Genomic DNA, 56,203 nt, shown 5'->3' on the forward strand with positions numbered 1-56,203 from the left:
GGACATTCTTCCAAGGTTCTGGAAACCGTCAAGCAGTTAAAAAATGACTATCCTGCCGCACAAATCATTGCAGGCAACATCGCAACAGCCGCCGCCGCCAAAGCCCTGATAGAGGCCGGGGCAGATGCCATTAAAGTCGGTATTGGCCCTGGCTCCATTTGCACGACGCGAGTCGTTGCCGGTGTCGGCGTGCCGCAGCTAACAGCTATCATGGATGCCTGTTCAGTCGCGCACAGAGCAGGCATACCTGTGATTGCGGATGGCGGTATCAAATATTCCGGGGATATGGCCAAGGCCCTCGCCGCGGGCGCGGAATGCGCCATGGTCGGCTCGCTTCTGGCCGGGGCAGAAGAGACTCCGGGTGAGGTCTTCCTTTATCAAGGGCGGTCTTACAAATCCTATCGCGGTATGGGATCCGTTTCGGCCATGGCGAGAGGCTCCGCAGACCGATATTTCCAAAAAGAAGTGAATGATTCCATGAAGCTCGTGCCGGAAGGCATTGAGGGGCGTATTGCCTATAAGGGCCCGGTTGGACCAATACTGCATCAGCTAATCGGCGGCATTCGCGCTGCTATGGGCTATACGGGGTCCCGCACAATTCAAGATCTTCATAAGAATGCGGAATTTGTGAAAATCTCCAATGCGGGATTGCGGGAAAGCCATGTTCACGACGTTCATATAGCGCGTGAAGCGCCTAACTATTCAATGCCGAGCTAATGACTATGGGATATGAAATCTTCTGGCCGATGCTGGTTCAAATCAGCTTGTCGGTCGCCATTTTGTTTTGGCTCGCTTGGTCGCGGGTGAGCCGAATTGCCAGGCAAGGCATGTCAGAAATTCGTAAAACGGGTTTCCCAAGTCATGTTGTCAATGCAGGTGATAACTTTAAAAACCAGTTTGAAGTGCCTGTTTTGTTTTACGCGCTTTGCCTCTTCTTCTTTGTCACTGATGGAGTCACTCAGTTCGTTCTGATTGCTGCCTGGGTTTTTGTGGCCGCGCGTATTTTGCACGCTTTGGTACAGCTTACGAAGAATGTTATCTTTCCCTATCGGTTTGGAGCTTTCTTAATGAGCGCTATTGCCATTCTGGTTATGATACTGCTCGCCTTTTCTCACTTGGCGGCAATATGAGGCTCGGCGGTCGCATACAGGCGGCGGCGGAAGTCCTTGAGGATATTCTGGACCGCAAAACGCCCGCCACGATGGCGCTTCGTGACTGGGGCAAAGCCCACCGTTTTGCAGGATCAAAAGATCGTTCAGCGATTGGAAATTATGTCCATGACGCGCTTCGCTGCAAGAGCTCTATTGGGTATCGAATGGGCGACGAAACCCCCAGAGCCCTCGCGCTTGGGGCCGCCGTTTTCATGGGCGGTCATACCGTAAAAGAGCTAATGGAGGATTTTGCGGCTGACAAACACGCGCCTCAAGCTCTGAGTGAAGACGAACAGAATAAACTCAACGGGTCCATCAAATTAGAGTCAGCACCGGATTGGATAAAAGCAGACGTTCCGGAATGGCTCTGGCCCATGTTTGAAACCAATTTTGATGAAATGGCCGTCGCGGAAGGAAAAGCTTTGACGGCGCGGCCGCCGCTGGATTTGAGAGTGAATACGATCAAGGCCAAGCGGGATAAAGTGCTCTCCTCAATGAAAACAAAGGGGCTTAAGAAAACGGAGATTTCTCCTATCGGGCTTCGCGTCGAAGCGCTTGAGGGTAGCGCCCGTCTGCCTAATGTTCAAATCGAAGCGGAATACCAAACTGGAAAAATTGAAATCCAGGATGAAGGCTCACAAATTGTTAGTCTTCTGGTGGATGCAAAACCCGGCGAGAAAGTCTTGGATTATTGCGCCGGAGGCGGAGGCAAATCCCTCGCAATGGCCGCCGATATGGAAAATCAGGGACAAGTCTTTGGCTTCGATATTGATAAGCGCCGGCTTTCCCCGCTTTACCAGCGCGCGCAGCGGGCAGGGGCCTCTGTGATAGAGGTTCGTGAACCGCCCTCCGAAAGCCTTAAAGATTTAGTCGGCAAGATGGATCGGGTTCTGATTGACGCCCCCTGTACGGGCGTGGGAACTTGGCGGCGTAAACCGGACGCTAAATGGCGATTATCCGAAGAGGCTTTAGAACGCCGCAATAATGAGCAGCGTTCAGTCCTGAAAAGTGCAAAAGGTTTTGTGAAACCTGAAGGCGGGCTTTTGTTCTACGTCACGTGCTCCATGCTCGCCGAAGAGAACGAAGCGCAGGTTTACGCCTTTCTGGAAGAAAACGAGAACTTCACTCTCCTGTCGGCTGGGGAAGTTTGGGAAGAGAAATTCGGCGTCGATTCTCCTAAGCCATGGTCGGCGGATGGCTGCACACTCACTTTAACCCCGGCGGCCACAAATACCGACGGCTTTTTCTTTGCCGTAATGGAGAGAACGAAATGACCGATACGCATGAGCTCATCACCGAACAGCATGAGCAGTTGCTGATTATCGATTTCGGGTCTCAGGTGACCAAGCTGATTGCCCGGCGCGTGCGTGAAAGCGGCGTCTATTCCGAAGTCCATCCTTATAACCGCGTGGATGCGGCGCTACTGAAATCCTTTAATCCGAAAGCGATTATCTTATCCGGCGGGCCGAGCAGTGTAACCGGGATGGGGACGCCCCGCGCCGATGAAGCCATTTGGACGCTTGGCGTTCCGGTGCTTGGTATTTGTTACGGTCAGCAAACCATGTGCGCCCAACTCGGTGGTTCAGTTGAAGCCTCAAACGAGCAAGAGTTTGGCCGGGCAGATTTGAATATCATTAAAGACTCCCCCCTATTTGCGGGACTTATCAAAGTCGGCGGGGATGAACGCGTCTGGATGTCTCATGGCGACCGGGTCAGCAAAATCCCCGAAGGATTTGAAATTATTGGTAAATCTCCGAATGCGCCTTTCGCGGCGATTGCGGATGAGAGTCGCCATTTTTATGGTCTGCAATTCCATCCGGAAGTCGTTCATACCCGCAACGGGGCAATGATCCTTAGAAATTTCACCCATAATATTGCCGGGTTCAAGGGTGACTGGACAATGTCAGCCTTTAAAGATGAGATGATTGCCGCCATTCAGAAACAGGTTGGCGACGGGAAAGTTATTTGCGGTCTTTCCGGAGGCGTGGACAGCTCAGTTGCCGCCATTCTCATTCATGAAGCGATTGGGGACCAACTGACTTGCGTTTATGTGGATACCGGCATGATGCGAAAAGGTGAAAGCGAACAGGTAACATCTCTTTTTCGCGATCATTACGACATCAATCTTATTCATGTGGATGCGGGTAACGAGTTCTTAGGGTTGCTAGAAGGGGTCAGCGATCCCGAGAAAAAGCGTAAAATTATCGGCGGAACTTTTATCGATATTTTTGAACGTGAAGCAAAATCTATTGGAGGGGCAAAGTTCTTGGCGCAGGGCACGCTCTATCCTGATGTAATCGAAAGCGTTTCTTTTGATGGGGGGCCGTCTGTAACTATCAAGTCCCACCACAATGTCGGGGGCCTGCCAGAGCGCATGGATCTTGAGCTCGTCGAACCTCTTCGCGAGTTGTTTAAGGACGAAGTCCGGGCTTTGGGCCGCGAATTGGGACTTCATGCAGATTTTGTGGAACGACATCCGTTTCCCGGGCCTGGCCTGGCGATCCGATGCCCCGGAGAGATCACCGCAGAACGCCTCAACATTCTGCGCGAAGCCGACGCGATTTATCTCGACCAAATCAGAAAACACGGTCTTTACAATGATATATGGCAAGCTTTTGCCGTTATCCTACCGGTGAAAACGGTCGGCGTTATGGGCGATGGCCGGACATATGATTATGTGCTCGCCCTGAGGGCCGTCACCTCTACGGACGGTATGACAGCAGATTATTATCCTTATACCCATGACTTTTTGGGCGAAACAGCAACGCGGATCATCAATGAGGTACGCGGCGTGAACCGGGTCGTCTATGACGTCACATCCAAACCCCCAGGAACTATTGAGTGGGAATAGACGCTCATCACTCATTTTAAAAAACATCGATATGAAAGACAGCCCAACATTTAAAGTCAGTGTCGCCCCCATGATGGATTGGACAGAATATTTAACTATTTCAATGGGTTAGAGGATCTCGTGTGCAATTTGTGTGCAGTGCGAAAAAGTTTTAGGCTGCAAATTTCAGTGAATTTGGGGTAGTTTTAGTGCGCTCTAAGGAACTTAAATTATCTCATTTCTAGGCATGTCATTATTGACATTACTAACCCAATGGGTTATGTATGATTATGCAAACTGTTGCTGAAACACCAATGTTTATCAAACAAGCTGCAAAGTTATTTTCAAATGCGGAGAAGAAAGCTGTAATCGATTTCTTGGCCGCAAATCCATATGCTGGAGACCTAATTCCGCATACGGGCGGCGTGAGGAAGGTCAGGGTTCCGGCATCAGGGCGTGGTAAGCGGGGAGGTGCACGCGTAATTTATTATGTCTTCAATGAGGACGCACCGCTCTATGCTTTGTTGGTTTATGCAAAGAAACAGAGCACGAATTTAACACCGGAAGAAGCGAAAGCCGTGTCTGCCTTCGCTGAAGCCATAAAGGCGCACTATAGGAGTAAATCATGAGCACTTTTGGAAAAGATCTCATCCAGTCCATGCAGGAAGCTCTTGGGCATGCCAGAGGGGAAGAGAATGAAACTGTTTTACACGCCGTCGATATTGAAAACATTGACGCAAAAGCTATTCGGGCCAAATTGCGCCTAACCCAAGAACAGATGGCACTGATGCTTGGTACGAGTTTGTCTGGCTACAGAAAATGGGAGCAGGGTCAAAGACAGCCTTCTGGGGCTGCAAGGGCATTACTCAAAGTAATGGATAAAGAGCCACAAGCCGTTCTAAGAGCTCTAGTTGGCTAAAGGTTCGAGTCCGCAAGCAGGAGGCTAACCAAATATAATAAGCAAGCAAAAACAATAGCTTATAAAAGATAAACGTGAAAATGTGTGACGTTTTGTGGACAAAATGTGTGACGTTTTTAATACGCTATACGATGATGTTACTGTATGACTTTTAGAGTTCTCACCTTTTTTCCAGTGGGCGACGAACCATTGCTACATCAGATGCAATACGGAAGAATTTTTTTGTGATTTTCCAATCTAAAGCCCACGGGCAATAATTTCCTTCATTATTTCCGACGTGCCGCCATAGATACGTGCCACACGGGCGTCGACCCATGACCGACTGATACGATATTCGCTCATATAACCATAGCCGCCATGGAGTTGCAGAAATTCATCCAGTAATTCGTTTTGCAACTCCGACCCCATCAACTTTGCCATAGCCCCGCGTTCAGCGCTTAAATTGCCTTCAAGAAGCCGCGTCAAGCAATCATCCACGAAAACGCGAAGCATGGTGGCCTTCGCCTTGCATTCAGCTAGCGTAAAACGAGTGTTCTGATAGTCGAACACAGGCTGACCAAACGCATGCCGTTCCCGTACATATTCAAGAGTTTCATCTAACAGAGCAAAGATACTCGCAGCCGCGCGGATGCCGATAATAAGACGTTCTTTTGCGAGTTGATGGGTCAGATACTTGAAACCGACATGAGGTTCACCCATCATATCTGCATCTGTCACTCGCACATTGTCGAAGAACAATTCGCTAGTATCTTGCCCTTTAAGTCCAATCTTCTCTAGACGTTGGCCTTTGCTGCAGCCTTCAAGTTCATTATCGACGAGAAAAAGAGTGATTTCTTTTCCTCTAGGTGTCGGCTCCAACTTCGTCGCAAGGATTGTAACGTCCGAATTTGCCCCGTTAGAAATGAACGTTTTCTGCCCGCTGATTAGATATCCGTTTCCGTCAGGTTTGGCTTGGGTTTTGATGCCCCGAAGGTCGCTTCCTGTGCCTGGTTCAGTCAGTCCGAGCGCGCAAATTTTCTCGCCCTTAGCCATGAGCGGCAGCCATTTCTTTTTTTGATCTTCGGAACCGTAGGCCAGAATATACGGAGCAGAAATATCGGAGTGGGTGGTGAAGCCAACAGCGGTTGCATTCACTCTAGCCAGTTCTTCGATAAATACCGCAGAATGGCCAAAATCCCCGCCTGGCCCCCCGTATTCCTCTGGAATCGTGATGCAGAGAAAACCTTGCTCACCCGCCTTTTTCCACACGGATTTGGGGACAATCCCGTCTTTCTCCCATTCAGCATGATAAGGAACAATTTCCGCTTCGATAAAGCGGCGCACCTGATCACGGAACATTTCATGATCTTCGCGATAGACATTACGTGCATCTGGGTGGGGATGTTCTGACATTATTTACCTATCCTTGAATTCTGGAGATCGTTTTTCGATGAAAGCGGAGACCGCTTCTGTATGATCTTCTGTCTTATGAGCCAGCGCCTGGTAAGCGGCGGATATTTCTAACAATGAGTCCAGACGCATATGCTGGCCTTCGCGCAGCAAACGTTTTGTCATACGCGTGGAATGGCCGGGGTTTGCCGCGATGCGCGAGGCGATGTCGATAGCGCGTTCCATGAGATTTTCCGAGTCAGTGATTTCCGTAATGAGATCCCATTCAAGCGCTTGCTTGGCATCAATTCGGTCTCCAGTCAGAGCCATAATGGTCGCTTTGGGCAGACCAATGACGCGCGGAAGAAGCCAAGCCCCGCCGTCTCCCGGAACAATACCCAGTTTGACAAAACTCTCGGCAAAAATCGCGCGATCGACAGCGATACGGATGTCACACATACAAGCCAAATCAAGCCCTGCGCCGATAGCGGCGCCATTCATTGCAGCAATTACAGGGACGTCAATGTCATAGAGCGCGAGTGGGATTCGCTGAATTCCGTTCCGGTATCCGGACCTTATATTATAGGCAGAACCGCCAAACATACCGGATTTGTTTTGCATGTCCTTGATATTGCCACCAGCGCAAAATGAACGGCCTTCGCCCGTTAATACGATGCAATGAATTGTCTCATCTTTGCGCACGAGTTCGGCTAACTCGACGAACGCGTCCATTTGCTCGGGCGTTGATAAAGCGTTGTGCGTATCAGGGCTATTCATGCGAACGATAAGTATCGAGCCTTGGCGCTCTTGTAGTAAGAAGTCTGACATAGCGATCTCCATTTTTATTATGCCCATCGGCTTTGCGTAATTGCGGGCCAAAGTGAACCAGCGCCACGCTGACAGGCTTCCCCTCCTAATATGTCAGCCCAGTACGTGGCTGTTCCAAATTCCGCTCGCCATGACCAAAGCCGTTTTGAATAGTAGTGGAGATGGTATTCGTGCGTGAATCCGATGGCTCCATGAACGCTGTGAGCAAAGCTTGCGCCGTCGCTAGCCGCTTCGCTTGTGATTTGTTTGGCTACGGGTATGGCTATTTCGTCAGCAGCGAATGTTGGTTCATGAAACGCCCTGTCAGCGGAGGTGTAGCTGAGTACAGATTTTTCAGCCAGTTGGGCAATCATCTGTTGGATGGCTTGGAATTTGGCAATCGGCCTTCCAAACTGTTCCCTTTCCGACGCATATTGGGAGGTCATGTTGGTTATCGTTTCAAGGGCGCCCGCAATTTGAGCCGAGCGCATTAATGCACCGCCGCGTAAAATTGCACTTTCATTCATTCCAAGTGGAAGGGCAGCGGTTTGACGCGGTGTCGTCATATCGAACGTGAGACTATCGCGGGGTTCTTGTGCAATGTTCTTTCCTGTTACAGTTGACGCGGCATCTTCTGAGGCAACCAGCGTAAAATGCAGGACATTTCCATGTCGCGCTAAACAGAGAATATGGTCAGATTTTATACCCCAAGGGACGCCCCTGAGCCTGCCGGATACCTGACCTCGGGACAATGTGAGAATATCCTGGGAAACCGTCGTTATGCCATTAGGAATCTCAATGCCGCACAGATCTAAAAAGTAATTGGCTAGCATGTTTTCGGCCATTGGAATTGGAGCTGCGTATTTACCTGCTGCGAGTACAGTCGGAAAAACTTCGCTGAAACTTGCGCCGGTTCCACCTGACTCTTCACGTACGAGGGCCAGTGTCAAACCGGACTCAGTGATGATGTTCCAGAGTGTATCCGGCCAAGCATCCTCTCCGCCACGGTTGGAAGCATCCAATCCGAGATTGTCGGAAAGAATCTTTTCAGCCGTTTGTGCAAATAACTGTCTCATTGTCTCACCTATCGCAATCCGAGGCCGCGGGCGATTATACCGCGCAGGATTTCACGAGTGCCGCCGCGCAGCGAAAAAGAAGGGGCTGTTTGGATCAGAAAAGCAAGCACCTCCGCATGGGGATCATCACTGGAAATACGAGGCTCCGTATCTAGAACAATCTGGGCAAGTTCAGGGATTTCTTGTTCGAATGCGTTGCCCATATCTTTAACACAGGAAGCATGCCAAGTGGGGTTCTCACCGGCATCAAGCTGAGCCGTGATCCCGAGCGACATCGCGCGTAAGGCGTGAGTTTTTGCAAGCATTCTGCCAATCTCACGCCTTTGCAATGAATTGGCCTCTGGGCCTACAGCATTAATCAAAGTCTTTACAACTGCGATTGAAGACAGAAATCGTTCAGGTCCACTGCGCTCAAAAGCGAGTTCAGCCATAACTTGCTGCCAACCCTGACCTTTGACGCCAATAATTGCATCCTCTGCAAGCTCAACATTTTCAAATATGACCTCGTTAAAGTGTTCGTCCCCCGCGAGATCTTTAATTGGACGGATATTGACACCCGGAAGGCTGAGATCGATTATGACTTGGGACATACCCGCATGTCGGTTATCCGATGGTGGGGCTGTCCGAACCAAAGCAATCATGTAGTGACAATTATGTGCATTTGTGGTCCAGACTTTTTGTCCGTTGAGTATCCAGCCGGTCTTGGTTTTTTCGGCTTTCGTCCGAATGGACGCCAGATCTGAACCGGAGTTCGGCTCGCTCATCCCAATACAGAAATAACTGTTGCCCTGACATATAGGAGGAAGATATTTTTTCCGTTGTTCTTCGGTACCAAAGTTGAGAATCAGCGGCGCGCTTTGTCTGTCGGCAATCCAATGAGCGGCCACAGGAGCGCCAGCTGCAAGCAACTCCTCAATGATGACGTATCTGGCATATGCCCCCATGTCTTGCCCACCATATTTTTTAGGCATTGTCAGACCAAGCCAGTTTTTCCGGCCTAGGGCTTTTGAGAACTCCGGGTCATGACCGGACCAGGAATAGGCCTGCTTACGTGGTGATCTATCGTTCACTGTTTCGTTCAGGAACTCTCGGACTTCTTGACGAAGGTGTTCTACGTCATTCGGAATGTCGACAAAATCGAGTTGAGGGAGGTTCATGAGTTTTCCTGAAGTAAGGTGATCGGGCTCAAGCTCGACGGTTGAAAATCAATCCAGTCAAAGTCGTCCCGGCAAAGACGGCCAGGGTTTTGATTGAAGTCCAGGATTGTGCCGCTAACCCGCAGTGCCTTCTTCGAACGTTCTTTCTGCTGAGAGTAACAGAAACCCCAATCTTCGGCATGTAACTGTTTATCGAGGTTCTTCGCCCGTCCCATTGAGATCATGGAGCACCTGCGCAGGGCAAGGGCGGCCTCACGCTGTTCGGAATCCAGATTATTGAACGCCCATTTAGCAAATCCCGAACGCAGGTTTATGCCTTGAAACTTCTCGGGAGCTATAATGGTTTCATATTCCGCTTCCCATTCTAGGACGAGCTGATGATCCCGCAAAATCTGGGCGCGATATTTGCCTGAAACTTGATTATTATCACGATCAGACACGAAAATATCATATCTACGTCGCGTTATTCCCATCAGAATATGCGCTCCGCACATACCCGATAAATCCAGAAGGTGCGTACAGTTTAAGCGCGCATCCGCAGCGCGATGTACGGAGGCAGAAAATGCATTTAGTGGCGTACCGACCAGCGACTGTAAACCATCTTCCGCCCCCGGACAGGTCACATAGGGAAAACGAATTGCTGTACCCTGAATTGATTTGATTTCGGAGTCATCAATCGTCATTTCAAGCCGAAAATGGTGAAAGTCATCCTCAAGGCAAGCTCGAGCCAAAGTATGACCATCGGAACCCGTTTGGCCGGCTAAAATTATTGTTCGGTGAAATCCTTGCAACTTTTTCTCTTGTTTACTTAGGCAATCGAGCTTAGATATATTAAACACTATTTAGAGAAATGTATAGAAAATAATTAGGAAAGCAAGAGGATTAGGGATGGCACAATCTGGATGGAGTCTAGGGCAGCAAGATACGGTCATTGATGCGCTCGCGCGGGCTGTTTCGAAATATCCAGAAAAAACGGTTCTAGACTTTTCCGGTGAGACATACACCTATCAGGAACTGGATCGATTGACGACACGATTCGCTCATGCTCTTTCTGATCTGGACGTGAACCCGGGCGACCGGGTTGTTTCAATGCTTGATAACAATATTGATGCCATCGTCACATGGTTGGCGGTCAATAAACTCTGCGCCGTCAGTGTGCCGCTTAATACGGCGCTGCGAGGTGCTTTTTTGCGCCATCAAATCAGCGACGCCAGCGCTAATATTATAATCTGCGAAGCCGACTATTTGGACCGCGTCATTGCGATTGCAGATGAGGTGCCTGATTTAAAAACAGTCCTCGTACGCGGAAACCCGGCCTCGGAACATGCAACCCGCTTGGATGTACGGCAACTTTCAGAGCACCGGGGCCATTCCGATGCGACGATTGACAAGAAGCCGCGACCAGAAGACTTGGCGGCGTTGATTTACACATCCGGAACGACGGGGCCATCCAAGGGGTGCATGCTCAGTTATAATTATATGTGTAATCTGGCTCGCCAACAGTTGAACGCAGCGCCTATTGAACATGATGATGTTTTATGGACACCACTTCCGCTGTTTCATTTAAATGCCCTGTCAACGGGATTCATTTCGACCATATTGGTCGGCGGAACTGTTGCCTTTTCACCACGTTTTTCTGTATCTGGGTTCTGGCCAGCGATTGAGAAATGCGGTGCTACGGCGATTTCAATTCTGGGCGCGATGGGGAACTTGCTAGCCAATGCCGACGACAACGATGCGATGCTGCGCTGTAAGGGACAAATCCATACAGTGCGCGGAAATCCGTTTTCCGAGGAAATGAAGACGACATGGCGGGAACGCTTTGGCGCCAGACAAGTTGGATCGAACGGATACGGTCTGACAGAAGCTGCTGTCGTTACAACAATAGGGGCCGGGGAATATGCAGCGCCCGGTTCCTCTGGAAAAATATCGCCTCAATTCGATGTCCGAATTGTTGACGACAATGATGTAGAAGTACCGACGGGAACTTCCGGTGAAATTATTATTCGCCCATTGCAGCCCAATATTATGTTCCAAGGATACTGGCAAAGACCCGAAGCAACAATGAAGGTCATGCGAAATATGTGGTTTCATTCCGGTGACATTGGCAAATTTGATGAAGACGGTTTCTTCTATTTTGTCGACCGCAAAAAGGACTATCTTCGTCGCCGGGGAGAAAATATTTCGAGCTTCGAATTAGAACAAACGTTTTTGGAGCACCCAGCTATTGAAAATGTTGCTATCCATGCCGTGCCATCAGAAATCATTGAAGATGACGTGAAACTCACAGCGATATTGAAACCCGGTCAATCCCTTGATGAGAAAGCCCTTTGCCTATGGGCGGTAGAGCGAGTGCCTTATTATGCCGTCCCGCGTTATATCGAATTTCGGGATACATTTCCCACCAATCCTCAAGGCCGCGTTTTGAAGTACCAACTCCGCGAGGAAGGGGTCACGAGTAAAACTTGGGACATTGAAAAATCCGGCATTAAATTGACAAAACGATAGCCTGGAATCTTATCAGACTAAACACGCTCAATGATGGTGGCAGTTGCCATGCCTCCGGCACAACATATTGATTGCAATCCAAGCGTTGCGTCTCGGCGTTCAAGCTCATGCAAAAGCGTAGTCATGATACGGGCACCGCTCGCGCCGAGCGGGTGACCCAGTGCAATAGCGCCGCCATTTACGTTTAGACGGTTTGTGGAAATATTATGCTCCTGCATCCAGATCATGGGTACGGGCGCGAACGCCTCATTCACTTCAAATAGGTCGATGTCATCCGTTGACAAACCTGCCTGGTCCAACACCTTTTGTGTAGCCGCGATAGGGCCCGTCAGCATAAGTGTGGGGTCGGATCCGACTGTCGTCATAGCGCGTAACCGCGCTCGTGGCTTTAGAGCATATTGCCTAAGGGCATTTCCTGACATTAAAACTAAGGCAGAGGCACCGTCGGAAATCTGTGATGCATTGCCAGCACTGATCTTACCATTCTCACGAAACGGAGTTTTCAGGGTAGCGAGCTTTTCAATTGTTGTTCCCGGACGTATCGTTTCATCCTGCGACAAGACCTCTGGTCCCTCATGTTCATACCCTTCATCAATCCAACTTCGGATATCGACGGGCACAATTTCACGGTCAAAATATCCGGATTTTCTGGCTTTTGATGCGCGCGCCTGACTTTCTGCTCCAAATGCATCCAAATCTTGCCGGGACAAATTCCATTTGTCAGCAATTCTTTCGGCGGCTTCTCCCTGGGAGACCATTTCGAATCTGTCCAGCACCGGTTTGCCGAAGGCCTCGCCCATAATGGATCGATTGCTGCCCATCGTGACGCGCGTCATATTCTCTGCGCCGCCTGCAATGACGACATCATGAATGCCTGCTGCGATCATTCCTGCAGCGACATGAACGGCCTCTTCGCCGGATCCACATTTACGGTCGATTGTCAGGCCTGGAATGACTTCAGGCCATCCCGCTGATAACAGGGCGGTACGGGCGATGTTTGCTGATTGCTCTCCGACTTGCGTGACATTTCCCATGATCACATCGTCGACCGCTGCCGCTTCCAGGCCTGTTTTGTCTACCAGGGCCTGGAGTACCACTGCTGCTAAATGATCGGCCCGTATCCCTGAAAAGGCACCCCGATACCTTCCGGTAGGAGTGCGAAGGGCGTCAACGATGAAAACGTCATGTAACCTATTATCATTCATATCATAGACGCTTTAAGCCCGGAACCCGGCACTTTTTTACCGTCGTTATATTGATACACTCCATGACCTGTCTTTCGCCCGTAACGGCCCGCCGCAACCATTTTGATGATGAGAGGGCAGGGTCTAAATTTTTCGCCAAGTGTTGAGTGCAAATATTTTAGAACAGACAATCGGGTATCCCAGCCCGTCATGTCGCCGAGTTCCAGCGGTCCCATCGGGTGATTAAATCCCATTCGCATGGCCGTGTCTATATCTTCAGCTGATGCCGTCCCTTCCTGTAGCATCCACATCGCTTCATTGCCCATCATAGCGGACATCCGGCTGGTTGTGAGCCCGGGTGACTCATTGACGACGATGGAGGTTTTATTGATTGCGTCACAATATTCGCGGGTTTTTACTAAAGTTTGCTCTGAAGTCGCAATCCCCAACACAATCTCAACCAGTTTCATTTTGTGAACCGGGTTAAAGAAATGCATGCCAATAACACGGGAGGGGTCGGCAATAGCTGTGCCAATTTCTGTGACCGATAAAGCTGAAGTATTGGATCCTATCACGCCGGTTTGGCTCATATGTTTTTCAGCGTCTTTTAGGACGGAATGCTTGATCGATAGGTTTTCTGAAACTGTCTCAATGAATAAATCTGAACCTATTGCCGACTCAGATATGTCTGTGGAGAGAGAGAGGTTCTTTATCACGGTGTCAGCGACCGATTGATCTAATTTCCCAATACGTACGCCGCCGTCTAGAACGGCCTGAATCGAGGTTTTAGCACTGTCGAGCTGTTGGTCATTTATATCGAAAAGCCGGGTTTCGAACCCCGATACGGCGAACGCATGGGCGATGCCCCTGCCCATGAGGCCAGCACCAGCGACGGTGACAATCGCATTTTTGGATAATGTCATGTGAAAACCGCTTCAGGCTATAAGAAGATTGATAAATTATGCGTGCCAATAACCGCCATATCGAATACGATTTCGCGTTTGGCGAGTTTCAGCTCTCCCCCAACATCCCGAAGAATATCATTACGGACGTAGCTGACCACTTGCATGTGATCTTCCTCGAATCGGTTACGTGTCAGGAGACCGTTACTCTTGACGGAAAATTCTCCCTTCGTCCCCGTTTCCCAAGCCAAGATGTTGGATACGAAATGCCGGGTTCGGGAAGGCGGGTCTTCCGCCCATGCCGATTTCGTTTGGGTCAGCCGGGCAACCCGCCCCATTAAGGAACCATAGTCTTCATCGAAATGGTTCATTGTATGTACTATGCTTTTATCGTTTTCTGCGCGATCCCGTGAGAGGCGAAGCGGGGCACGGTAAATCAGATCTGTTGCCAGGAATGAAGACCACTCTTCCAAACGCAACTCATCAAGCAGCATGGCCTCAACATATAGCGCTTCTGCGATACGATTGTAGATTTCCGATCCGACTGAAATCCGTTTGGTGTCTTCTGCCGCTAGCGGCTTTAATTGTGCGTTGGCCATAATTCAGGCTCTCCAGTTGCATTTATAAGGTATTTCGGAGTGGAAACTATTCAGCTGTCATCATGTCATAATATCGTAGCCACCAGTTCCACTGGGTGTCATCTTTTGTAAATCCGTCATACGCTTCGGCGGGTCCCGGCCAATCTTTCGGACGAGGTAGCGTATTAACAGCCTGATATTTTAGAGTCATGTTTCGGCCTCTAGGTCCTTTAGCGTTTCGCGTCATATGCGGCCATGTGTCGGAGTCGTCCTGTTCGATCATGCCGGATGTACCTAGCAATCCTGTCGTGACCTTCCGGATTTTGTCCTTCAGATCTTGTGGGGCATCTTTTTCGGCAAATATCCAGTTTGTAAATTCGAGCTTGTCAGGCCCGCGTGGAACATAGGTATGCAGTGATGTTAGACCCAATATCGTGCCGTCTGGCTGCGGTGCGTAGATGAATGCGACCAGAATGTTCGGGAACATGCCGCCCACTTGAGGCGGTTGATCCACGAGTAATGCCAATTGATCATCATCCAGATGTTTCATTAGCTGTGGCATCATCTCTTTTGTGACACCAGGCGGTGGTAGAAGCTCGAGCTTTTCCTCGAGAGACATGTCAGCAAATCCCGCTGCCAGCATTTTGAACTTATTGTCCACCGGCTGACACCGCATCGCATGGCCCGTGCGTGATGTGACTTCAACACCCATCATGGACGCCTCAATATCGCCTTCGTTGAAGCCGGCAAATTCTCCCAGCCATTGATGCAATGTTATGGTGTGATAGCCATCTGCCGCTGCCTGTTCTGACGCTGTTTTCCAGTTGGCATTAATGATAAATCTTTGCGGCGGCCCTAGTGCTTCAAGTCCGCGATCAGTACGGCAAAACAGCATGTCATAATACCACTTCATGTCGCCCAGATATTCTTCGAATGTTTGGCCATCCTTATCGAAATTGGCAAATATCAATCCCCCATAAACTTCAACATTGGCAGTTTCTAATCCGAGTTCTGATTTGGGACGCATTTCGCCGTGCATTTTCTCTTTAGCAACTGGTGCGCCGAGAAAGTCGCCGTTATTCTTGAATGCCCAGCCGTGGTAGATACACTTATGTATCCGTTTGTTTCCCGCCTCAGCCGTGCAAACCCGCATACCTCGATGAGGACATACATTCAGTAAAACATTAATTTCGTCATTCTTGCCGCGGGTCACGATGACTTGATCTGTGCCCATTTCTCGGACCATGAAATCGGATTCGTTAGGTATTTCACTTTCGTGCCCCAGTAAAATCCACGTTTTTGAGAAAATTTTCTCCATCTCTAAATCATAGAGATCTTTATCCGCCATAACCCTCAATTGGACTTCTTGCATATCCAGATTAATCAGGTCGTCAATCGATGTCCCGTCGGGAAGAACAGGTGCGGAACTTTTCGTTGGTTTGGGTACTGTTTTCAACATTTTTCTTCCTTTTGTATATTTACGGACCGGTGCTGCTAAAAATAAATATTGAACAATATTTGCATAAGTGTATGAAAAATGCAATGATGCAAAAAATAAAATTTCGTATTATTCAACATAGCAAGGCATTGGTACATGACAGAAGAAAGTGCAAAGTCAGGAACTTATAAGGTAACAGCTAATCGTGAGCAGTGCTGCGGTTACGGTGTGTGCGCAGAGGTTTGTCCTGAAGTATACGGGCTCGATGAAGACGGGCTCGTGGTTTTGTTAAAAACCGAAATCGGCGAGGATCTTTATGAAACAGCCAGCGAGGGCGCTTATGGCTGCCCGCAATTGGTGCTCAAGGTAGAAAAAATATCAGCTTAGCTGAGAGTTAAAAACATGTCCGAGTTCAAAGGAAAAACGGTTCTTGTTACAGGAACAGGCGGCGGGCTTGGCAGAAATATGGCCGAGCAATTCGCAGGTGCTGGAGCGCATGTTCATGGATGCGATATCAATTCAGAAACGAATGCAGCGACGGCCAGTATGCTGCGTGAGAACAAATTGCTCTTCACCGGAGAAACCGTAGATCTGGGTGTTCCGGAAAGTGTCGCAAATTGGGTAGAGCAGTCTGCTTCGATAAGTGGGAATATTGATATTCTTGTGAATAACGCGTCCGCTGCCCGGTTCAAGTCTATGGACGAAATTTCCATCGAAGACTGGCGTTACACCATTCGAAACGAACTCGATAGTTTGTTTTATACGACGAAATTTTCTTGGCCGTTTTTAAAGAAACGAGGCGGCGTAATCATCAATATCGCATCAGTCGCTGCGCATCATGGGTCCAAAGCGGCCGGGAATACAGCCCACACAGCGACGAAAGGGGCCATCCTTGCCATGACGCGGCAACTGGCCTTGGAAGGGGCGGCCTATAAGATTCGCGCGGTCAGTATAAGTCCTGGTGTTGTGATGACGCCCGGTACAGCACCCATGCTGTCGGACCCTAAAGTCCGCAGCATACTTGAACAAAATATTCCGCTTGGCAGACCAGCGCAGCCCGGTGATATCGTCTCGACCATAATGTTCGCTGCATCAGATGGCGCGCGCTACTGGACAGGATCAGATTTGGTTGTCGACGGCGGAATGATAGCGGGATAAAATTGTAGGAGGAAAAAATGGATTTACGCGGAATAGGGTATATTGGCTTTGAGTCTGCCGACCCGAAAGCTTGGTTGGACTACGGTCCAGATGTATTAGGGATGCAAATTGGCAAAAACCCGGATGGGGATACTGATAGCGTTTATATGCGAATGGATGATCGTCGCTATCGCATCGCGCTGCATAAAGGGCAGGTTGATCGCATGGCCTATATGGGATGGGAAGCCATTGGCCGGCAGGCATTCGAAGATGCTGCGCGCACGCTAAAAAAGCATAAAATCGATTTTGACATGGGTGATGCCGAATTGATCGAGAAACGCGGGGTACGAAATGTTTTGCGGTTCAAAGATCCTGTTGGTTATCAGCATGAAATTTTCTATGGGCAAAAATTCGATCCTGGTACGTTTACACCTGGCCGTCCTCACACCGGTTTTTGCACCGAGGCTCGTGGGTTTTGTCATGCTGTACTGATGACGCCAGACTTCGATAAAATTGATGATTTCATGCAAAATGTTATGGGTATGAAATGGTATGGCTGGGGGGCAGGAAAAGGCAAAACTGGATTTTATCGTTCACGTCACAATGATCAAACAAGCCATGATATTGGATATGGTTTTGCACCCGGACGGATCGGACTGCAGCACATCGGAATATTCGTGAAAAATATTCGTGATGTGGGTGAGACCTATGACCTCGTAAAGGCCAAGCAGTTGCAACTAATGATGACATTGGGGCAGCATACACAGGACCCCCATTTGTCATTCTATCACTTTAGCCCTTCCGGATGGGCGGTTGAAACCATCGCAGAACATGAGCCTTGGCCGGGCGACCCATTTGAATTGAATCCTGAAAAACTATCCATCTGGGGACATGAATTGGTTGGGCCTATTTTGGGACCAAGTGTTATGACCGTCGAAGACATGGCGAAATACGATTCATAGGAAAAAATAATGGGATTATTGGAAGATAAAGTTGCCCTGATAACAGGCGGCGGCGGCGGTATTGGCCGCGGTATTGCCCGGAAATTTATCGAGGAGGGTGCCAAAGTTGTCATTGCCGAAATCAATGAATCATTCGGAAAAAGCACGTTAAAAGAATTGACCGAAGAGCTGAGCGGCGAAGCTCACTACGTCAATGTTGACGTGCGCGAAAAAGATCAGGTTGAGGGAGCAATTGCGACGACGATAGAGAAATTTGGCGGCATCGATATTTTGATCAATAATGCATTCTCCCTGACTGAGAATGTTGGCATCGAAGACAAAACCGATGCGATGCTGGACAGCACAATAAAATCCGGTGTCTGGGCGAATTGGTGGGCAATGAAAGCGGCCCTTCCGAGCATGAAAGCCCGCGGCGGTGGCAAGATTGTCAATTTCTATTCGATAGATGCGCAGGTCGCGGCGTGGAACCATGCTGATTATAATATCACCAAATCAGGGATATTGGGCCTAACGAAAAGCGCAGCAATGGAATGGGGCCGATTTAACATCAATGTTAACGCGATAGCGCCTGCAGCCATGGGCAACGTGTTTCACAAACTGGCTTCTGAAAACCCGGGTTTTGCCGAGGCAGCAGCGGCGCGGAAGCCGCTTTGCAGAAACGGTGATCCAGAGAAAGATATCGCACCTGTTGTCGTGTTCCTTTGCAGCGAAATGTCGAGCTATGTGACTGGCGAACTTATCAATGTTGACGGCGGTCTGCATTTGCCCGGATATAATTCAAAGCCAGGTTCTTAGCTTGGTTTTTCGGGTTTCAGCGTTCCGAGAACCGCCAATCCAATTAAAACCACAGCGAAACCATCCTGCCAGTACAGTTTTTCTTTTAAAAAATATGCCCCAGACAATAGGCCTAAGACGGGTATAAGCGAAATACTCACACTTGAGGCGACAGGACTTAGGGTGCGCGCAATATATGCCCAGGCAGTGTGACAAAATCCGAAAATAATGATTCCGTTGAATAGAATAGCCAAAATGACAGGCATTGAAGGGATAACCCAGTTTGTACGTTCTAAGCCGACGGAAAATGGTAAAATTGCGATCGCTGTAACGACGGTCATCCAGAAGGCGATTGTCAGTATGTTCAGGCTCGTCTCCACCCGTTTTAATTTTTGAGTTCCAAGAGCCCAAGTCGCCGTTGCTCCGAGTAGAGTCAGCGCAGCTAAGGGAGCGCCGGACAAGGCGGTGAACTCTGTGGACAACAAAAAAAGAATACCGATGAACGCTAATCCGATAAATGTATAATGGGCGGTTTTGAATTTTTGACGATATAAGCTGGCTCCCCACAATGCGGAAAACACCGGCATAGTATATCCGATGACGGCTGCGCGACCCGAATTTAAATGGGGTAGGGCAACCATCAAAAGAACGTGCCAGACAGCCATGTTCAATATCCCCAGTATTAAAATCATCCCCCATTCATGTCTGGGAACATAGAAAGATATTTTCTTGATTATGTAATATGCTGCTAACGTCAAAATGCCGACAATTATGGAAAGTCCCCGGAAGGTCATGGCCGGATAATTGGTGACAGCCATTTTCATAACTGGCCAGTTTACGCCCCAGAAAAGAGTGATAAAGACAAGTAGCAATACTTGTTTACGGGTAACCCCTGCGTGGGTCTCGATGGACACGTCTTTGCTTACAGCTTTAGAAGCTTTATCGCATTTGCGCTTCGAATCTTTTCGGCGTCCTGATTAGATAAATCCAGTCCTGCAGTTGGATCGCCAAAGTCGTAAGCGCCTCCAAAATTTGTTCCGTGCACGATGTTGTCAACTCCAACTAAATCAATGACGGCTTTGCGAAGGGTCGTTGCGTGGACATCTAAATCAAACCAGAATTTATCAAGATATTCTGTAACGGGTTTCTTATTGCGCGCGTCAGGGGCCATTGACTTGTTGAGTGCGTTCAGTCGTCCCAATTGGAAGAGGGACATTCCCCCGGCATGAGTTATATAAGTTTTCAAGTTTGGGAATTCATCGAGCGCGCCGCCACAGATTAAATACCAGAAAAAGAGACTTTCATCGTAACAATCGCCTAAGATTGATGTCGTTTCAAAGAGGTCACTGGTATGATCATCGCCGAGCCAAATTGACTGGTTATAACCATGAACCATAATCGGCACATCCAGTTCCGTCACTTTCTCCCAAACTTGGAAAAGCTCAGGACTATGGGCTTCCAATCCGTTGAAGTTTGCGCCGCCGACACAGACGCCTTTCGCACCCAAATTCCGGACTGCATGATCGATTTGTTTTACAGCAGCTGTTGGATCGGCAAGGTTGGCATGAGCCCAAAACGCAAAGTGTTCAGGATCTTTTGCGCAGTAGTTTGATAGCTCTTGATTGCAAAGATCGGCATATTCATTGCCAAAGTCTCCTGCCCAATACATGAATGCGTGCGAAGGAATTGATACGACAATTTTATCAACATTCCGGTCAGCCATTAGCTTGCGGCGACTTTCATGTCTCATTTTTGTAAGGAGCTTCTCGGTGGCTTCTTCGTCAGTTCCCGACATCGGTTGTGATGTGCCGAGGCAAAAGTGACCGACGGTAAACCCATTGGTCGTCATAAAGGGCCCCCAAAACTCATGAACGTTCATCATGCCAGGAGTGATCATATGAGCGTGGATATCAATTAACATGTCGAGGCCTTAGCTTAAAATTTTCTGAGTTTTTCGGGTAGCCATTCACCGACACCGACATTAAATTGCCAGACATCAGTTCGCGCATAGACACCGGTTTTATCGAAGGGGTCCAGTGATGCGAATGCCCTTGCGTTCTCAAGGCTGTTTGCCTGGATAATCATGGCGCTACCTAAAGCATCAGCATTCGGGTCGTGACGAATAGCACCGCCGACACAAAATCGGTGCTTATTTTCTACGGTATATTTGATGTGGGCGTCCATCGCGGCTAGGCGTTTTTCTGCGCTATCATCAGCGTCAGTCCGGACTATAAGAAAGTAGCTCTGGGTCATGCTTTAAGGCCTGGATACAAATTAAATATGCAAATTAATTTCGCCCTGTTCCGCTTGGCGGCGCTTGCCTTCTTCAACCAATTCTTTCTTCAAGGTTGGATAGTAAGCAATCTGGCCTTGCATGCCGCCAGCAACGTCTATTGACGCAGCGCTAACAAAACTAGCCAGGTCGCTACCTAAAAAAAGCGCGATGTTTGCGACTTCTTCAGGTTGTCCCAGCCGCCCTAAGGGTACGGGTTTGGTGACCATTTCATAAAATTCTTCACGACTGATGGTATCAGGCATCTCCTTAAAATGCCGCTCCCATTGGCCGGTATCTATCCATCCCATATTCAGTGTGTTGACCAAAATCCCATCTTTCGCCAAGGCTTGCCCAAGGGATTTTGATAAGGCAATCCCTGCAGCGCGATTGGAAACGGTGGTAAATCCGGCCCCAGGAATTTGTACACCATTCAGCGCATTTATATTTATAATCCGTCCCCATTTTTGTTCGCGCATATATGGGGCACAGGCTTGTACAAATCGAAAATGAGCGACCTGAAGGTTATTGGCGTGGTCAAGAATATCTTCGGGTTGCAGCGTTTCAAGTGAACCCACGCGTCCTTGCCCCGCATTATTCACCAGGACATCCACTCCGCCCCATTTCTCTGCAACGGTTTTGACGAAACTGCGAACTTGTTCAGTGTCGGAAACATCGACCGGCAAAGCGATCACATCCTGGGCACCGTCTTTCAGGAGTTTATCTCCAGCCTTCTGGATTGCACTTTCCGTGCGGGCACAGATTGCGACTTTCGCACCATCTTTGGCATAGGCAGTCGCTATGGCGTTCCCGATACCGCGTGAAGCCCCGGTCACGATGACGCGTTTTCCTGTTACGTCTATGTTCATCTTTTATCCTTCTAAGGCTGTTTCGTGAAAGGTGGATTGCGAAGCAAAAGTGCCGATTTTATCCCATAGCTGGGTGCGTGTTGCCGCGAAATTATGATTGTGAGCTGAGCCGGCAAGCAATGTTAAATCTACGGATTGAGCGTTTCGATAGAATTTTGGCTCATCTTTTGGCTGAGGGGAAATATCCACCTCGCCAAATGCTAAAAAAACAGGGCATTTGATATTCGCAGCTTCCTTTGAAACAATTCCAGACTGCACGGCTTGCTGCGCAAATGGGGAGGGCGTCAGGGACGCACGAGTATCATCCTGTTCTATTAAGTTTGATGGCACGTCCGGTAAATGAAAGAGCGGGCGCATGAGTCCTCGATCTGTCGGCGCATAGTGCGCTTTATCAGCGTTTAAATCAGGTTCACTCGATCCGAGGCTTAACCCGATATTTGTCCACCCAAGAACACCAATTCGATCAAACGTCGCAAATTTGGCTTGCTGCTCCACCACGGCCATACCTCCCATAGAATGGCCAAGGCCCACGATTTTCGGCCGCTTGTCCATATCTTCCAGAACCGATTGAACTGCCGCGTGGTTAAAAGCTGCAATGCTTGATTTATCCAGCAAGCTCACTTCTTCCGGCTTGTCGCTTTCGCCCATACCCAAATGATCCAAAGTCAGGACCATAAATCCCTTGCCCGCCATATAATTGGCAAAATTATATCCCTTAAAATCATCAAATTCGGCTTGGAAGTAAAAGCGGCTATAGCTTCCGCCCGGCAAACAAACCAACAGTGTATTTTTCTTGTTGGTTGCGGGTTTCGTCAATGTACCCGCAATTCGTTTTGTGCCGAGGGCGGGATTGCCGCCATCGACGCTAAGCCTTAACTCTCGGACATCGAGTCGTGCCATGCTACAAAGCAGACTCCGCACTGGCGGCAGCGAACATCCGATTAATATCGCCGGAGGTGACAATGCGCTCGCCTTGCCCTTCGGGCGCGGCTCCGCCCATACCCGGCCGGGGAAGAATTTCAACATGTTCGGCCTGCTTACGCAGTGCAGCTACTGTTGCATCTTCTTTATTAGTGTATTTGAAGGCATCAAATGAATATTCGCGCATCGTATTGAGATGGGTGATTTTATTAATTTGCTCATCAGTCAAATGTTTGAGGCTTTCCCAAGCTGATTCAGGGGAATTTGGCCATGTGCAATCCGAGTGCGGGTAATCACATTCCCAATGCACGAGATTTTCATTCATCATGTCGAGATTTTTGAGGCCGTAAATGTCTTCAATAAAACACGTAATGACGTGGCGTTTAAAAATATCACTCGGCTGTTCATCGCCGAAGGTCGCGTGGGTCCACGCTTCATGATGTTTATTCGTGAAGTCCGCACGTTCCAATAGATATGGCACCCAGCCAATACCGCCCTCGGACAGGGCCATGCGCAGGTCCGGATATCGCTTCCACATGGGGGCCCATATCCAGTCTGCCGCACTGTTAGCAATCGAAATTGGCATGGATGTAATCCATGCATCAATGGGACTTTCATCGGACGCATGCGGAGCATGGGTTCCAGTGCCGATATGGCAGTTAATCACGACTTTATTGTCAGCACAGACTTTCCACAGCGGTTCCCAATATTCGTTATGAATAGAGGGAAACCCGAGCTTGGCTGGGTTGTCCGGGAAGGTGATGGCATGCACGCCGTTTTTGACGTGTTTTTCAATTTCAGCGACCGCCGCTTTCATATCCCATAGCGGGATCATGATCATCGGAATAAAGCGGCCTGGAGCGGCGCCGCACCAGTCCTCAACATGCCAGTCATTATAAGCTTGCATGGCCGCGAGAGACACATCACGTTCCGGGTGCGCTTGAAATTTCTGCCCTGCAAACCCCGGAAATGTTGGAAAACAGAGGGACGCCAAAACGCCATTAGCGCTCATGTCGTCGACACGGTCTGTGACGTTGTACGTCCCCGCGCGCATATGCTCGTATGACAGCGGCTCCATTCCGTATTCTTCTTTAGGGCGTCCAACAACTGAATTGAGCCCCATATATCCCCAAGCGCGTCCCTCAAACATCCAGACGTCGCGTCCGTCGATATGTTTGTTAATGGGTCCGCGCCCCTTAAACCCGGCCGGCATATGGCGTTCAAATGCACCGCGGGGTTCAATTGCGTGGTCGTCAACGCTTATCAAGATCATGTCATCAAGTTTCATCGGGAGGCCTCTTCGTTTGTAAAAACTGCTACGAATATATTTTTCATAGTTTGATTGCTAAGTTGGTTTGGATTTATTATACATAAATTGAAATAGTGTTCAACTAAAAAGGGGATGTCATGGTAAATTGTCTCGATGGGAAGGTTGCAATCGTTACAGGCGGTGCGGGCGGGATTGGTGCAGCGTCAGTTAAAACCCTTGCGAAACAAGGTGCGAAGGTTGCCGTTATCGACTTGGATCTCAAAAGCGCGGAAAGCGTATGCGAGGCCGTAAATGCCGATGGCGGAAAGGCTATTGCTGTGGAAGCGGATATTGCGGATGAATCGTCGGTTATAGCGATGGTTGAACAAGTCTCGACCTCTTTTGGCCGGATCGATGTTCTGTACAATAACGCGGCAGCTTTGGGTTTTGACATGCAGCAGCATGACGGCGCGGTAGCTGACATGCCTGTTGAAACTTGGGATAAGGCAATGGCCGTTAATCTACGGGGTCCTATGCTTTGTGCCAAGCATGCCATTCCGGTGATGCTGTCTCAGAACGGCGGCAACATTATTAATGCCTCTTCAGGAATGGGCGTGCAGGGCGAGGTCACCCGATCAGCCTATGCGGCCTCAAAAGCCGCAATAATTATGTTGACGAAATCTATCGCGGCACAATACGGGCATAAGGGCGTTCGTGCCAATGCTATACAGATTGGATACCTTCCTCCGCCGCCCGGCTCGAAAAAAACCACCCCGCCGCAAGTATCAAAAATTCTCGCCGCTCACCACCTGATCCCCTATGATTTAACAGCTCAACATATCGCTGATGTTGTCTTGTTTTTAGCATCAGAACAATCGGCGGCTCTGACTGGATCCTTGATTGTGGCGGATGGTGGTTTTTCTGCACATACGCCTTCAATGAATGAAATCAATGAATTTGTGCGCTCAGTCGGGCAGAACAGTATTTAGGAGACTTTATGGATCTAACAAACATCGAGGTCCCAAACCATGTCCCTCCGGATCTGGTCATAGATTTTGACCTCTGGGATTATATAGCCGAAGCTAAAACCGACGCATACAAATGTGCGGCGGCGTTGCATGAAACGATGCCCGATATATTTTACGCTCGAAAAATAGGGTATTTGCCGGGTTGTTGGGTGCCGCGCAGAAACGAAACGCTCCGACGTATCGTCAGAGATCCTGCAACGTTTTCCAGTCGGGAAGGTACCCCTTTTGCCGCAATGCTGGGCGAAAATTGGAAACTGATACCCTTAGAGATAGACCCGCCCGAACATGGTAAGTACCGCCTTCTTTTGAATGAATTTTTCAATAGTAAAGCAGTAAAAGCCCTAGAGCCGAATATGCGTCAAACGTCTGAGGCGTTAATTAATCGAGTAAAAGATCAGGGTTTTTGCGATTTTAACGCTGATTTTTCATCTCAATTTCCCACATTGGTTTTCTTGCGAATGATGGGTTGGCCTGAGAAGCATGTCACAAAATTCGTAGGGTGGGTTAACACGCTTATTAAAAGTCAGGATATGCAGGTCGTTCACGGCGTTCTCGTCGAAATCGTCACATATTTGCGCAGCGTTATAGATGCCCGGCGCACAAATCCTGAAGATGACCTGACCAGTTACGTGTTGTCCTGCGAAATTGATGGGCGACCTTTATCCGAAGATGAAGTCATTGGGATATGTTTTCTGATCTTCATAGGGGGACTTGATACGGTTACTTCGTCCTTCAATTTTCATTACTACCATTTGGCCAAACATCCTGAACTGCAATCACAGCTACGCAAAGACCCTGACTTAATACCCAGTGCTGTCGAAGAGCTATTAAGGGCACATGCGGTCACAAATATGCGCCGCGTTGTGACCCGGGATGTTGAAATTGACGGGGTCCAAATGAAGAAAGGTGATTATGTACTGATTTCTTTGGAGCTGGCCAATCTTGATGCTGAAGCCTTTGAGTGCCCGATGAAAGTAGACATTATGCGCGCCGATGCCCGCAAACATATGACATTCTCTACAGGTCCGCATTTGTGTATCGGAGCCTTACTCGCTCGCCGTGAATTGTGTATCGCTTTGGAAACATGGTTGAGCATGGTGCCGAAATTTCGAGTCGAGAATGAAGACAAAATTATCGTACGATGCGGCGGGGTTTTCGGGCTTGAAAATTTAACGATTGCGTGGAATTGACGTATGTGAATGTAATATGCATCTCTTTGATATATTTTAGACAATGACGTGACCAAGAATCATTAAGCGGAGGACCGAAAAATTCCAAAATCGAAAGAGAAAGCATCAGACGCTGTAAAGGTTCGCGTTCGTGCAGCTCCGGGAATGGAGCCAAGCCGAACAGATCACAGGTCTGAACGTACGGTCGAAGACATCATGAATGCGACCTTTGCTGTTTTAATGGAAAAAGGATCTGAAAGCCTTTCCATACGAGCAGTCTGTGAGGAAGCAGGAATATCTCGCGGAACGCTCTATAGGTATTTTGCGTCAAAGGAAGAATTGATTGAAGCGGCGACCCTGCATTTGCGCCATCAGACTGATAAGCGCGTTGCGGAAGCCGTAGGCGGGATCGATAGTCCGAGAAAGCGGTTCGAAGCCTTTCTGGATTACACGCTGGAAAACATTGAATCTGTCGAATCACGCCGTTTGTTGCGAACAGAACCCGAATTTTTACTTAAGTATTTTCGCGAAAATTTTGATCATTTTAAGCAGCGAATTGATGTTGCCTTGGCGCCGGTTTATGATTCTTGGGACGAAGAGTTGGACGGCGGCCTGGATCGTGACCTTGTCTCTGAAATGTTTGTCAGGTTTGCTTTGAGTGAGACACTTATCCCTACTGCGAATAGAGGCGAAGACTTGCCGCGAAGAGCACGGAAGATGCTCAAACTGATTACCAAGTAGGTGTTTATTTAGGCATTTGTGTGTAGCGGATTGAGAATAGCTTCTATTACGAAATCGACGGCATAAGACCGCCATTTAATAAGTCCTTCGTCTGAATTCGTATCAAACTCTAAAATTGAAGACAGCATATAGGTATTGGTAAAACCTCCGCTGACGATCAATGATGCCATGGCTAGGAAATACCGAGGATCGACATCAGCTCGGAAGATGCCCTTTTCTTGTCCACTTTTTAAAATAGGCTGGATTTTAGAGACGAGGGCCGGGGCCATGTCTGGAAATTTCGAGTTCTCTGCTTCAGTTTCATTGTGAAATGCTATTGCCTCTTGAGCGATATTTGCGAGATTTGGATCGTCTCTGTATTGATCGAACATAAGGTTCAGAAAAGCACGCATGGCATTTTCAGGCTCTTCTGGATCCAAATCTATTCCGAGCAGCCCAGAAAAAATGCGGTCGGTGCGCTCATCGAGGACTGCGGAAAACAAGTTTTTTTTACTATCGAAATAATGATAAAGAAGTTGTTTCGTGACACCTGCGCGCGCCGCGATATTGTCCATGCGTGAACCAGTGATTCCGTTCTCCGAAAATTCCCAGCGAGCGGCGCGAATAATCCGGTGAATAGTTTCGGCTTTCCCTGTAAGCGGCTCCGCTTTTTGGCTCATAATTGCATCCATTTTGTTCGGCAATTATCAGGTTCATTTGACTGTCAGTCAAACGATATTCCCCAACTCCACACGCCCTTGTGCTATGTGTGCCTCAATCAACAAACCCGCGCTATTGCGGGGAACATAAAACATTTCGGGGAAGACTATATGAGCCAAAATTCGGTTGATAAGCACTTCGACGTTGCCATTGTTGGGGGCGGACATAATGGTCTTGCGTCAGCATGTTACCTGGCGGCCGATGGAAAAAAAATCATCGTTCTGGAACGCACCGAAAAAGTTGGCGGTATGGCAGCCTCGGATTATCTGATACCAGAGGCCCCGAATCATCTCGTCCATTCCTGCGCATTGGAACTCGCAAGTTGGCAGGGAAGTCCTGTCGGCACCGACCTCAAACTCGCTGAGCATGGTCTCGAAGTCATTCCGTCTGACCCGGCCTATGCCTACCTGCACGACGATGGCTCGTCGATTTGCTTTTTTCGTGACATTCCCCGCACTTGTGGCGAAATGGCAAAATATTCCAAAAAAGATGCTGCCGCCTATGGTCAATTTGTTGGGGACTTATTCAAAATGGCCGCAACGATCGGACCGATGATGAAAGCAGATCCTGCGCGTCCGGGCCTGAGAACAATTTGGGAAACTTTGAAGGCGGCCCGCAAATTCAAGAGTGATAGAGACGAAATATTGAACCTCTTGACCAATCACGCATTGTCCATCGTCGAAGAACGCTTTGAGCATCCGGCGGTTCAAGCAGCCGTTCTGGGGTTTGCTGGAGGTGCCGGTCCAGTAACCCGTGATAGTTCGGGTCTGGGATTTATGTTGCTGGTTCTACTCCATTCTACAGGTATGGCAAGGGTTCGCGGCGGTATGGCTAAAGTACCGGAGGCGATGGCGTCACGGTTGAAATCATTGGGCGGGGAAATACGTACCAGTGCCGACGTAGAAGAAATTGTTTCCGACGACGGAACTGTCAGAGGCGTAATTTTGAAAGGCGGTGAGTTTATTGGGGCCAAGGCCGTCATTGGTGCGTGTCATCCGAAAGTCGTTCTTAACTTGGTGACGGAAGGGCAGGTCGAACGCAAATATCTCAGACGAGTCGATAATACACCTTGCGCACAACATGGCTCATCTCCTTTCAAAATAGATGTCGCCTTGAAAGGGAAAGCCGTATTTGAGCACCATCAGAGAGAACGCAAGGATGATGTGAATCTGGGACTGCCCACGACAATGATGGGGTCGGTAGAGACTATCGTTGAAAACTTTGACGCGGCAGCCCGAGGAGAATTGCCAAAGGACCCGTATTGTTGGTGGACTGTCCCGTCAGTTGCCGATCCAAGTCAAGCCCCGGATGGACAGGATGTATTATATATTTACCCGGCAGCTTTCCCAGTAAGGCCACGAGATGGGTGGGATGCCGTTCGCGGCCCCGCGGTAGATCTGGTCATGGACTGGACCCGTAACGTTATCCCAAATATTGACGTTCTCGAAATCGGGAGACGCGTAGAGACATCGGATCAACTGGAAGAACGGCTCAATGTTCCTGGAGGCTCATATGTGCATATAGACGTCTCCATTTTACGGAGTGCCATGATGCGGCCAGCTGCTGGTCTCTCAGGAGAACTTCCCATTAAAGGCCTGTTTTTCGGGAATGCCGGAGCGCCTCCTGGTGGCGGGGTCTCAGGCCAGCCTGGCCGGATTGCCGCGGCTCGCGTTAAACGTTTTTTGAAATAGGAGAGAGACGCATGTCCTTTTTAGACAATAGGTCAGAATTACTGGAAAATGCCTATGCGGCTCTGTCCGCAAATTACAAAGGCAAGGACGTCGATCTCTACGAGGTCTGTAAAAAACAACGCCAGTCCGAGCCTGTGATTGAAGGCGACTTCATGAAAAGTCTCGAGGTGGCGACGCATGCAGATGTTCGCCACACCTTCCCAGTCTACGCTGTTTTTAAATACAACGACATCCGTAAAGTCCTTATGGACTCGGAAACATTTACCAGCGGGTTCATTCGCGCCGGGCTTGGGCAGTTTTTTGGAGGAGATGGGTTAATTATTCTGGCTATGGACGGCGAAGAGCACAAAGAAACCCGCGCCCTTCTAAAACCGATCTTCATGCCGGCGAATGTAAGAGGGTATACCGACCTTATTACAGAGATTGTTCGCGAGGAGTTTATCAAACCTGTCCTCCCACTCAGGAAGTTTAATTTGATGGATTTCGGTCTCTATTTTCCGATCAGGGTCATATATGAACTTATCGGGTTCCCCAAAGATATGCTCGATGAGATTTACGAAGTTGCTGCGATGGGGCTGGCAATCCTATCGGGTCAGCAATTAGACGAAGACAAAATGGCCGAAGCGCTATCGCGATCCGTTGAGGCGGCAGACAATATGCGGGCTCGGTTGGTCGAACTTTCCAAACGTCGGCGTGCCGAAGGCGATTTTGGCAAGGATCTCATTAGCCAGCTCATACTCGCTGAACATAAAGGCCAGCGATTGACTGACCACGAAGTTGGCACGTTTGCCGGTTCATTATTGCCTGCAAGCGGCGAAACGACGACGCGAACATTCAGCTGCCTAATGTCCATCCTCCTCAAAAACCCCGAACTTTGGGAACGGCTGAAAGCGGATCGGTCACTCATTCCAAAAGCCATCAACGAGGCAACCCGTTATGAAGGCGTGGCAACCGTAAAGGTGCGTCAGGCCTCCAAAGACACCGAAATAGGGGGCGTTAAAATTCCGAAGGGCGCTTTGGTCCAATGTCTTGTGGCGTCGGCCAACCGGGATGAGGACGTATTCGAAAACCCGGATCAATACGATATTGACCGCAAAGCCGCCGTGAATTTTACGTTCGGTTTTGGACCACATATGTGCATCGGGCAATTTATTGCCAAAATGGAGCTGGAAGCCGCGCTTAACGTTCTGATGGACTTGATGCCGAATTTACGGCTCGACCCCGATTATCCTGAACCTGAAATCAAAGGCGCCCAATTGCGAGGCGTTTCGGACATTTACGTCCGTTGGGACTAAATTAACTTAGAAGCTTAAGAGGCCACTCAATGATACATTACGATAAGATTCCAGAGCGTGGTAATTTCGCCTATCAGACACTCGTGGGCCCGCATCAGGTGTCCGGAAAAGCGCTCAACGATACCCGCGGATTTTATGGTCTTACATATTCCAAAACATCTTGTTTTGGTACCTTGTATACTGAAGACGGAGAAACATTTGCGGCTGTACGATCACTCCTAGGTCCCGAAGGCACACCAAACCCTGTTACGTTTTTGTATTTATCGACGCTGATCGACGGGGAAAACATTCGCATCGATCGGGATAAAATGGCCAAGCAAGCTATGACCCTCCGGCCTGATACGGCGCTAAATGGCGACATCGCTTCATGGCAGAGCTGCAAGGGAGACTCAGGAAATCCATGGAAGTTGACGGCTTCAGGAAATAGTTATTCTTGGAAAGAAGACGGGCTATTCGATATCAAAGGAAAATTACTGGGCACGGGTATGCAGTGGTATTTACCGGGCAAAGAGTGGGGAACTTTCTACGTCTCCCAAGTCTATGACGTTGAGGGGGTGTGTGAAGGCCGCAAGGTCAAGGGCTGTATGGCGATGGACCAGATATATATGGAGAAAGGCGGCGCTATTCATCATAAAAAAGACCTTGTTGTTAACAACAATATGCACGTGATTTGGTGGACATTCGCCAATATTTATAAAGATGGCACCTATGAACTTGGTTCCATCATGGTCGGTCATGAAAACCTGGGGTATGCGATTTTGACGGATCATACCGGCAAGGTACGGTCGACGACCAATATTGAAGGTAAGGTCGTTCATAAGCCAGGCAGTTATTTTGCTGAATCGGCAGAGGTCATTATTGACGGGACCGAAGAATGGGAGTTTCGGCCCGATAAAAAAGACGAAATGATCGATTTCGTGGGCGGGTTTCCGATTACGGCTCAACAATGCGGACAATGGCGCCGCAAAGGTGACACCCGTGAAATTGACCATTGGCTGGGCTGGGGCGAGACTGATCGCCGCAACGGAACCGCACGCAATGTATCAGGGTCTGATTTATAATTTCCAGGAGAATACGAATGTCGGAAACGCCAGAAGACAAAATTGAAAACTTCATCCACGATCAAGTCGCGGCTTGGAATGCTCGAGATAAAGATAAGTTTTTCGGATTGTATAGAGCAGCATGTCCTGGAAAAATGACCATCGAATATGTTGGCCGTCCTATTGAACCGGATGCCTGGGCCGTTCTGGAAAATATGTGGGAAACCTCAAATGCCTTGGTGGATATCGATATCGTTAAAACGGTCGTGAATGCAAATGAAGCGGCGTGTTATCACATCAATCGAATGCCCTCTCGAAATCTCGATATTCACACGATGGAATTATACAAGTTCGACGGTGAGGATATGTGGGTGAAATATCTGATAAAGCCTGAACCCGTAAGCTGATATTTATTTCCAGTTTCGTCCGGATTTCAGGGTTTTCATGAGGTCCTGATCTGCGTCTAAATCTCCGTAGAAGAAATCGATGATCTGCGTATTGCGCAATATTCGGTGCCGCCGGGCACTAGGCGAGGTCATGGCATCCATGGACTCGGGATCCACGTCATATACACAGGTCGGCCCATGACTGATATTGTCCATCGCCCAACGTGCCAGATCGCTCGGCTCGATAAGGTCTATGGCGGTCGGGTCAATTTTATAATGCTCCAATATTTTCAGCATCTTTGGCGTCTTGGTGGATCCAATCACCATATAGGCAATATCGACCTGTGTGTTTTGCCATTCAGTCCAAAGGGACTCGATAAGGTTCATCGCATAAGCTTTACTTGCGCTATAAAGACTGACCCGACCTGCGCCGCTAAAGGCGAGATCAGAGCCGATGACCATGATGCCGCCGCGCCCTTGAGCGTGATATCTTTTCCCGAAATTGTGTAGGGTGTCGGTCAGGAAATGAATGTTGCGCTGCATGAGGGCTTTCCACGCTTCAAGACCACTTTCCAGAAACCTTGATGAGACCGTATCGCCGCCTGCATTGATGACAAACAGGCCGGTGTCGAGAGCGTCGGCAATCGTTTCAATTTTGTCCGCCGCATCAATATCCATGAGATCCAAGGGGTAACTGCGGGTTTCAACGTTAAATTCGCGGGAAAGGTCTGCGCCCAGTTGATCAAGTAAGGGTTTCCTACGCGCAATGAGGGCGCAATTTAATCCCTTTTTCGCGCACTCGCGGGCCAGTTCGGCGCCCAGACCATCCGAGGCGCCGCAAATGATCGCCCAGTCACCATATTGTCGCTTGAACTTGGCACTCAAATTCTGACCTCATAAAAAACGCGCCGATTCAATCAAGAGCGGCGCGCAGGGTTTTTCTCAGGAAGACTGAGTATTAAAAGCGGACGGTTGCCTCCGCGCCCCAAACACCGGGCGTTCCTCTAAATGCCGTCGTGTATCCTAGCGAGTTATTCAGATCGAGAATGTAAGTGTTATATTCTTCATTCAACACATTCTTGCCGAATACAGCAAATTCGATATTGGGATTATCCAGCTTGATAGCGGCACGGACATTAAGCAATCCATACCCTTCTTGTTTGTCACGGTCCAAATCGACGGTGTCAAAGAATATGTCGCCCTTGAACCCGTAATCTGCGTGCAGGACAAATTCACCAAAGGATAAAGGTGCGGTGGCCGTCGCATAAACATTGTATGTGTAATCCGCCGCATATGTAAAAGGCTCGTCGCTACGGTCATTCCCGGCGTCTAAGAATTCGTCGTAAGATGGGTCCAATAAGCCTAACGAACCGCCGAAGCTAAAATAGTCATTCAGAATAAAATCAAGTTCGGCTTCGATCCCTGTAACTTTTGCCTTAGCGGCATTCGCGGTCGTAGCTGTAGGAGCACCGTTGACAACAATCACTGCGGTTCTCTGGACGTTGTCATAATCCATGTAGAATGCCGCTAAATTCGCCCGGACTTTATTATCCAAGAGTTGGGTTTTCAAACCCAGTTCGTAATTTGTGACGCGCTCAGGTTCATAAGCTGGAGCGACAACACGGTGATTGAATCCACCGGCGCGTGTTGCCCGGCTTGTTTTAGCATAGCCAAAAATCGAATCCGTGAATTCGTAATTTAATCCTAAATCATAAGACAGGTAATCATATTTTACGGCTCGTGATAACAGGCACACGCCGGGTGCGTCTGTCTGTGTTAAGGTACAACTGGCACCGCCTGGGCTTTCCAGACTCATATTCAATGCGCGTTTATCCCACGTATATCGAAGGCCCAAATTGAGTGTCAGGGCGTCACTGAAGTCGTAATCGGCCTGGCCATAAAGCGCGTAAGAATCGTTTTCGATTTCACCAATCGTGTTTGCCGTTGAACTCTGAGTCAGGTCAGTGTTGTGCTCGGTAAAGTAAAAGCCGCCGACAATCCATTTTAGGTCTCCAGTGCGCCCGAACAATTGAAGTTCTTGGGTGATCTGGCTGTCTTGATCATTGGTTTGTTCGTACTGGATGCCTGTGGGAATCACAATACCCGGGACAGGTAGGGGTGGTGATGGGAGAACAATGGCGGGTCCGGCAATTTGAGGGTTAGGTGTACCATCGATATCCGCGAGAATATTGTTAAACACGCTTCTCCAAGCGGTGATTGATTTTAGTTGAATATTTCCAAGATCGTAATTGACAGTCGCTGAAACACCTTGGGCTGTGATGTCTTCAAATTGATCAGTGGCAGTGAAGTTTGTGTAAAAATCATCTGAAATATACTGGCTGTAGCCCAAGAAAGCGCCCGATAAACCTGCCGGGTTTACATCGACGAGAGCCGCAATGGGTCCGTTACCTTGGCGGTTAAAATAATCCCCGGTGAAGGTAATGTCCCATTTTTCCTCGTCGGGAGCGATTTTGACGACTCCGCGAATATAGTCAGAGTTGAGATTGGCAAGTTCATACCCGTTAAACAGGCTTTCTCCATACCCGTCACGCTCGGCATGTTTGAAACTGATCCGTGCCCCGGCTTCCTCGCCAGCCAGCGGAACATTGACATGTCCAAGAACTTCCTTCGTATCATATTCGCCGATACGGCCGGTGAGGCGACCACCCCATTCGCCTTCAGGGTCAGGCGTTGTAATAACCAGTGCCCCGCCTGTCGTATTTCGCCCGAACAATGTACCTTGAGGGCCCCTTAGAACTTCGACACGTTCAACATCGACCAATTCTAATAGACCCAGTGACGACCGGGCCGAATAAACCCCGTCAACATAAATGCCGACAGCGGGGTCTGAAGCTGATGTATTCTCCACGCCCGCCATGCCCCGAATGGAAACACTGGCGCCGGAATTACCATTGAGAGGCTCGATGGTGACATTCGGTGTATTATACTGAATGGCATCCACATCTGTGATCTGGCGTGTTTCGAGCGTGTCAGCGCTCAAGGAGGTGACGGCGACTGGTGTTGTTTGCAGATTTTCCGTTACCCGGCGGGCTGTCGTTACAACTTCGTCAAAAACCGTATTTTGCGCAAAAGCAATTTCAGGCATAATAAGGGCCGTTATGGCCGTGGCCGATGTCAGTAAGAGTTTGGATGCATGGCGGTTTGTGCGACCGACAGAAGTCTGGGTGTTCGTCATTTAAGTTCCCCTAGTTAAGCCTGTAAGGCGTGAATCTTTTATATTTATTGAACATAAATCGTTAAAATGTTTATGTTTGTCAACTGGGATGTCCATTTATTGAACGTATTAGCATAAATAGTGGCATAAATACCACGATTGTGGATCGCGCCTCTGTGGCGCGTTCCGTGTTTAAGCCGCTAACTTTTTCGCGCGGCCCATCTTACTCGTGTCAATATTAAGAAGATCCACCGCATTTTTGTACCGGATTTTCTGCAGATCCTCGTCCGAGATATTCAGGCCTTGGGTCAGATCGTGACGAACCGCGTCACTCCCGCCAAAATTGCTCCCATAAAGCAGTCGGTCAGCTCCAATGAGGTCTAAGACAGCCTGACGCATCGGGACTTCGTGAAGCTCCAGATCGAAATAGAAATTGTCCAGATACTCGACCAGATCTTTCTTATTGTGCTTTACATCCAGATTTTTGTTGGTCTCATTGAGCCGTCCAAGCTGGTAAGGCACATATCCACCGCCATGGGTGATATAAACTTTTAGATCCGGGAACCGGTCGAAAACGCCGCCATTGCACATATACCAGAAACACTTGGTCTCATCATACTGCATGCCGACAATGGCTGTGGTTTCATACCGATCATCATTGGCTTTTTCGCCCCACGTGACAGACTGATTATAGCCATGGATAAACATGGGCAGGTCGACATCGCATAATGCGGCCCAGACGTGATCCATCTCGGGATCATCGAATTCCAGTCCTCCGAAATTTGACCCGCCTGCGACCAGTCCTTTTAGTCCAAGTTCGCCGCAGGCGTGCCGGATCTCCTTGGCGGCCGCTTCCGGCACATTGAGGGGGGCTGTCGCCCATCCGAAAAGACGATTGTCACCGTCGGCGCAATATTCGGCCGTGACTTCGTTGACCTTGCGGGAGTAGGGCACGCTAAATTCTGGTTCCGCCCAATACATGTAACAATGAGAGGGTACAGATACGACTTGTGCGTCCTGACCGGCAGCATCCATTTTGGCCAAGCGCTTTTTAGGATCGCCCCAGTTGGCCATATATTCCGCGACTGACGGCGCGTTCCCTGCGGCCACAGCAGCGCGGCGCTCTGGCGCGCCGAGGCTCAAAATCCAGTGGCCCACGCGTAATTTTACATCACCATTGTCGTGTTTTTCGAAAAACGGACCCCAATGCTCGTGTTGATTATAATAACCCGGAAGTGGGGCGTGAGCGTGAAGATCAATGAGCATGATGAATTCCTGTATAAATTAGTGGCGACTTTTTCGGTGTTTTGAAACCATGACCTATATTGACGCATCTTGATTAATTAGTCAATATTGCAAAAAGTGTCTAATAAATATTTTTAATGGTGAGGCTAATTTGAACCAAGAAAAAGAAAAAAAGGGAGAGACGGCGCTCATAGCAGGCGCCGGGATCGCGGGGCTGGCCGCCGCAGCCGCCTTGGCGGCACATTTTGACGAGGTCATCATTTTTGAAAAGGATGACGCAGCCGCCATTGGGAAAATCAGTATGGGGGCAGTGCAGGGCGGTCATATCCATACAATGCTTAGAGGGGGTGAGGCGGGCCTCGAAGTTTTATTGCCGGGGATTCGGGATCAATTTGTCGCTGGCGGCGCGATTGAGCTCGACATGGGCGGCGATTATCGCGGCCATGATGGCGGGACCTGGCGGGAACAAGCTTTTCTCGACATGCCGATTTTGATGATGAGTCGGCCCGGTTATGAAAAAGTAATCCGGGAGCGCGTTATCGCCCTGGAAAACGTGTCGATTCGATCAGCGTGTCGGGTGGCAAACATCGCGTTCGAAAATGATTGCGCCACAGGCTTGAGAATTATCTGTGGTGATGAAGAGTTATCGCAGGCCGGTGATTTGGTCGTCGATGCCCGCGGGCGCGGGAGCCTTCTGCCAATCGAACTTGAAAAAGCAGGTTTTGGCCAAGTGCCTGAGACAAAACTCGGTATATTGATGAGTTACGTGTCGGGTCATTTTAAACAGAAAGAAGAAAATCCCAAAACGAGATTAGCGATGTTGGTTCGTCCAACGGCACCCGAGCGGCGATACGGCATTCTCTGCCCAATAGAAGACAATCAGTGGATGGTCACACTCGGCGGGAGGGCAGATACAGTGCCGCCGACGGAATATGAAGGGTTTTGCGACTATGCCCAAGAACTCGCCGTTCCAGATTTTTACAATGTTTTTAAAGACTGCGAACTTGTCGGGCCTTTACGGCGCTATAAAAAACCGACCGCGGATTGGCGGCACTATGACCAGATGAGCCATTTTCCGGGAAGGCTGATCCCACTCGGTGATACCATCACCTCCATCAATCCGACATTCGGGCAGGGCATGACGCTTGCGGTCTTACATGCCCTGTCGCTTTCCAACGCCCTTAATGCCCATGCTATTGACGCCCCTAAGTTTCTCGATCGCTATTTCGACGATGCCATGAAAATCAGCGGCGCAGCATGGCATATGGCAGGCAATAGTGATCTCGAATATGATTTTGTCACTGGAACGCGGCCAGAAGGGTTTGAACAAATGCAGCAGTTTTCCAAAGGGCTCAAATTACTGGCCAATAAAGATAAGAATGTTTTGAGGATCTTGATGGAAGTGTTTCACTTGGAACGGCCTGCAGCAGACTTGCGTGAGTCCAATTTGGCTGCGCGCGTCATGAAAGTTTTAAACATGTAGCGCTTAAGGGCGAGTGCCTATTCCCAGCGGGGTTGCACAGCCTTGTTCAAAATAGGCCGTGGTATCGTCAAACTCATATCGCTCGCCGGCTTTCGATATAAAGACACCGGAGCATCTTCCAAGAGCGCCGTGGTGGGATGAATAGCCGTCGCGCTGATGAAAACCGAACAGACACCGCGACCAGGTTTTGACCTCCATTCGAAGCACGCCTTCACTGTCCTCCATGTCAATCGTCCAAGCTGTTGCATGCCGTTTTTGCGTGAGAGGATCGATCCAGTGAGATGTTTCTACTATCTTGTTGCCCGGCCTCGTCATGTCGTTGACCTTGCCTTCGGCAAATATCCGCGCCGCATAACCGCCGCCGCCGCGCTGTGCATAACAAAAAATGCTGGCCCGTTCGCTAAAACACCAGCCCCAGATATAGCCTGACACACTGCCCAAAAGCGACATCACATCCTTGCCTGCTCCCAGACATGTCCTCTCACGTACAGCCCAGCCCTGCGTTAGGGTATAGGTATTTCCCTTATGGGTGAACTGGCCTTCGGCCCGGCCCAATTGCTCATTTCCAGCAATTCCGGATTCAGGTAATTTGTCCCACGGGCCATGATAGGGCATTGATTTACCTATGCCGGTGATGCGAATATCGATATCAACGCCCATATGCTCACCCTTGAGTTCCCAAATAGGCGGTCGGCAAATTATCTGTCTTTTTCCTGCAGACCAGACAACCTGATCATCGTTCTTAGTGATAGAAAAATCAGCGTAGACATTTGCCGGATCATTGCGATTGCCCACGAACGGTGTGTTCGTCATTTTCCGATCACCGGGCAGCGATGCAATCATGTTTGTCTGCAAGAGGCACCCATCCTTTATCCCCCAGACATCTCCCCCGACTCGGTAGACGGTGCCCACAACCATCACATCCAGATCACCCGCGCGCCCAAACACCCCAATCCCAATATGATCCTGAAAATGTTCTTTTAATTGATCCTGAGGCAAGCTTTGCACATGGCTGTATTCATCGCCAACGCAGACGTCCATATTGGGTTCTATTTGGGTCATTAGGTGGCTCTATTTTTCTAGTTGAGAGATCTGTCCATTCCCAGAGTTTCGGTGATATCGCCCCCTGGATCAGCGTCGGAACCATAGCTGAAATCGCCGTTTCGCTGACGTTGATGCAAGGCTTGCATGAGGAAGCGATATCGATTGCCCGGAGCATCAAATCTTGAGTGCAGATCCCGTCTTGAATCAGGTTCCAGATATCGAGGATTTTGCGGGCGCATGACATAATTGTCCTGAGGCCCGATCTTGTAGGCCAGCTTGGGCATAATTCGGCGGAATATGAGCGGTGCCTGTGTCAGATTGAATATCTGGTCGACTCGAGACCGGTGGCTACCGCTGGGCACAAAAGGCTGGACATTTGGGATATCAAATCCCGGTCGAAACCGCGGATAAGAGATACATAATCCGCTTCGCAGGTGAACATGCAATGTCGACCGAAATTCCTGATACTGGGCCCGAACGCCCCCAACCCATTTCATCACCGGCGAGACCGGCTTTCCCGTTACCATTCTCACGCGGGTTAAACTTTCAGACGTATATTCAAACGTAATCTCGTCCGTTTCAGACTCACCTTCACCGCCTATCACTTCGCCGTGTAGAAAATCGGCATGGGTCAAATCGATCAAATTTTCAACAGACAGGGCCGAGCAAGCATCAAAGCGAATTGTGGTTCGCATATAATCCGGGATCGAACCATCCTTGGGCAGAAAAGGAATGTGCGGGAGCAGGTCAAAACTGGCATTATCCGGATTTCCATACCAGGCCCAGACATAGCCATATTGTTCGCAAGACGGGTAATAGTGAGACCCATTCGTGAATGCCGAGGCTTGAGATGTGTTTGCGCCGAGTTTGCTGGGATGTATTTCGCATACTTTTACGCTTTCATCCTCACGCCATAAAAAATATGGCTGAGAGTGCACCATACGGCGGATAGGAACATTCGTGACGTCGGTCGCATGAGCGATTGGAAACCATGTGTCGCGGAGATCGTATCGTGTCGGAATCCAGTCCTGACCTTGCTGCTTAGTCGACGCCATTACCCCGCCTTTCTCATCTGCAAAGACGGGCCGGTGAGCAGGCTGGCGATCGCCGCGCCGTCCAATCTATCAAATACTGCAATTGGGGACTTGGAGCGCAGGATCTTCCGTGAATATCCGTGGTCAGGGTGAACCGTGCCGCGCCAGACGACATTCGTTGTTTGTCTGGGGCCCGAGAAGATGCCGAGATGCACCTCCGCCACAACTTTATCTTCTGGGTCGAGCAAATGATGTGTGATCATTCCGTTATGTGAGTTGAAAACGGTGCGAAGTATAAACGGATAGTCGCGATCCCACTTACTGGGCGCTTTGCCCTTTACGGTCCATCCCGCCGCACGGTCACTTATAAAACGACCCTCACGCCATACCGGATCCCCCAAAAAGAAGTCGGTAAAGCCTACATTGTGAATGCCAAAAAGGGTTTCAGGGCCATCAATCATTGCCAGTTGATAAGCCAAGGTATCAAAAGGAATGATGAGGCTCCCAAATAAAGGCAGTTGCGTCTCGATATCGGAATGAGGCCCGCAGTCTCCGACAGATTGAGGTTGAGACGTCTTTCGCAAATATACGAAGCCATCGACCTCCCTAACATCAAAGCCCGCGACTTTATATCGTTTTGGAACGGATTCGTCGGCGGATAAATTGGGGATTTGTGTGCAATTCCCATTTGCTCCATTAAAGGTCCAGCCATGATAGGCGCACCTTAGATCCCCATTGATGACTTTGCCGAGTGAGAGCGGGACGCGTCGATGCGGGCAACGATCCTCCAGTGCCCTGACAACACTGCCAGAGTCGCGAAACAACGCAATCTCATCCTGTTCCGTACAGACCCGGATAGGAGACTCCGAGCTTATTTGCTCACTCAGTGCAATTGGATGCCATGGATCGGTGTTTCTTTTTTGCATTGCTTGTCCCGTTAACGGCTTTATTTTTTATTATACATTTTATAAAAACTTGTCTAATAAATATTTTGGGAGGTAAGGTTATGCAAGTTAAATCACTCGACCACGTCAATATCATATCGCAAGATTTGCATGGCACCGCAAAATTCTATGCAGATCTCCTGCAGTTAGAAGTCAGAGATGGCCCCCCGCCTATGAAGCATGACCATGCGCAATGGCTATTCGATGTGCGCGGCAGAGCCGTTATTCATGTCAACGCGGTGGGAGCGTATCAAATTTTTGAGAAAGAGACGTCGCCTGGCGAGACGACGGGTGCGTTGCATCATGTGGCATTTGATTGTGACGGCTATGACGATTTACTCGATCGGATTATATCAATGGGCCTAGAATATAAAACCAATGCCGTCAGTTCAGTGGGGTTACGGCAAGTGTTCGTTTATGACCCCAACGGCGTTTTGCTAGAGCTGAACTTTAGGGGCGACTAAAGCCATTATGGATTTAGGTATCAAAGGCAAACACGCAATCGTAATGGCTTCCAGTAAAGGACTGGGCTTTGCCTGTGCTAATGCCTTGGCGCGCGAAGGCGTCAACATTGTACTTAATGGACGGAGATCGGAACCGGTCCAAAATGCAGCGAAATCGCTTCGGCAAAACCACGGTATTAGCGTTGTCACAGTTGTTGCGGATTGTACCAGCGAAGCGGGGCGCTCTGAACTCCTCAATGCTTGTCCAGAACCAGACATTCTAATCCTGAATGGAGGGGGGCCGCCGCCGACGGCTTTTGCGAAAACGGATCAGAAAGACTGGGAAAATACGCTGCATAATACGCTCATTTCACCGCTGCTGATGGTTCAGTCAGTGTTACCGGGTATGCGTGACCGCCAATTTGGACGGATTGTTGCCATTACTTCGGCCATGGTGAAAACACCGCATCCCGTCATGTCTTTATCGCACGCCCCACGCACGGGTCTGACAAGCGTGCTCAAATCAATTTCGCGGGACTGCGTGGCAGATAATGTCACGATCAACCAGCTTCTTCCTGAAAGATTTGACACAGACCGACACAGATCCCTTCTAAAAGCAACATCGAAAGCAAAAGGCGTAAGTGAAGCCGTTGCCGAGAAAGACATTATAAATTCGTTGGCCGCAGGCCGGCTTGGACGACCAGAAGAATTTGGCGATGCCTGTGCTTTTTTATGTGCGGCACAGTCCGGTTATATTTGCGGGCAAAACCTGATGCTCGACGGTGGAAACTATAGGGGTCAGCCCGGGTGATACTATGACAAAACCATTTCGCGGTTGGCATGTTCTGGCTGGTAGTTTCGTCAATGCAATGCTCGTGGCTGGCGCAAGCGTTTATTCTTTCGGATTGTTTGTAGCGCCAGTTGAAGCGGCTTTTGGCTTAAGCCGGGAACAGGCCTATCTGGGAATCGAAGTGTTCTTTTTAAGCACGGCGGTTTGGGCCATAGTCACCGGGTTTATAATCGAAAAGTTTTCGGCGCGCGCCGTTTCAATAGCCGGAGGACTAAGCTTTGGACTCGGTTTTGCCCTGATCGGCACGGCGGTTCACCCCGGGATAATGTTATTGGCAATTTTCGGCCCGATTGGTTTTGCTTTTACGGCAGCCGGATCGTTTACCGCAAACGTTCTCGTTACGCGATGGTTTTCCCGCATGCGGGGTCGAGCCCTGGGCATAGCAGCTGTGTCTACATCCGCAGGTGGATTCTTAGTCGTGCCTATTTTCGCGGCATTCATTGAGGCGCTCGGGTGGCGCCAGGCTTGTCTGGCCGCAGCCCTCATTGTCCCCTCTGTTATCATTGTATCAAGTTTGCTCTCAATCAGATCCAGGCCGGAAGATATTTCACAATATCCGGACGGCGATTTAATCCAAATTGATAAAACACAAATCGCGGACGGAGATATTCGTTCCGTGTCCGAACTGCTCAAGGACCCTAATCTTTGGTTGATTGGATTAGCTATCGGTCTTCTGCTGGGGAGTGACCAAGCCATCTTAACATCATTGGTGCCCTACGGAATTGGGCGCGGGTTTTCATTGCAAGAATCGTCGTTCCTTGTCACCTGCGTTGCGGGCTCAGCTATTTTAGGTAAAATTTTGATTGGCTGGCTGTCCGAGCGTTTCGATAAACGACTATTATATAGCCTGGTCGCGTGTCTAAATATCACCTTTCTCGTGACCTTACTTTATTCGCCCGGATATGTTGGGCTTATGGTTGTGGCCTGTTGTGTCGGATTGGCTGTCGGCGGTGCTGTGCCGATCTGGACTACACTGACGGCGCATTGTTTTGGACGCGAGAATTTCGGACGCGCGCTTGGCGCTATGAACGCAATTACCGTTCCGATAATGCTGGTGTCCTTGTGGATGGCTGCGCGAACCCATGATATGACGGGCGACTATCAATTGGCTTTTAAATTATTCATACCGCAAGTCTTTATGGGAGTCGTTATCATCCAGTTTGTGCGAATGCGGCGAAACAAAGTTCTGGCACAGACGGCCTAACCCGGCTCGATTTTTCGGAGCTATGTTTCGCGGTGAACATAGGTCATTCTCCCGCCAGCTAACATCAACGCGCAATACATGTTGATCTCCACAATTTCCGCTTCAGAGAAGTACTTCCGTAAATCGTCAAATACCTGTTCGCCTATGGATTGATAATCGGAGGCGAAGAGGTGGGCGTATTCCATGGCCGCTTGCTCTGGCGGGGTGAATCTATCATCCTTCTTCTGGATGCAGGCGATGTCAGCCTCGCTCACACGTTCAGATTTTCGGCCGAGCTGGCAGATATCGCAATCAGTCACGGCGGCAATTTTTAATCGCATAAGCTCACGCAGGCGTTCATCAAGAACACTTCCCGTGTGAAATGCGGACAATAAAGTCAGCCATTTGCTCGCAAGTTCCGGCCTATGCGCCCAAATTTGAACGGGCAAGCCGTCGCTGAGAACGCCTGCATCCAGAGCGTCCAAAATCTGGTCGTGCAGACGCGGGGCGAGCGCCTTTATGGGCAAGGGGTCAATTCTGAATGAATCGAGATATTTGTCTGACATAATAGATTCCCGTTGCTGCTATTTTCTTGACACTTTTGCCATAATTGTTCAGTTTATGCAAAAGATGTTTATTGCTTGTCCCCGGAGTCTGTCATGTATGATTTGCTGTTAACCGCTGATATGATGGTGCCTGATCCGGATGGTATGGCAGATTTATTGACCGAAAAACTCGGGATTTATCAGCATAAGAATTGGCGCCAGGCTTTTGACAATCACCCCTATATTGCCCATTTTTTGCGAGTGCATAAATCTCTTGCTATGTCTCCCACGCGGGTGGAGCCGCAATGGCATTTGGACAAACCCAATCCGGGAGATCCATTTTTCCATGACCATCTTGAAGCATTAATGGATTATCAGGGGCGTCACCGGCCCATGGTCACTCACGCAGTCGTTTTGACAATGACCACAGAAAATATGGGCGTGTTGATCGATAAGCTCCATCGCAATAAACAGCCGTTCAGACTGGCTCAGCGCACAAAAGAAATGCCGTTTGACCGGCTTTGGGTGGGCATGACGCCGGAATCAATTGCCTACCAACCGAGCGTTGATGGCGGCTTATGTATAGAAATCATACCTACCGAACCGCCCCGGTTTCCGCCTGAAATTTTTACAGATCCGCCCCAACCAAAAGACTTTAACGAAGGCGAGATGGTGCGCGTTACACGGCGAGGGTTTTTAGTGCGTGATCTGGACTATACCCTGCAGTGCTGTGCTGAAAATATGGATTTGCATACGGATGGCCCGGTGAGGGAATTTAGCCAAGAGGGCTATAAGCTGGGCCGTTTCTCATTTAGAGCCAAGACAAGCGCGACTTTGGATGTGATCGAGCCGATCCAGTGGGACAGTAAAGCGGGCCTTTATTTACATAATTGGGGGGCGGGGCTGTACTATATCCGCATTTCAGTCGTTAATCTTGAAGCCAAGGCCGAGATGCTCCGCGAAAAAGGCGTTGCATTTGAATGGATCGAATCCAGCGAGGCGGTAGAAGGGCGCTCTCTAATCCGCATCGACCCGGCTGAATTGGAAGGTCAGATGTTCGAGTTTGAGGAGCATATCGAATAAAATCAAGGCTTCGTGATTTTTGTTCTCAAAATACCGATCTTGGCAATTTCAAGCTCGACGATATCATCAGGCTTCAAGAACTTCATTTTCTCCAGGCCGCTGCCATTGCCCACTGTTCCGGAGCCGAGGAATTCTCCCGAATGCAAGGTCTCTGATTGCGAGACATGGGCAATGACATCGTCAAATTTCCATAACATGTCGCCTGTGTTTCCCCGCCCGAACTCAGTCCCGTTCACGCGAACAATCATGTCCAGATCATACGGGTCGCCGAGTTCGTCCGGCGTTACAAGACAAGGTCCCATAACATTCGCCGTATCGAAATCCTTGCCTTTGGCCGGGCCAAGCTGACCGCCCATTTCCCGCCCTTGCGCGTCGCGGGCGCTAATATCATTGAAAATCGTATAACCCAATATGTGATTGGACGCGTCCGCCTTGGAAATATCTTTGCCGGAACGTCCGATGTAACAGCCCCATTCCAATTCAAAGTCGAGCATCTTCGAATAGGAAGGCCAGACCACATCATCGTCGGCTCCGATGACAGCAAAGCGGTTTGCCTTGTAATAAATGGGTTGGCGGCGCACGGTTTTCAAAACGAGGTCGTCGACAGTGGTGTCCGACTCGGCAAATGCTTTCTCGGGATCCGGCGCGCGCGCCGTCCTCATGCGGCGGGCAGAGGCAAAGCTCTGCTCCAGATGAAGTTCAAAGCAGGAAAAATCCCGCATCTGGGCCGGCGGCTGTATGGGGGCGCGAAGCCGCACATCCGCTCGTGTAACGATGGCTTCGGGTGCCGGATCTTTCAGACATGACTTTGCAAGATCGATTGCCTCATCGCAATTGTCGGCCATGGCCTGCACACTGGCCAGCATGGAGGATGGATCCCCGTATTTTGATTTATACGCCCGATTGAGATCAACAATATGGATATCTTCATCAATGAGTGCACCGGCGCGCTCAAATCCATCCCCGTCTTTAAAAGTTACAAGACGCATTGCCTATTCTCCATTTGCTTTTATTGCACGAGAATGACATTAATGTCTAAAATATACAATGACGCTTTTGCGTTTTTCCTCGTTTCAAACCGGAGCATAACTGAAGTTATCCAAAGTATATGGTTCAAATTCTGCCAGAAATAACCCCGGAAAACGCGCCCTTTTGGCAAGGCGGGAAAGACGGTAATTTACGCATTGCGAAATGCAATGACTGTTCGGTCTATATTCATCCGCCGAAAAATTTTTGCCCGAAATGCCACTCTCGATCTGTCTCCTCACACGCCGTGTCAGGGCAGGGAAGGATTGCCAGTTATACCGTCAATTATCAAAAATGGTTACCCGATTTAGAGACACCCTATGTGGTTGCAATTGTCGAGTTGATTGAACAAGAGGGGTTGCGGTTCGTCACCCGGATTGTTGATTGTGACCCTATGGAAATTAGGATTGGACTTCCGGTGATGGTCACTTTTGAAAACCATGAAGATGTTTGGTTGCCCCTTTTTAAACCTGAGGAAGGCGCGCCAAGAGCATGACCAAGCAGGTGTATATTACAGGCGTCGGTCAATCCGAGGTTAAACGGCCCAGCCAAAAATCTGCGGCCGATCTGACATTAGACGCCTGTCTGGAAGCCATTAGCGATGCTGGACTTGGGTTGAAGGACATAGACGGCGTTGCTTGCTGGCCTGGGGATAATAATAATGGGGCTCCCTTTTCGCCAATTGGTCCGGCTGGGTTGAAAACGCTTTTGGGTCTCGATGTGAAATGGTTCGGAGGCGGATATGAGGGGCCCGGCCCTATAGCCGGCATCATTAACGGCGCCATGGCGATCGAGGCCGGACTGTGCCGCCATGTTCTGGTGTTCAGGACAATTACAGAATCGACTGCACGTCTCAAAGACAAAACCGTCAGCACATTAGGAAAAATTGGGGGGAAGACCGGGCGAGATTCAAACCCGCTTTGGATGAATTATACGCCGTTCGATGTGCATTCCGCGACAATGTTGATCGCTATGTATGCCCAAAAGCATTTTCATGAATACGGATTGACGTCTGATCAACTAGCTCAAATTGCGCTGACTTGCCGTGCCAATGCAGCGGATAATCCCAAGGCGATTTACAGAGCGCCAATGACGCTCGACGATTATCTGGGGAGCCGGATAATTGCATCTCCCCTGCGCATGTATGATTGCGATGTGCATTGCGACGCTTCAACTGCAATCATTCTCTCACGCAAAGACTGCGCGCGGGATACGCGCCGGGACCCCGTGTTAATCGAAGCTATGGGGGCGGCACATTCACAGCCATGGTCGTGGGATCAAATCTCATTAACGCATATGGTAACGCGGGATGTCGCGGACGATATGTGGTCGAAAACCGATTTAAAGCCGAAAGATGTGGACTGTGCGCAGCTTTATGACGGGTTCTCTATTCTCACGTTGATCTGGATGGAAGCCCTGGGTCTGTGCGGAATTGGGGAAGGGGGCGCGTTTATCGAAGGCGGCCAGCGCATCTCCCGCGCAGGTGAAATGCCTATCAATACAAATGGCGGTCAATTATCCGGCGGTCGCACACATGGCTTGGGTTACGTGCATGAAGCCTGTCAGCAAATATGGGGACGCGCGGGTGCCCGGCAACTTGAAAAATGCGAAACCGCTGTTGTCGCGGCCGGCGGCGGTCCCCTAGGGGGAAGTGTATTGCTGAGGCGTGCAGGCCTTTAGTCGGTTATTCGGTTGCGCAATATTCCGATTTTCTCAACCTCGGCTTCCACGAGATCACCGCGATTAAGGTAGACACCTGTTGCGTCTCCAACGCCGGGAGGCGATCCGGTGAAGAGCACATCACCGGCCCGAAAACTGGAAATATTCTGAACATATTTTATGAGGTCACCTACCGGAAATGTCATGTCACCGGATGACGCATTTTGACGAACTTCGCCATTCACCCTGAGTGTTAAATCAAGGGCTGGCGAGCCGTCTGGAAATTCATCCTTCGTGACCACCCAGGGACCTAATCCGGTTGTCCGATCCTGACTCTTGGCCGCGAACAAATCCATACCAATCTTTGGAGATCCATTGCGCTGCAAATCACGCGCACTCACGTCATTTCCGGCTGTATACCCGAGAATGCAGGCATAGGGATCGTCCAGATCAATCTCGTCATTCCCGATTACGACAACGAGTTCGACTTCATGATCGAGTTTTTCGGTAAGGGGCGGATACCGGATATCGTCGTTTGCCCCAATTAGGGCGGCGTATGCTTTCAAAAAGGCGACGGGTTTGGAGACGGGGTCGACACCAAATTCTTCGAGATGTTTGGAATAGTTTGCGCCGGCAACAACCACTCTGTTTACGGGTTCAATCGGGGGTAAAAATCTCACGCTTTCAACGGAAATTTCATCCGAGAAAAGATCAAGTGCACTCTTGCCAGCGCCTCGTGTAATCTCTGGTGCCCATTCATGAAAGTCGCCATTAATTTCCTGAACAGTTTTGCCGTCTTCTGATCCCAATGCCCAAAAAATGCGGTCGTCTTTCTCCAGTCTTGCAAGTCTCATAAAGTCTCCGTTTACTCTGCAGCTTCCGCCACATGCTTGTTAGCATTGGACAGTGGCAGGTATTGTTTCAAGCGCGAAATTTTCCGCTCATACCCTTTTATGGATTGCAGTTTGATGTGACCATAGCCTTTCACCATGTCTGGGGCCTTCATGAGAGTAAGAACCGTGTCCTGATTTTCTTTAGTCAGTGCGTGAGCCGCCAAATTAATGAGATCAACGAACTCGTCCCGCAAGCGCCGTTCCATCGACCGTTCCTCCGTCATTCCAAAAATGTCCAGCTTGGAACCGCGGAGGACCTTCATCTTTGCAAGCAACGGAAATAGCTTCAGAACCCAAGCTGGAAATTTGGTCTTGATCGGTTCGCCTTGAGAGTTCTTACGCCCGAAAACAGGCGGCGCGAGGTGTAATCTAATTTTGATGTCACCCTCAAATTGGCTTTTGATATTATCCAGAAATTCGGGCGACGCATATAACCGGGCCACTTCATATTCATCTTTATAAGCCATAAGTTTGTAAAGCGAAGCGGCGGCGGCGAGGGAAATATCGCTCAAAGCCCCGTTCAGGTTTTTATCGGCGCGCAATAGCGGTGCTAAGGCATTTGAAAACCGTTCTGCGTAAGCCTCGCTTTGATACGCGATCAGGTCGCTTCGGCGCGACTTGATAATGTCCTCTGCGCTTTGAACCTTAGCGGTTTTTTCAGAAGCGTCATTATTTTCCATAGCCAGATGCCGACCAAGCTCAAATGCGGCTTTATTGCTCTCTACTTTTGTTCCAATGGTTTCAATTGCCTTGAATATGGCCTCGCGGCTGAGGGGCAAGTGCCCGGATTGCCAAGACATGCCTAGCAGGGCTAAATTGTTAAATATTGTATTTCCCAATTGCCGCATGACAGAGCTGGCGGTATCGGCTTCAAGATAGACTTTTGCCGAGGTCTGAAGATCCGATCTCATGCCGGACTTGTCATATCTGAAGTCCTGAATGCCGACGACGTCAGCGCTGGCGGAAATTTTGGAATTGGCAATAACCGCCGTTTTTTCAGGAGACGCCAACGGCCGGATGACTGACCCATGTGCGATAATCATATCGTTGACGAGGATTAGATCAGCCTGGCCCCGCCCAATGCGAGCATTGACAATTTTATCGGGCTGCTTCGACATCTTGAAATGTGTGTAAACCGCGCCGCCCTTTTGCGCCATGCCGAGCGCGTCTACCGCGTTGACCGCATAGCCTTCCAGATGGGCGGCTGTACTGAGCATTGAGCTCAATGACGTTATGCCTTGACCGCCCACGCCTGCCAGAACGATCTCGAACACGTGCTCATCCCCAAGGTCAGTTTTAGCCGGTACAGGCAGGGCTCGATCGGGCAGGGGAGACGGGGTCGGACGTTTAAGCGTGGCCCCTTCCAAAGTCACAAAGCTGGGGCAAAACCCATCTATGCAGGATTTGTCCTTGTTGCAGGCCAGTTGATCAATTTTACGTTTCTGGCCATATGCGGTTTCAACGGTCTCAACGGCAATGCAATTGGATTTTAATGAACAGTCCGCGCAGCCCTCGCAAACCCGTTCATTGATAAAAATGCGTTCAACCGGGTCAGGGGCAAGACCGCGTTTGCGCTTGCGCCGTAACTCTGTAGCGCAGGTTTGGACATAGATAATGGCGGTGACACCTTCAATCTCTCTCAGCTCTTTCTGTATACGGTCCAGCTCTGATCTATCATAAAACGCCGTTCCGCTTGGATAATCTCCCAAGGCACGCATTGCTTCGACATCATCGCCGACCAATATCGCCGTCTTTACGCCCTCCGCTCTTAATTGTGCGGCGATCATCGGCGGCGTGAGAGGGCCGTCAACAACCTGTCCGCCAGTCATGGCAACGGCCTCGTTGAACAAAATTTTATAGGTGACATTTACCTTGGCAGCGACGGCCTGCCGGATCGCAAGTAATCCTGAATGGTGATAGGTGCCGTCGCCAAGATTGACAAATACATGGTCCTCTTTTGTGAATGGGGCTTGCCCGACCCAAGACACACCTTCACCGCCCATTTGGGTGAACGTGCTTGTGTCGCGCGGCATATATTGCACGAGATAATGGCAGCCGATGCCAGCCGTCGCGCGGCTACCCTCTGGGACTTTCGTTGAGGAATTATGCGGGCAGCCAGGACAGAAAAAAGGGATGCGTTTGTGACGGTCCTCGCTCGTTTTGGATGTTGATTTTATATGATCCACAAACATCTTCATCTGCGGCGTGCGTTTATGCCGGGGAAGAAAGTTAAAAATGATTTCAGTGATATGGTCGCTATTGAGTTCGCCGAAATCAGGAACAAATTGATTGTCCTGCCGGTCCCGTTTCCCATAAATTCTGGGACGGTCAGCGCCCCGTAGGTCGCATACATATTCCCGAAGTTGCGTTTCAACCAGCGAGCGCCGTTCCTCAATGACAAGGACTTCGGTAACGTCTTGGATAGCCTGTGTTGCGCGGCGTTTTTCCAGTGGCCATACCAGCCCGGGCTTGTAAAGACGAATTCCCAATTTTTTGGCACCGTTCTTGTCTATGCCGAGATTTTGCAATGCCTGCATAACGTCGCGGTAAGCCTTGCCCTGCGTTACAATACACAGATCCGCTTCGTTCGTATCAAATATGAATTTGTCAAAATCATTGTGATAGGCGAAATCTTCAGCCGCAGGACGGCGTTTTTGGCGGAGCCGGGCCTCTTGATCAATGGGGGTATCGCTCAATCGAATATGGACATCGTCATAGGACTTATCCGGTATGACGACGTTAAACCGGTCGGGCTCAATCACCATATTCTTTGTTGAGTCCATGAGTTCCGCCACGACCGTCATGGCCGCCCACAAGCCACTATATCGTGACAAATCAAACGCTTTGACGCCGAAATACAAGACTTCTTCGATGGTTGAGGGTGCAAGAACGGGAATTTCTGCGTCCACAAAATTATATTCACTTTGGCCCGGGATAGAGGAGGACTTACAGCCATGATCATCGCCCGCTATGGCTAATACGCCGCCATGGGGCGAAGTTCCGGCATAATTGGCATGTTTGAGCGCGTCGCCGGAGCGGTCAACACCAGGTGTTTTACCATACCAAATACCAAAGACGCCCTGAAATTTGGCACCCGGATAAAGTCCGACCTGTTGTGTGCCCCAGACAGCTGTCGCAGCGAGGTCTTCATTGATACCCGGTTGAAAGATGATGTCATGCTTATCCAGACGTTCCGCCTCGCTTTGCAGGCGCATGTCCAAACCGCCAAGCGGGGAGCCGCGATAACCCGAGATGAAGCCGGCTGTGTTAAACCCCTTCTCTCTATCCAACCTTTTTCGTTCGAGTCCGATCCTGACAAGCGCATCAATCCCGGAGAGCAGTATTCGGCCTTCCGAGGCGTCGAAACGTTCCGTTCGCAAATCCGGTTTTGTGAGTGTATCCAGCATAAATGTCTCTCTATTGAGACAAGGTTAGTTGGTGATATGCACATTTACCTTATTGAATATTGCGTAATATATGTAAATAATGCATAGTAAATGTGGTAAAAGGATAAATAAGAATATTAATATGCATTATTATACATAATGGACAAAATTGATCTAAAAATATTGTCGACGCTTCAATCAAACGCCGGGCTGTCAACAGGCGACATCGCAGAGCAGGTTGGGTTGTCACAATCGCAATGTTGGCGTCGAATGGCGAATTTGAAGGAATCGGGTGTTATTCGTGATCAGGTCACGCGTATGGACCGACGCAAGCTCGGATTTGGGGCTATGGTGTTTGCTCATGTGAAAGTGACGGCTCATGGCCGGGCAAACCTTGATGAATTTACCAATGCGGTGATGAAGTATCCAGAAATCACAGAATGCCATGCCATTATGGGGCCATTTGATTTTCTCCTGCGAATCGTCACGAAAGACATGGATGCCTATGAAAAGTTCGTTTTTGGAAAATTGTCACGCGTACCGGGCGTTCAGGAAATCAACTCGACAATGGCATTATCCGAAGTCAAATCCACGTCTGCTTTGCCTATAGAGACTCTGATGTAGTGCGAGAGAATTTACACTGGCCAGAGTTGACTATTTGGGTTATTATTACACACTAATTCAATTAATGTATAAAAAAGAGACGTATGGCACATTCAGTCAATGATGAACTAAAGCAGGCTTTTGACGGAGTCAGCGATAACTTCCGCGGCAATATTGATGACCCTTACCCGCTATATAAGGAGATGCGCGAGAACACGCCCGTTTATATCGGCAATTTCATGGCGGAATTGGGCGTGCCAAATATCGCAGGGGGAAGTGCGGATCGCCAGACGTTTACCCTGTTCAAACACGCAGATGTCATGCGGGTTATGCGGGATGCTAAGACCTTTACCAGCGGCTTTATCGCTGAAGGACTCGGCGCATTTTTTGACGGGCTGATTTTAACAGGGATGGACGGAGAGGCCCATAAGAGGGCGCGCGCTCTTCTGGCACCGGTTTTTACGCCGTCGACCATACGACTGTGGCAGGCCGAGAAGATATCGCCCGTTCTCGAAGACGAATTTGTTAAACCGCTCGCAGCGGCAGGAAAGCAAGCCGAACTCATCAATGACATGGGCATGATTTTTCCGATACGCGTCATCTATGCGTTGATTGGATTTCCTGAAGATAGTCCGGATGACATCAAGCGTTTTGCCGGTTGGGCCATGGATATTCTGGTCGGACCGCAAGAGGATCCCGAGAAAGCCAAAATAGCCGGTATGAAAGCTATGGCCGCGGCGCAGGCCCTCTATGATGCTATGTTGCCAATCGTGCAAAAAAGACGTGCCGACGGCGCCAAAGGGACTGATCTGATATCACGGCTTATTCGCCTTGAAGAAGACGGAACCTCCCTGGATGATCATGAGATTACAACATTTGTCCGGTCATTATTGCCCGCCGCGGCTGAGACAACGACCCGTACCTTTGGTTCAGCGATGGCGCTCCTACTGTCACATTCTGACGTATTAGAAAAGGTCCAAGCTGATCGCAAACTCATCTTGAAGGTAATCGATGAAGCCGTCAGGTTGGAACCTACGGCAACTTTTAAGGTTCGTCAGGCGGCAGAGGACATCGAGATAGGCGGCGTGTCCGTGCCAAAGGACTCGATGGTGTCGTGTGTTGTTTCTTCGGCCAATCGGGATGAAGATGTATTTGAAAATGCCGACCAGTTTGATCCGTTCAGAAAACAAAAACCATCCTTCGGATTTGGATTTGGTACCCATATGTGTATTGGACTTTTTGTTGCCAAGGCCGAAATTGAGAGCGCCATTAATGCGCTACTTGATCACATGCCAAATATCCGGCTCGACCCTGCATTTCCAACTCCGGTCATGACCGGGTTGCAATTACGCGGACCCAGATCCGTAAATGTGGTTTGGGACTAAGTTCTTCCTCTTTTCAATTTTCCATGACGAAAGCAACGTAAATGCCGACAGTTAAATTTATCGACGCCAACAACCAATCCTACGAAGCCGACGGCGCGATTGGAACCTCGGTTATGGAGGTCGCCGTCAGTCACAATGTTCCCGGCATTGATGCGGATTGCGGCGGCGCCTGCGCCTGCGCAACCTGTCATGTCTACGTTCATGAGGACTGGCTCTCTAAACTCTCACCCCAAGATGACATGGAGGCGAGTATGTTGGAATTCGCCGAGGATGTCAGGCCTAATTCCAGGCTGTCTTGTCAGATACCGCTAACGGAAGACCTAAATGGGTTGACGATGACTCTTCCGAAAGAGCAATAAAAACCAGCTCAATTGGTTCAACGACCCTGCCATTTCGGTTTTCGTTTTTCAGCAAATGCCTTTGGGCCTTCTTTGGCATCTTCTGATACGAACATGGCGACCATGGCCGGATAGTTTTTTTGCGCAGTAATCGCCTGTTTCAGATCTGCTTCACTCAAGCCCTTTTTTACGGTTTCCTTGGATGCCCGAATAGCCATCGGGCTGGCGTCACATATGGTAATGGCTAGTGAAAGCGCTTTGCTAATGAGCTTATCTTCTTTTGTCACATAGTTCACAAAGCCCAGTTTCTTACCTTGCTTGGCCGTGACCCTCTTGGAGGTCAGGATCATATCCATGGCGCGTTTCTCGCCGATGAGTTTTGGTAGGCGTAGCAAACCGCCTTCATAAGCGGCGAGCCCGACTTTCGGTTCCGGTAGTCCGAAACTGGCCGTTTTCGAGGCCACAATAATATCACAAGCCAAAGCAATTTCAAATCCGCCCCCTAATGCGAGGCCGTTAACGGCCGCAATGACGGGTTTATTCAGGCTCCATCTCCGCGTGAGGCCAGCCGCACCTGTTGGCGGTAAATCCTGAGGCTCACCGGCTTCTGGCTTAGTTTTCAAATCTTTGCCAACGCAAAAAGCGCGGTTTCCAGACCCCGTCAGTATTGCGACCCAAACCTCGGGGTTATTTTCAAATTCATCAAAGGCTGAGGCCAACTCCGCATGGCCTGCTGGGGTGAGAGCATTGAGCACATCAGGCCGATTGATAGTAATCATCGAAATTCGGCCTATCGTTTCGACTTTACAATATTTATTAGACATAATTACCTTTTATGTTTAAAAACAATCATGCGGTTTGCGAAAGGAATTGCAAGTGAAAAAATCTCGGATTGAGTGGCAGGGCAAATGAGTGGAGCGATAAAAGATGGGGTGGGCCGCGCTATTTGTATCGGAGCCTCTCATGCTGGCGCCCAGTTCACTTTAAGTTTGCGGCAGTCCGGCTGGGATGGGGACATCATACTTTTTGGGGAAGAGCCCGAGCTGCCTTATCATCGCCCGCCGCTCTCCAAAGACTTTATGTCAAATGCGCGTAGCTTTGACGATATTCTTATCCGGCCAGCTGAGGTTTATAAAAAAGCCGATATTGACATGAGGCTGGGATCGCGAGTTGTAAATGTTTCTCCACAAGATAAATCGATCGAATTGTCTAATGGTGAGACCTGGCAATATGATAAACTGGTCATGGCAACAGGTGCCCGCGCGCGAAAATTACCCCTAGAAGGTGCTGATCACAAGCGAGTTTACTACCTTCGAAGTAAGTCAGACGTTGATGCTATAAAGTCTGAAATAGCCCCCGACAAAAGTGCTCTGATTATTGGTGGGGGATATATTGGCCTTGAAACGGCGGCCTCCCTCCACAAGCAAGGCGTGAAGGTCACGGTTTTAGAAGCTATGGACCGGATATTGCAGCGCGTAACCGCTCCGGTCATGAGTAATTTTTACAAGCGTATTCACAGAGAAGAGGGCATCAATATTGTCGAAAGTGAAGTCGCGGTCGGCATCGAATCTGACGGTAAAACGCTTTCAGTGCATACAGCTAAAGGACATCATTTTTCAGCTGATTTCATCATTATTGGCATTGGTGTTCTGCCGAATATGGAGCTAGCCGCAGATGCCGGGTTGTGCGTTGGGAACGGTATAGAAATTAATGAATTCTGCCAAAGCTCTGAT

At 49.4% G+C, this 56,203-nt stretch carries 56 protein-coding genes (2 of these 56 running past the window's edge); 29 read left to right on the plus strand and 27 right to left on the minus strand.

The genetic code is table 11. From position 1 onward, the window contains the following. The 6 genes from guaB to ACN0IC_RS04090 all read left to right on the plus strand — a co-directional run. A protein-coding gene (gene guaB, locus ACN0IC_RS04065) for an IMP dehydrogenase (RefSeq protein ID WP_416877480.1) crosses the window boundary here: on the plus strand, window positions 1-717 show its end. The gene continues 741 nt to the left of window position 1, outside the view; the window shows 717 of its 1,458 coding nt (coding positions 742-1,458); its start codon lies off the left edge, out of view; the stop codon is at window positions 715-717. Next, window positions 717-1,130 carry an MAPEG family protein gene (locus ACN0IC_RS04070; protein WP_416877481.1) on the plus strand — a complete coding sequence of 138 codons (414 nt, stop codon included), beginning with the start codon at window positions 717-719 and terminating at the stop codon, window positions 1,128-1,130. Before guaB ends, ACN0IC_RS04070 begins: the two co-directional genes overlap by 1 nt. After that, entirely contained in the window at window positions 1,127-2,425 is a 1,299-nt protein-coding gene (locus ACN0IC_RS04075) for an RsmB/NOP family class I SAM-dependent RNA methyltransferase (RefSeq protein WP_416877482.1), read from the plus strand. Before ACN0IC_RS04070 ends, ACN0IC_RS04075 begins: the two co-directional genes overlap by 4 nt. After that, window positions 2,422-4,002 carry a glutamine-hydrolyzing GMP synthase gene (gene guaA / locus ACN0IC_RS04080; protein ID WP_416877483.1) on the plus strand — a complete coding sequence of 527 codons (1,581 nt, stop codon included), beginning with the start codon at window positions 2,422-2,424 and terminating at the stop codon, window positions 4,000-4,002. Before ACN0IC_RS04075 ends, guaA begins: the two co-directional genes overlap by 4 nt. 263 nt (window positions 4,003-4,265) lie before the next feature. Further along, window positions 4,266-4,610 (plus strand): type II toxin-antitoxin system RelE/ParE family toxin, encoded by a 345-nt coding sequence (locus ACN0IC_RS04085; RefSeq protein ID WP_416877484.1) that lies wholly within the window; start codon window positions 4,266-4,268, stop codon window positions 4,608-4,610. Continuing rightward, the gene (locus ACN0IC_RS04090; protein WP_416877485.1) at window positions 4,607-4,900 is read left to right on the plus strand and encodes a helix-turn-helix domain-containing protein; all 294 of its coding nucleotides are present in this window, start codon (window positions 4,607-4,609) and stop codon (window positions 4,898-4,900) included. Before ACN0IC_RS04085 ends, ACN0IC_RS04090 begins: the two co-directional genes overlap by 4 nt. Window positions 4,901-5,137: 237 nt before the next feature. Here the strand turns inward: ACN0IC_RS04090 and ACN0IC_RS04095 are convergent, their stop codons facing one another. The 5 genes from ACN0IC_RS04095 to ACN0IC_RS04115 are packed head-to-tail and all read right to left on the minus strand — an operon-like array spanning window position 5,138 to window position 10,099. Continuing rightward, window positions 5,138-6,292, minus strand: a complete 1,155-nt coding sequence (locus tag ACN0IC_RS04095; RefSeq protein ID WP_416877486.1) for an acyl-CoA dehydrogenase family protein — start codon at window positions 6,290-6,292, stop codon at window positions 5,138-5,140. A 3-nt stretch (window positions 6,293-6,295) separates the two neighbouring features. After that, complete coding sequence (locus tag ACN0IC_RS04100) at window positions 6,296-7,096, minus strand: crotonase/enoyl-CoA hydratase family protein (RefSeq protein WP_416877487.1); 801 nt, start codon at window positions 7,094-7,096, stop codon at window positions 6,296-6,298. Window positions 7,097-7,113: 17 nt separating this feature from the next. Continuing rightward, the gene (locus tag ACN0IC_RS04105) at window positions 7,114-8,151 is read right to left on the minus strand and encodes an acyl-CoA dehydrogenase family protein (RefSeq protein ID WP_416877488.1); all 1,038 of its coding nucleotides are present in this window, start codon (window positions 8,149-8,151) and stop codon (window positions 7,114-7,116) included. Between the two features lie 8 nt (window positions 8,152-8,159). Beyond that, window positions 8,160-9,308, minus strand: a complete 1,149-nt coding sequence (locus ACN0IC_RS04110; RefSeq protein WP_416877489.1) for an acyl-CoA dehydrogenase family protein — start codon at window positions 9,306-9,308, stop codon at window positions 8,160-8,162. After that, a complete protein-coding gene (locus tag ACN0IC_RS04115) occupies window positions 9,305-10,099 on the minus strand; it encodes a DUF2889 domain-containing protein (RefSeq protein WP_416877490.1) in 795 nt (264 codons plus the stop codon). Before ACN0IC_RS04115 ends, ACN0IC_RS04110 begins: the two co-directional genes overlap by 4 nt. A 97-nt stretch (window positions 10,100-10,196) precedes the next feature. Here ACN0IC_RS04115 and ACN0IC_RS04120 point away from each other — a divergent pair, with 97 nt between their 5' ends. Continuing rightward, on the plus strand, window positions 10,197-11,816 hold the full coding sequence (locus ACN0IC_RS04120; RefSeq protein WP_416877491.1) for an ATP-dependent acyl-CoA ligase: 1,620 nt from the start codon (window positions 10,197-10,199) through the stop codon (window positions 11,814-11,816). A gap of 17 nt (window positions 11,817-11,833) precedes the next feature. Here ACN0IC_RS04120 and ACN0IC_RS04125 read toward each other — a convergent pair whose 3' ends face one another. The 4 genes from ACN0IC_RS04125 to ACN0IC_RS04140 are packed head-to-tail and all read right to left on the minus strand — an operon-like array spanning window position 11,834 to window position 15,939. After that, a complete protein-coding gene (locus ACN0IC_RS04125; RefSeq protein WP_416877492.1) occupies window positions 11,834-13,021 on the minus strand; it encodes a thiolase family protein in 1,188 nt (395 codons plus the stop codon). Beyond that, window positions 13,018-13,923, minus strand: a complete 906-nt coding sequence (locus ACN0IC_RS04130) for a 3-hydroxyacyl-CoA dehydrogenase (RefSeq protein WP_416877493.1) — start codon at window positions 13,921-13,923, stop codon at window positions 13,018-13,020. Before ACN0IC_RS04130 ends, ACN0IC_RS04125 begins: the two co-directional genes overlap by 4 nt. A gap of 17 nt (window positions 13,924-13,940) precedes the next feature. After that, window positions 13,941-14,501 (minus strand): aromatic-ring-hydroxylating dioxygenase subunit beta, encoded by a 561-nt coding sequence (locus tag ACN0IC_RS04135; RefSeq protein ID WP_416877494.1) that lies wholly within the window; start codon window positions 14,499-14,501, stop codon window positions 13,941-13,943. Between the two features lie 46 nt (window positions 14,502-14,547). Next, entirely contained in the window at window positions 14,548-15,939 is a 1,392-nt protein-coding gene (locus ACN0IC_RS04140) for an aromatic ring-hydroxylating dioxygenase subunit alpha (protein ID WP_416877495.1), read from the minus strand. Window positions 15,940-16,074: 135 nt separating this feature from the next. On the opposite strand from ACN0IC_RS04140, the gene ACN0IC_RS04145 reads away from it, so the two are divergent. From ACN0IC_RS04145 to ACN0IC_RS04160, 4 genes are read left to right on the plus strand one after another with little or no spacing between them, the layout of a single operon-like run. Then, a complete protein-coding gene (locus ACN0IC_RS04145) occupies window positions 16,075-16,305 on the plus strand; it encodes a ferredoxin (protein ID WP_416877496.1) in 231 nt (76 codons plus the stop codon). 15 nt (window positions 16,306-16,320) lie between these two features. After that, the gene (locus ACN0IC_RS04150) at window positions 16,321-17,076 is read left to right on the plus strand and encodes an SDR family NAD(P)-dependent oxidoreductase (RefSeq protein WP_416877497.1); all 756 of its coding nucleotides are present in this window, start codon (window positions 16,321-16,323) and stop codon (window positions 17,074-17,076) included. A gap of 17 nt (window positions 17,077-17,093) precedes the next feature. Further along, window positions 17,094-18,017 carry a VOC family protein gene (locus ACN0IC_RS04155; protein WP_416877498.1) on the plus strand — a complete coding sequence of 308 codons (924 nt, stop codon included), beginning with the start codon at window positions 17,094-17,096 and terminating at the stop codon, window positions 18,015-18,017. Between the two features lie 9 nt (window positions 18,018-18,026). Beyond that, on the plus strand, window positions 18,027-18,812 hold the full coding sequence (locus ACN0IC_RS04160) for an SDR family NAD(P)-dependent oxidoreductase (RefSeq protein ID WP_416877499.1): 786 nt from the start codon (window positions 18,027-18,029) through the stop codon (window positions 18,810-18,812). Here ACN0IC_RS04160 and ACN0IC_RS04165 read toward each other — a convergent pair. From ACN0IC_RS04165 to ACN0IC_RS04190, 6 genes are read right to left on the minus strand one after another with little or no spacing between them, the layout of a single operon-like run. Beyond that, window positions 18,809-19,705 carry a DMT family transporter gene (locus ACN0IC_RS04165; RefSeq protein ID WP_416877500.1) on the minus strand — a complete coding sequence of 299 codons (897 nt, stop codon included), beginning with the start codon at window positions 19,703-19,705 and terminating at the stop codon, window positions 18,809-18,811. The genes ACN0IC_RS04160 and ACN0IC_RS04165 overlap by 4 nt on opposite strands. 8 nt (window positions 19,706-19,713) lie before the next feature. Then, a complete protein-coding gene (locus ACN0IC_RS04170; protein WP_416877501.1) occupies window positions 19,714-20,712 on the minus strand; it encodes an amidohydrolase family protein in 999 nt (332 codons plus the stop codon). A gap of 14 nt (window positions 20,713-20,726) precedes the next feature. Then, a complete protein-coding gene (locus ACN0IC_RS04175; protein ID WP_416877502.1) occupies window positions 20,727-21,044 on the minus strand; it encodes a YciI family protein in 318 nt (105 codons plus the stop codon). A gap of 21 nt (window positions 21,045-21,065) precedes the next feature. Next, a complete protein-coding gene (locus ACN0IC_RS04180; RefSeq protein ID WP_416877503.1) occupies window positions 21,066-21,932 on the minus strand; it encodes an SDR family oxidoreductase in 867 nt (288 codons plus the stop codon). 3 nt (window positions 21,933-21,935) lie between these two features. Continuing rightward, entirely contained in the window at window positions 21,936-22,832 is an 897-nt protein-coding gene (locus ACN0IC_RS04185) for an alpha/beta hydrolase (protein ID WP_416877504.1), read from the minus strand. Window position 22,833: 1 nt separating this feature from the next. Further along, window positions 22,834-24,141 carry an amidohydrolase family protein gene (locus ACN0IC_RS04190; protein WP_416877505.1) on the minus strand — a complete coding sequence of 436 codons (1,308 nt, stop codon included), beginning with the start codon at window positions 24,139-24,141 and terminating at the stop codon, window positions 22,834-22,836. 119 nt (window positions 24,142-24,260) lie between these two features. Here ACN0IC_RS04190 and ACN0IC_RS04195 point away from each other — a divergent pair, with 119 nt between their 5' ends. The 3 genes from ACN0IC_RS04195 to ACN0IC_RS04205 all read left to right on the plus strand — a co-directional run bounded on the left by ACN0IC_RS04195 (window position 24,261) and on the right by ACN0IC_RS04205 (window position 27,040). Then, window positions 24,261-25,091 (plus strand): SDR family NAD(P)-dependent oxidoreductase, encoded by an 831-nt coding sequence (locus ACN0IC_RS04195; RefSeq protein WP_416877506.1) that lies wholly within the window; start codon window positions 24,261-24,263, stop codon window positions 25,089-25,091. Window positions 25,092-25,099: 8 nt separating this feature from the next. Then, complete coding sequence (locus ACN0IC_RS04200; RefSeq protein ID WP_416877507.1) at window positions 25,100-26,320, plus strand: cytochrome P450; 1,221 nt, start codon at window positions 25,100-25,102, stop codon at window positions 26,318-26,320. Window positions 26,321-26,464: 144 nt separating this feature from the next. After that, window positions 26,465-27,040, plus strand: a complete 576-nt coding sequence (locus ACN0IC_RS04205; RefSeq protein WP_416877508.1) for a TetR/AcrR family transcriptional regulator — start codon at window positions 26,465-26,467, stop codon at window positions 27,038-27,040. A gap of 8 nt (window positions 27,041-27,048) precedes the next feature. Here the strand turns inward: ACN0IC_RS04205 and ACN0IC_RS04210 are convergent, their stop codons facing one another. Then, window positions 27,049-27,699 (minus strand): TetR/AcrR family transcriptional regulator, encoded by a 651-nt coding sequence (locus tag ACN0IC_RS04210; protein ID WP_416877509.1) that lies wholly within the window; start codon window positions 27,697-27,699, stop codon window positions 27,049-27,051. Window positions 27,700-27,849: 150 nt separating this feature from the next. Between ACN0IC_RS04210 and ACN0IC_RS04215 the strand changes: the two genes are divergently transcribed. Genes ACN0IC_RS04215 through ACN0IC_RS04230 form a run of 4 tightly spaced genes read left to right on the plus strand, consistent with a single transcriptional unit; the run spans window position 27,850 to window position 32,172 of the window. Further along, a complete protein-coding gene (locus ACN0IC_RS04215; protein WP_416877510.1) occupies window positions 27,850-29,430 on the plus strand; it encodes a phytoene desaturase family protein in 1,581 nt (526 codons plus the stop codon). 11 nt (window positions 29,431-29,441) lie between these two features. Beyond that, window positions 29,442-30,725 carry a cytochrome P450 gene (locus ACN0IC_RS04220; protein ID WP_416877511.1) on the plus strand — a complete coding sequence of 428 codons (1,284 nt, stop codon included), beginning with the start codon at window positions 29,442-29,444 and terminating at the stop codon, window positions 30,723-30,725. 29 nt (window positions 30,726-30,754) lie between these two features. After that, window positions 30,755-31,786 (plus strand): hypothetical protein, encoded by a 1,032-nt coding sequence (locus tag ACN0IC_RS04225; RefSeq protein ID WP_416877512.1) that lies wholly within the window; start codon window positions 30,755-30,757, stop codon window positions 31,784-31,786. Window positions 31,787-31,803: 17 nt separating this feature from the next. After that, window positions 31,804-32,172: a nuclear transport factor 2 family protein gene (locus ACN0IC_RS04230; RefSeq protein WP_416877513.1), complete on the plus strand. Its 369-nt coding sequence runs from the start codon at window positions 31,804-31,806 to the stop codon at window positions 32,170-32,172. Between the two features lie 3 nt (window positions 32,173-32,175). Here the strand turns inward: ACN0IC_RS04230 and ACN0IC_RS04235 are convergent, their stop codons facing one another. From ACN0IC_RS04235 to ACN0IC_RS04245, 3 genes are all read right to left on the minus strand, one after another. Then, window positions 32,176-33,036: an SDR family NAD(P)-dependent oxidoreductase gene (locus ACN0IC_RS04235; protein ID WP_416877514.1), complete on the minus strand. Its 861-nt coding sequence runs from the start codon at window positions 33,034-33,036 to the stop codon at window positions 32,176-32,178. Window positions 33,037-33,109: 73 nt separating this feature from the next. Beyond that, window positions 33,110-35,347, minus strand: a complete 2,238-nt coding sequence (locus tag ACN0IC_RS04240; protein ID WP_416877515.1) for a TonB-dependent receptor — start codon at window positions 35,345-35,347, stop codon at window positions 33,110-33,112. Window positions 35,348-35,518: 171 nt separating this feature from the next. Further along, window positions 35,519-36,592, minus strand: a complete 1,074-nt coding sequence (locus tag ACN0IC_RS04245) for an amidohydrolase family protein (protein WP_416877516.1) — start codon at window positions 36,590-36,592, stop codon at window positions 35,519-35,521. Window positions 36,593-36,722: 130 nt separating this feature from the next. On the opposite strand from ACN0IC_RS04245, the gene ACN0IC_RS04250 reads away from it, so the two are divergent. Next, the gene (locus tag ACN0IC_RS04250; protein WP_416877517.1) at window positions 36,723-38,054 is read left to right on the plus strand and encodes an FAD-dependent oxidoreductase; all 1,332 of its coding nucleotides are present in this window, start codon (window positions 36,723-36,725) and stop codon (window positions 38,052-38,054) included. A gap of 3 nt (window positions 38,055-38,057) precedes the next feature. On the opposite strand, the gene ACN0IC_RS04255 is transcribed toward ACN0IC_RS04250, so the two are convergent. The 3 genes from ACN0IC_RS04255 to ACN0IC_RS04265 are packed head-to-tail and all read right to left on the minus strand — an operon-like array spanning window position 38,058 to window position 41,058. Beyond that, window positions 38,058-39,116, minus strand: coding sequence for a hypothetical protein (locus ACN0IC_RS04255; RefSeq protein ID WP_416877518.1), 1,059 nt, complete (start codon window positions 39,114-39,116; stop codon window positions 38,058-38,060). 17 nt (window positions 39,117-39,133) lie between these two features. After that, entirely contained in the window at window positions 39,134-40,153 is a 1,020-nt protein-coding gene (locus tag ACN0IC_RS04260) for an oxygenase (RefSeq protein ID WP_416877519.1), read from the minus strand. After that, window positions 40,153-41,058: a Rieske 2Fe-2S domain-containing protein gene (locus ACN0IC_RS04265; RefSeq protein ID WP_416877520.1), complete on the minus strand. Its 906-nt coding sequence runs from the start codon at window positions 41,056-41,058 to the stop codon at window positions 40,153-40,155. Before ACN0IC_RS04265 ends, ACN0IC_RS04260 begins: the two co-directional genes overlap by 1 nt. An 80-nt stretch (window positions 41,059-41,138) precedes the next feature. Between ACN0IC_RS04265 and ACN0IC_RS04270 the strand changes: the two genes are divergently transcribed. Genes ACN0IC_RS04270 through ACN0IC_RS04280 form a run of 3 tightly spaced genes read left to right on the plus strand, consistent with a single transcriptional unit; the run spans window position 41,139 to window position 43,573 of the window. Next, the gene (locus ACN0IC_RS04270) at window positions 41,139-41,540 is read left to right on the plus strand and encodes a VOC family protein (protein ID WP_416877521.1); all 402 of its coding nucleotides are present in this window, start codon (window positions 41,139-41,141) and stop codon (window positions 41,538-41,540) included. Window positions 41,541-41,547: 7 nt separating this feature from the next. Next, window positions 41,548-42,330: an SDR family oxidoreductase gene (locus tag ACN0IC_RS04275; RefSeq protein WP_416877522.1), complete on the plus strand. Its 783-nt coding sequence runs from the start codon at window positions 41,548-41,550 to the stop codon at window positions 42,328-42,330. A gap of 4 nt (window positions 42,331-42,334) precedes the next feature. Beyond that, on the plus strand, window positions 42,335-43,573 hold the full coding sequence (locus ACN0IC_RS04280) for an MFS transporter (RefSeq protein ID WP_416877523.1): 1,239 nt from the start codon (window positions 42,335-42,337) through the stop codon (window positions 43,571-43,573). A gap of 20 nt (window positions 43,574-43,593) precedes the next feature. On the opposite strand, the gene ACN0IC_RS04285 is transcribed toward ACN0IC_RS04280, so the two are convergent. Continuing rightward, window positions 43,594-44,118 carry a carboxymuconolactone decarboxylase family protein gene (locus ACN0IC_RS04285; protein WP_416877524.1) on the minus strand — a complete coding sequence of 175 codons (525 nt, stop codon included), beginning with the start codon at window positions 44,116-44,118 and terminating at the stop codon, window positions 43,594-43,596. A gap of 93 nt (window positions 44,119-44,211) precedes the next feature. Between ACN0IC_RS04285 and ACN0IC_RS04290 the strand changes: the two genes are divergently transcribed. Continuing rightward, window positions 44,212-45,180, plus strand: a complete 969-nt coding sequence (locus tag ACN0IC_RS04290) for a lactoylglutathione lyase (protein WP_416877525.1) — start codon at window positions 44,212-44,214, stop codon at window positions 45,178-45,180. A gap of 2 nt (window positions 45,181-45,182) precedes the next feature. Here the strand turns inward: ACN0IC_RS04290 and ACN0IC_RS04295 are convergent, their stop codons facing one another. Continuing rightward, window positions 45,183-46,169, minus strand: coding sequence for a fumarylacetoacetate hydrolase family protein (locus ACN0IC_RS04295; protein WP_416877526.1), 987 nt, complete (start codon window positions 46,167-46,169; stop codon window positions 45,183-45,185). Between the two features lie 119 nt (window positions 46,170-46,288). Here ACN0IC_RS04295 and ACN0IC_RS04300 point away from each other — a divergent pair, with 119 nt between their 5' ends. Further along, on the plus strand, window positions 46,289-46,702 hold the full coding sequence (locus ACN0IC_RS04300) for a Zn-ribbon domain-containing OB-fold protein (protein WP_416877527.1): 414 nt from the start codon (window positions 46,289-46,291) through the stop codon (window positions 46,700-46,702). Continuing rightward, the gene (locus ACN0IC_RS04305) at window positions 46,699-47,886 is read left to right on the plus strand and encodes a thiolase family protein (protein ID WP_416877528.1); all 1,188 of its coding nucleotides are present in this window, start codon (window positions 46,699-46,701) and stop codon (window positions 47,884-47,886) included. Before ACN0IC_RS04300 ends, ACN0IC_RS04305 begins: the two co-directional genes overlap by 4 nt. Here ACN0IC_RS04305 and ACN0IC_RS04310 read toward each other — a convergent pair. After that, entirely contained in the window at window positions 47,883-48,719 is an 837-nt protein-coding gene (locus ACN0IC_RS04310; protein WP_416877529.1) for a fumarylacetoacetate hydrolase family protein, read from the minus strand. The two genes, ACN0IC_RS04305 and ACN0IC_RS04310, sit on opposite strands and share 4 nt — an antisense overlap. Before the next feature lie 11 nt (window positions 48,720-48,730). Next, on the minus strand, window positions 48,731-52,165 hold the full coding sequence (locus ACN0IC_RS04315) for an indolepyruvate ferredoxin oxidoreductase family protein (RefSeq protein ID WP_416877530.1): 3,435 nt from the start codon (window positions 52,163-52,165) through the stop codon (window positions 48,731-48,733). Window positions 52,166-52,303: 138 nt separating this feature from the next. Between ACN0IC_RS04315 and ACN0IC_RS04320 the strand changes: the two genes are divergently transcribed. The 3 genes from ACN0IC_RS04320 (at window position 52,304) to ACN0IC_RS04330 (ending at window position 54,491) form a co-directional block, all read left to right on the plus strand. After that, window positions 52,304-52,768, plus strand: coding sequence for an Lrp/AsnC family transcriptional regulator (locus ACN0IC_RS04320; RefSeq protein WP_416877531.1), 465 nt, complete (start codon window positions 52,304-52,306; stop codon window positions 52,766-52,768). Window positions 52,769-52,851: 83 nt separating this feature from the next. Then, window positions 52,852-54,132, plus strand: a complete 1,281-nt coding sequence (locus ACN0IC_RS04325) for a cytochrome P450 (protein ID WP_416877532.1) — start codon at window positions 52,852-52,854, stop codon at window positions 54,130-54,132. A 41-nt stretch (window positions 54,133-54,173) separates the two neighbouring features. Further along, a complete protein-coding gene (locus ACN0IC_RS04330; RefSeq protein WP_416877533.1) occupies window positions 54,174-54,491 on the plus strand; it encodes a 2Fe-2S iron-sulfur cluster-binding protein in 318 nt (105 codons plus the stop codon). 17 nt (window positions 54,492-54,508) lie between these two features. On the opposite strand, the gene ACN0IC_RS04335 is transcribed toward ACN0IC_RS04330, so the two are convergent. Beyond that, window positions 54,509-55,294, minus strand: coding sequence for an enoyl-CoA hydratase-related protein (locus ACN0IC_RS04335; protein ID WP_416877534.1), 786 nt, complete (start codon window positions 55,292-55,294; stop codon window positions 54,509-54,511). 108 nt (window positions 55,295-55,402) lie between these two features. On the opposite strand from ACN0IC_RS04335, the gene ACN0IC_RS04340 reads away from it, so the two are divergent. Further along, window positions 55,403-56,203: the 5' portion of an NAD(P)/FAD-dependent oxidoreductase gene (locus tag ACN0IC_RS04340; RefSeq protein ID WP_416877629.1), read on the plus strand. The gene runs 420 nt beyond the window's last position; the window shows 801 of its 1,221 coding nt (coding positions 1-801); it begins with the start codon at window positions 55,403-55,405; the stop codon falls past the right edge of the window.

It is taken from the genome of Litorimonas sp., from assembly GCA_029936425.1.
Classification (GTDB): Bacteria; Pseudomonadota; Alphaproteobacteria; order Caulobacterales; family Maricaulaceae; genus Litorimonas.

What these genes read in the sequence shown, in the direction of transcription:
- ACN0IC_RS04320 (WP_416877531.1), top strand. Translation starts at nt 52,304, where the DNA reads ATGGACAAAATTGATCTAAAAATATTGTCGACGCTTCAATCAAACGCC.
- ACN0IC_RS04220 (WP_416877511.1), top strand. Translation starts at nt 29,442, where the DNA reads ATGTCCTTTTTAGACAATAGGTCAGAATTACTGGAAAATGCCTATGCG.
- ACN0IC_RS04100 (WP_416877487.1), bottom strand. Translation starts at nt 7,096, where the DNA reads ATGTCAGACTTCTTACTACAAGAGCGCCAAGGCTCGATACTTATCGTT.
- ACN0IC_RS04170 (WP_416877501.1), bottom strand. Translation starts at nt 20,712, where the DNA reads ATGTTAATTGATATCCACGCTCATATGATCACTCCTGGCATGATGAAC.
- ACN0IC_RS04090 (WP_416877485.1), top strand. Translation starts at nt 4,607, where the DNA reads ATGAGCACTTTTGGAAAAGATCTCATCCAGTCCATGCAGGAAGCTCTT.
- ACN0IC_RS04210 (WP_416877509.1), bottom strand. Translation starts at nt 27,699, where the DNA reads ATGAGCCAAAAAGCGGAGCCGCTTACAGGGAAAGCCGAAACTATTCAC.
- ACN0IC_RS04290 (WP_416877525.1), top strand. Translation starts at nt 44,212, where the DNA reads ATGTATGATTTGCTGTTAACCGCTGATATGATGGTGCCTGATCCGGAT.
- ACN0IC_RS04125 (WP_416877492.1), bottom strand. Translation starts at nt 13,021, where the DNA reads ATGAATGATAATAGGTTACATGACGTTTTCATCGTTGACGCCCTTCGC.
- ACN0IC_RS04330 (WP_416877533.1), top strand. Translation starts at nt 54,174, where the DNA reads ATGCCGACAGTTAAATTTATCGACGCCAACAACCAATCCTACGAAGCC.
- ACN0IC_RS04275 (WP_416877522.1), top strand. Translation starts at nt 41,548, where the DNA reads ATGGATTTAGGTATCAAAGGCAAACACGCAATCGTAATGGCTTCCAGT.
- ACN0IC_RS04265 (WP_416877520.1), bottom strand. Translation starts at nt 41,058, where the DNA reads ATGCAAAAAAGAAACACCGATCCATGGCATCCAATTGCACTGAGTGAG.
- guaA (WP_416877483.1), top strand. Translation starts at nt 2,422, where the DNA reads ATGACCGATACGCATGAGCTCATCACCGAACAGCATGAGCAGTTGCTG.
- ACN0IC_RS04095 (WP_416877486.1), bottom strand. Translation starts at nt 6,292, where the DNA reads ATGTCAGAACATCCCCACCCAGATGCACGTAATGTCTATCGCGAAGAT.
- ACN0IC_RS04310 (WP_416877529.1), bottom strand. Translation starts at nt 48,719, where the DNA reads ATGAGACTTGCAAGACTGGAGAAAGACGACCGCATTTTTTGGGCATTG.
- ACN0IC_RS04075 (WP_416877482.1), top strand. Translation starts at nt 1,127, where the DNA reads ATGAGGCTCGGCGGTCGCATACAGGCGGCGGCGGAAGTCCTTGAGGAT.
- ACN0IC_RS04160 (WP_416877499.1), top strand. Translation starts at nt 18,027, where the DNA reads ATGGGATTATTGGAAGATAAAGTTGCCCTGATAACAGGCGGCGGCGGC.
- ACN0IC_RS04140 (WP_416877495.1), bottom strand. Translation starts at nt 15,939, where the DNA reads ATGTTGAAAACAGTACCCAAACCAACGAAAAGTTCCGCACCTGTTCTT.
- ACN0IC_RS04335 (WP_416877534.1), bottom strand. Translation starts at nt 55,294, where the DNA reads ATGTCTAATAAATATTGTAAAGTCGAAACGATAGGCCGAATTTCGATG.
- ACN0IC_RS04255 (WP_416877518.1), bottom strand. Translation starts at nt 39,116, where the DNA reads ATGACCCAAATAGAACCCAATATGGACGTCTGCGTTGGCGATGAATAC.
- ACN0IC_RS04315 (WP_416877530.1), bottom strand. Translation starts at nt 52,165, where the DNA reads ATGCTGGATACACTCACAAAACCGGATTTGCGAACGGAACGTTTCGAC.
- ACN0IC_RS04270 (WP_416877521.1), top strand. Translation starts at nt 41,139, where the DNA reads ATGCAAGTTAAATCACTCGACCACGTCAATATCATATCGCAAGATTTG.
- ACN0IC_RS04240 (WP_416877515.1), bottom strand. Translation starts at nt 35,347, where the DNA reads ATGACGAACACCCAGACTTCTGTCGGTCGCACAAACCGCCATGCATCC.
- ACN0IC_RS04135 (WP_416877494.1), bottom strand. Translation starts at nt 14,501, where the DNA reads ATGGCCAACGCACAATTAAAGCCGCTAGCGGCAGAAGACACCAAACGG.
- ACN0IC_RS04205 (WP_416877508.1), top strand. Translation starts at nt 26,465, where the DNA reads ATGGAGCCAAGCCGAACAGATCACAGGTCTGAACGTACGGTCGAAGAC.
- ACN0IC_RS04195 (WP_416877506.1), top strand. Translation starts at nt 24,261, where the DNA reads ATGGTAAATTGTCTCGATGGGAAGGTTGCAATCGTTACAGGCGGTGCG.
- ACN0IC_RS04185 (WP_416877504.1), bottom strand. Translation starts at nt 22,832, where the DNA reads ATGGCACGACTCGATGTCCGAGAGTTAAGGCTTAGCGTCGATGGCGGC.
- ACN0IC_RS04280 (WP_416877523.1), top strand. Translation starts at nt 42,335, where the DNA reads ATGACAAAACCATTTCGCGGTTGGCATGTTCTGGCTGGTAGTTTCGTC.
- ACN0IC_RS04295 (WP_416877526.1), bottom strand. Translation starts at nt 46,169, where the DNA reads ATGCGTCTTGTAACTTTTAAAGACGGGGATGGATTTGAGCGCGCCGGT.
- ACN0IC_RS04260 (WP_416877519.1), bottom strand. Translation starts at nt 40,153, where the DNA reads ATGGCGTCGACTAAGCAGCAAGGTCAGGACTGGATTCCGACACGATAC.
- ACN0IC_RS04225 (WP_416877512.1), top strand. Translation starts at nt 30,755, where the DNA reads ATGATACATTACGATAAGATTCCAGAGCGTGGTAATTTCGCCTATCAG.
- ACN0IC_RS04130 (WP_416877493.1), bottom strand. Translation starts at nt 13,923, where the DNA reads ATGACATTATCCAAAAATGCGATTGTCACCGTCGCTGGTGCTGGCCTC.
- ACN0IC_RS04190 (WP_416877505.1), bottom strand. Translation starts at nt 24,141, where the DNA reads ATGAAACTTGATGACATGATCTTGATAAGCGTTGACGACCACGCAATT.
- ACN0IC_RS04120 (WP_416877491.1), top strand. Translation starts at nt 10,197, where the DNA reads ATGGCACAATCTGGATGGAGTCTAGGGCAGCAAGATACGGTCATTGAT.
- ACN0IC_RS04325 (WP_416877532.1), top strand. Translation starts at nt 52,852, where the DNA reads ATGGCACATTCAGTCAATGATGAACTAAAGCAGGCTTTTGACGGAGTC.
- ACN0IC_RS04285 (WP_416877524.1), bottom strand. Translation starts at nt 44,118, where the DNA reads ATGTCAGACAAATATCTCGATTCATTCAGAATTGACCCCTTGCCCATA.
- ACN0IC_RS04110 (WP_416877489.1), bottom strand. Translation starts at nt 9,308, where the DNA reads ATGAACCTCCCTCAACTCGATTTTGTCGACATTCCGAATGACGTAGAA.
- ACN0IC_RS04230 (WP_416877513.1), top strand. Translation starts at nt 31,804, where the DNA reads ATGTCGGAAACGCCAGAAGACAAAATTGAAAACTTCATCCACGATCAA.
- ACN0IC_RS04085 (WP_416877484.1), top strand. Translation starts at nt 4,266, where the DNA reads ATGATTATGCAAACTGTTGCTGAAACACCAATGTTTATCAAACAAGCT.
- ACN0IC_RS04245 (WP_416877516.1), bottom strand. Translation starts at nt 36,592, where the DNA reads ATGCTCATTGATCTTCACGCTCACGCCCCACTTCCGGGTTATTATAAT.
- ACN0IC_RS04305 (WP_416877528.1), top strand. Translation starts at nt 46,699, where the DNA reads ATGACCAAGCAGGTGTATATTACAGGCGTCGGTCAATCCGAGGTTAAA.
- ACN0IC_RS04200 (WP_416877507.1), top strand. Translation starts at nt 25,100, where the DNA reads ATGGATCTAACAAACATCGAGGTCCCAAACCATGTCCCTCCGGATCTG.
- ACN0IC_RS04175 (WP_416877502.1), bottom strand. Translation starts at nt 21,044, where the DNA reads ATGACCCAGAGCTACTTTCTTATAGTCCGGACTGACGCTGATGATAGC.
- ACN0IC_RS04155 (WP_416877498.1), top strand. Translation starts at nt 17,094, where the DNA reads ATGGATTTACGCGGAATAGGGTATATTGGCTTTGAGTCTGCCGACCCG.
- ACN0IC_RS04215 (WP_416877510.1), top strand. Translation starts at nt 27,850, where the DNA reads ATGAGCCAAAATTCGGTTGATAAGCACTTCGACGTTGCCATTGTTGGG.
- ACN0IC_RS04300 (WP_416877527.1), top strand. Translation starts at nt 46,289, where the DNA reads ATGGTTCAAATTCTGCCAGAAATAACCCCGGAAAACGCGCCCTTTTGG.
- ACN0IC_RS04180 (WP_416877503.1), bottom strand. Translation starts at nt 21,932, where the DNA reads ATGAACATAGACGTAACAGGAAAACGCGTCATCGTGACCGGGGCTTCA.
- ACN0IC_RS04070 (WP_416877481.1), top strand. Translation starts at nt 717, where the DNA reads ATGACTATGGGATATGAAATCTTCTGGCCGATGCTGGTTCAAATCAGC.
- ACN0IC_RS04105 (WP_416877488.1), bottom strand. Translation starts at nt 8,151, where the DNA reads ATGAGACAGTTATTTGCACAAACGGCTGAAAAGATTCTTTCCGACAAT.
- ACN0IC_RS04150 (WP_416877497.1), top strand. Translation starts at nt 16,321, where the DNA reads ATGTCCGAGTTCAAAGGAAAAACGGTTCTTGTTACAGGAACAGGCGGC.
- ACN0IC_RS04145 (WP_416877496.1), top strand. Translation starts at nt 16,075, where the DNA reads ATGACAGAAGAAAGTGCAAAGTCAGGAACTTATAAGGTAACAGCTAAT.